35 protein-coding genes (1 of these 35 cut by a window edge) are annotated in these 57,671 nt (G+C 63.8%); 16 read left to right on the forward strand and 19 right to left on the reverse strand.

What is annotated here, in order from left to right:
- Nucleotides 1-300 precede the first annotated feature (300 nt).
- The 6 genes from DL240_RS16260 to DL240_RS16280 all read left to right on the forward strand — a co-directional run bounded on the left by DL240_RS16260 (nucleotide 301) and on the right by DL240_RS16280 (nucleotide 7,919).
- Entirely contained in the window at nucleotides 301-1,866 is a 1,566-nt protein-coding gene (locus tag DL240_RS16260; RefSeq protein ID WP_199589843.1) for an N-6 DNA methylase, read from the forward strand.
- A gap of 74 nt (nucleotides 1,867-1,940) precedes the next feature.
- Nucleotides 1,941-2,750, forward strand: a complete 810-nt coding sequence (locus DL240_RS19750) for a hypothetical protein (protein WP_146618357.1) — start codon at nucleotides 1,941-1,943, stop codon at nucleotides 2,748-2,750.
- A complete protein-coding gene (locus tag DL240_RS16265) occupies nucleotides 2,743-6,066 on the forward strand; it encodes a DEAD/DEAH box helicase (RefSeq protein ID WP_111731007.1) in 3,324 nt (1,107 codons plus the stop codon). The genes DL240_RS19750 and DL240_RS16265 overlap by 8 nt, the downstream gene beginning before the upstream one ends.
- A gap of 141 nt (nucleotides 6,067-6,207) precedes the next feature.
- Entirely contained in the window at nucleotides 6,208-6,753 is a 546-nt protein-coding gene (locus DL240_RS20990; protein ID WP_430673511.1) for a DUF6444 domain-containing protein, read from the forward strand.
- Between the two features lie 187 nt (nucleotides 6,754-6,940).
- The gene (locus DL240_RS16275; protein ID WP_199589844.1) at nucleotides 6,941-7,261 is read left to right on the forward strand and encodes a hypothetical protein; all 321 of its coding nucleotides are present in this window, start codon (nucleotides 6,941-6,943) and stop codon (nucleotides 7,259-7,261) included.
- Nucleotides 7,262-7,370: 109 nt separating this feature from the next.
- Complete coding sequence (locus DL240_RS16280; RefSeq protein WP_111730957.1) at nucleotides 7,371-7,919, forward strand: hypothetical protein; 549 nt, start codon at nucleotides 7,371-7,373, stop codon at nucleotides 7,917-7,919.
- A gap of 421 nt (nucleotides 7,920-8,340) precedes the next feature.
- Here the strand turns inward: DL240_RS16280 and DL240_RS16285 are convergent, their stop codons facing one another.
- From DL240_RS16285 to DL240_RS16315, 7 genes are all read right to left on the reverse strand, one after another.
- On the reverse strand, nucleotides 8,341-10,374 hold the full coding sequence (locus DL240_RS16285; protein ID WP_199589845.1) for a heavy metal translocating P-type ATPase: 2,034 nt from the start codon (nucleotides 10,372-10,374) through the stop codon (nucleotides 8,341-8,343).
- A 221-nt stretch (nucleotides 10,375-10,595) separates the two neighbouring features.
- Nucleotides 10,596-11,108 (reverse strand): hypothetical protein, encoded by a 513-nt coding sequence (locus DL240_RS16290; protein ID WP_146618358.1) that lies wholly within the window; start codon nucleotides 11,106-11,108, stop codon nucleotides 10,596-10,598.
- A gap of 275 nt (nucleotides 11,109-11,383) precedes the next feature.
- Nucleotides 11,384-13,669, reverse strand: coding sequence for a heavy metal translocating P-type ATPase (locus DL240_RS16295; RefSeq protein ID WP_111730959.1), 2,286 nt, complete (start codon nucleotides 13,667-13,669; stop codon nucleotides 11,384-11,386).
- A 176-nt stretch (nucleotides 13,670-13,845) separates the two neighbouring features.
- The gene (locus DL240_RS16300) at nucleotides 13,846-14,400 is read right to left on the reverse strand and encodes an RNA polymerase sigma factor (protein WP_158542651.1); all 555 of its coding nucleotides are present in this window, start codon (nucleotides 14,398-14,400) and stop codon (nucleotides 13,846-13,848) included.
- Between the two features lie 70 nt (nucleotides 14,401-14,470).
- A complete protein-coding gene (locus DL240_RS16305) occupies nucleotides 14,471-14,698 on the reverse strand; it encodes a copper ion binding protein (protein ID WP_111730961.1) in 228 nt (75 codons plus the stop codon).
- Nucleotides 14,699-16,057: 1,359 nt separating this feature from the next.
- Nucleotides 16,058-16,717 carry a deoxynucleoside kinase gene (locus tag DL240_RS16310; protein ID WP_233497082.1) on the reverse strand — a complete coding sequence of 220 codons (660 nt, stop codon included), beginning with the start codon at nucleotides 16,715-16,717 and terminating at the stop codon, nucleotides 16,058-16,060.
- Nucleotides 16,718-16,842: 125 nt separating this feature from the next.
- Nucleotides 16,843-20,196, reverse strand: coding sequence for a hypothetical protein (locus tag DL240_RS16315; RefSeq protein ID WP_146618359.1), 3,354 nt, complete (start codon nucleotides 20,194-20,196; stop codon nucleotides 16,843-16,845).
- 262 nt (nucleotides 20,197-20,458) lie between these two features.
- Between DL240_RS16315 and DL240_RS16320 the strand changes: the two genes are divergently transcribed.
- From DL240_RS16320 to clpP, 3 genes are all read left to right on the forward strand, one after another.
- Nucleotides 20,459-21,523, forward strand: coding sequence for a DUF4352 domain-containing protein (locus tag DL240_RS16320; RefSeq protein WP_111730963.1), 1,065 nt, complete (start codon nucleotides 20,459-20,461; stop codon nucleotides 21,521-21,523).
- A 34-nt stretch (nucleotides 21,524-21,557) separates the two neighbouring features.
- The gene (locus DL240_RS16325) at nucleotides 21,558-22,520 is read left to right on the forward strand and encodes a Smr/MutS family protein (protein ID WP_111730964.1); all 963 of its coding nucleotides are present in this window, start codon (nucleotides 21,558-21,560) and stop codon (nucleotides 22,518-22,520) included.
- A 156-nt stretch (nucleotides 22,521-22,676) separates the two neighbouring features.
- The gene (gene clpP / locus DL240_RS16330) at nucleotides 22,677-23,288 is read left to right on the forward strand and encodes an ATP-dependent Clp endopeptidase proteolytic subunit ClpP (protein ID WP_111730965.1); all 612 of its coding nucleotides are present in this window, start codon (nucleotides 22,677-22,679) and stop codon (nucleotides 23,286-23,288) included.
- Nucleotides 23,289-23,411: 123 nt separating this feature from the next.
- Here clpP and DL240_RS16335 read toward each other — a convergent pair whose 3' ends face one another.
- The 5 genes from DL240_RS16335 to DL240_RS16355 form a co-directional block, all read right to left on the reverse strand.
- The gene (locus DL240_RS16335; RefSeq protein WP_111730966.1) at nucleotides 23,412-25,838 is read right to left on the reverse strand and encodes a DEAD/DEAH box helicase; all 2,427 of its coding nucleotides are present in this window, start codon (nucleotides 25,836-25,838) and stop codon (nucleotides 23,412-23,414) included.
- Nucleotides 25,839-25,841: 3 nt separating this feature from the next.
- Nucleotides 25,842-26,384 carry a molybdopterin adenylyltransferase gene (mog, locus tag DL240_RS16340; RefSeq protein WP_111730967.1) on the reverse strand — a complete coding sequence of 181 codons (543 nt, stop codon included), beginning with the start codon at nucleotides 26,382-26,384 and terminating at the stop codon, nucleotides 25,842-25,844.
- 52 nt (nucleotides 26,385-26,436) lie between these two features.
- On the reverse strand, nucleotides 26,437-26,871 hold the full coding sequence (locus DL240_RS16345) for a caib/baif family protein (RefSeq protein ID WP_111730968.1): 435 nt from the start codon (nucleotides 26,869-26,871) through the stop codon (nucleotides 26,437-26,439).
- A gap of 543 nt (nucleotides 26,872-27,414) precedes the next feature.
- On the reverse strand, nucleotides 27,415-29,538 hold the full coding sequence (locus tag DL240_RS16350; protein ID WP_158542653.1) for a lamin tail domain-containing protein: 2,124 nt from the start codon (nucleotides 29,536-29,538) through the stop codon (nucleotides 27,415-27,417).
- A 375-nt stretch (nucleotides 29,539-29,913) separates the two neighbouring features.
- Nucleotides 29,914-32,271 carry a DNA gyrase/topoisomerase IV subunit A gene (locus DL240_RS16355; RefSeq protein WP_111730970.1) on the reverse strand — a complete coding sequence of 786 codons (2,358 nt, stop codon included), beginning with the start codon at nucleotides 32,269-32,271 and terminating at the stop codon, nucleotides 29,914-29,916.
- Between the two features lie 758 nt (nucleotides 32,272-33,029).
- On the opposite strand from DL240_RS16355, the gene DL240_RS16360 reads away from it, so the two are divergent.
- The 6 genes from DL240_RS16360 to DL240_RS16385 all read left to right on the forward strand — a co-directional run bounded on the left by DL240_RS16360 (nucleotide 33,030) and on the right by DL240_RS16385 (nucleotide 42,288).
- The gene (locus DL240_RS16360) at nucleotides 33,030-35,033 is read left to right on the forward strand and encodes a carboxypeptidase regulatory-like domain-containing protein (RefSeq protein WP_111730971.1); all 2,004 of its coding nucleotides are present in this window, start codon (nucleotides 33,030-33,032) and stop codon (nucleotides 35,031-35,033) included.
- Between the two features lie 89 nt (nucleotides 35,034-35,122).
- Nucleotides 35,123-37,003 carry a hypothetical protein gene (locus tag DL240_RS16365; protein WP_111730972.1) on the forward strand — a complete coding sequence of 627 codons (1,881 nt, stop codon included), beginning with the start codon at nucleotides 35,123-35,125 and terminating at the stop codon, nucleotides 37,001-37,003.
- Between the two features lie 94 nt (nucleotides 37,004-37,097).
- Nucleotides 37,098-37,658, forward strand: a complete 561-nt coding sequence (locus tag DL240_RS16370) for a chemotaxis protein CheW (protein ID WP_111730973.1) — start codon at nucleotides 37,098-37,100, stop codon at nucleotides 37,656-37,658.
- Nucleotides 37,655-38,029, forward strand: coding sequence for a hypothetical protein (locus DL240_RS16375; protein ID WP_111730974.1), 375 nt, complete (start codon nucleotides 37,655-37,657; stop codon nucleotides 38,027-38,029). The genes DL240_RS16370 and DL240_RS16375 overlap by 4 nt, the downstream gene beginning before the upstream one ends.
- Before the next feature lie 33 nt (nucleotides 38,030-38,062).
- Entirely contained in the window at nucleotides 38,063-39,982 is a 1,920-nt protein-coding gene (locus DL240_RS16380) for a methyl-accepting chemotaxis protein (protein WP_111730975.1), read from the forward strand.
- On the forward strand, nucleotides 39,979-42,288 hold the full coding sequence (locus DL240_RS16385) for a hybrid sensor histidine kinase/response regulator (protein WP_111730976.1): 2,310 nt from the start codon (nucleotides 39,979-39,981) through the stop codon (nucleotides 42,286-42,288). The genes DL240_RS16380 and DL240_RS16385 overlap by 4 nt, the downstream gene beginning before the upstream one ends.
- 69 nt (nucleotides 42,289-42,357) lie before the next feature.
- Here the strand turns inward: DL240_RS16385 and DL240_RS16390 are convergent, their stop codons facing one another.
- The 3 genes from DL240_RS16390 to secA form a co-directional block, all read right to left on the reverse strand.
- On the reverse strand, nucleotides 42,358-43,263 hold the full coding sequence (locus DL240_RS16390) for a site-2 protease family protein (RefSeq protein WP_146618360.1): 906 nt from the start codon (nucleotides 43,261-43,263) through the stop codon (nucleotides 42,358-42,360).
- Between the two features lie 117 nt (nucleotides 43,264-43,380).
- Entirely contained in the window at nucleotides 43,381-43,743 is a 363-nt protein-coding gene (gene folB / locus DL240_RS16395; RefSeq protein WP_111730978.1) for a dihydroneopterin aldolase, read from the reverse strand.
- Nucleotides 43,744-43,821: 78 nt separating this feature from the next.
- Nucleotides 43,822-46,620: a preprotein translocase subunit SecA gene (gene secA / locus DL240_RS16400; protein WP_111730979.1), complete on the reverse strand. Its 2,799-nt coding sequence runs from the start codon at nucleotides 46,618-46,620 to the stop codon at nucleotides 43,822-43,824.
- Nucleotides 46,621-47,273: 653 nt separating this feature from the next.
- On the opposite strand from secA, the gene DL240_RS16405 reads away from it, so the two are divergent.
- Nucleotides 47,274-49,769: a DNA internalization-related competence protein ComEC/Rec2 gene (locus tag DL240_RS16405; RefSeq protein ID WP_111730980.1), complete on the forward strand. Its 2,496-nt coding sequence runs from the start codon at nucleotides 47,274-47,276 to the stop codon at nucleotides 49,767-49,769.
- A gap of 1,041 nt (nucleotides 49,770-50,810) precedes the next feature.
- Here the strand turns inward: DL240_RS16405 and DL240_RS16410 are convergent.
- From DL240_RS16410 to DL240_RS16425, 4 genes are all read right to left on the reverse strand, one after another.
- Complete coding sequence (locus DL240_RS16410; protein ID WP_111730981.1) at nucleotides 50,811-51,734, reverse strand: hypothetical protein; 924 nt, start codon at nucleotides 51,732-51,734, stop codon at nucleotides 50,811-50,813.
- A gap of 614 nt (nucleotides 51,735-52,348) precedes the next feature.
- A complete protein-coding gene (locus DL240_RS16415; RefSeq protein ID WP_111730982.1) occupies nucleotides 52,349-53,707 on the reverse strand; it encodes a serpin family protein in 1,359 nt (452 codons plus the stop codon).
- 196 nt (nucleotides 53,708-53,903) lie between these two features.
- A complete protein-coding gene (locus DL240_RS16420) occupies nucleotides 53,904-56,288 on the reverse strand; it encodes a hypothetical protein (protein ID WP_146618362.1) in 2,385 nt (794 codons plus the stop codon).
- A 920-nt stretch (nucleotides 56,289-57,208) separates the two neighbouring features.
- Nucleotides 57,209-57,671: the final stretch of a BCCT family transporter gene (locus DL240_RS16425; protein ID WP_111730984.1), read on the reverse strand. It continues 1,514 nt past the right edge of the window; only the last 463 of its 1,977 coding nucleotides appear in the window; its start codon lies beyond the right edge, outside the window; it ends in the stop codon at nucleotides 57,209-57,211.

Consider the following 57,671-nt stretch of genomic DNA (forward strand, 5'->3'; position numbering starts at 1 on the left):
GCTCATATCCCCCCGGGCACCGGCTCCCGGGGTCGACATCCCGCGCTTACGCCAGTCGCCGGCCGACGACAGCTCAGGCCCACCACCTCCTGTCCATCGCACAAACATGCGCATTTAAAGCCGTCCCCCCTCCCAAAACTGCTCATTCACCCCCATCCCGATCACCCAACCCGGTTGCCATCCCCCCTTCGGGTCGCTACTCTCACGCTCAACATTTCGCAACGACTCCGGTGGGGACTTTTTCATCCAGCGCCCAACGCCCTAAGCCCCCGCCACACCCGCTCAAGGAAGTTCCGACGTATGAGCACCGACCAAACATCGCTCGCCGACTGGCTGCGCTCCGAGCGCACCGCCGCGGGCTTCTCCATCCCCCAACTCGCCAGCGCCATCAGCGCCTCCCCCGACGATCTCAAAGCCTGGGAGGCCGGCAAAGACGTGCCCACCGTGGCCATGATCCACGCGCTGCGCGAGGTCTTTAAAGCCGCGGCCGCCTCCGAGCCGTCGAGCGCCAAGAGCGCCAAAGCCTCCGACGCATCAGCCGAGCGCTCCCGCGACATCGACTTTGAAAACAAACTCTTCAAAGCCGCCGACAAGCTCCGCAACAACATGGACGCCGCCGAATACAAGCACGTCGTCCTGGGCCTGATCTTTCTCAAATACATCTCCGACGCCTTCGAAGAGCGCCACGCCGCACTCGAAAAAGAGCCCCACGCAGACCCCGAAGACCGCGACGAATATTTAGCCGACAACATCTTCTGGGTGCCCCCGGCCGCCCGCTGGTCCTACCTGCAGAGCAACGCCCGCCAGACCACCATCGGCAAACTCATCGACGACGCCATGGTCGCCATCGAGCGCGACAACCCTCGCCTCAAAGGCGTGCTCCCCAAGCGCTACAACCGCCCCGCCCTCGACAAACACACCCTCGGCGAGCTCATCGATCTGATCGGCAGCATCGGCCTGGGCGGGCGCGAGAACCGCTCCCGCGACATCCTCGGGCGTGTCTACGAATACTTCCTCGGCCAATTCGCCAGCGCCGAAGGCAAACGCGGCGGCCAGTTCTACACCCCTCGCCCCGTCGTCCAGACACTCGTCGAAATGCTCGCCCCTTACCGCGGCCGCGTCTACGACCCCTGCTGCGGCTCAGGCGGCATGTTCGTCCAGAGCGAAACCTTCATCGAAGACCACGGTGGCCGCCGCGAAGACATCAGCGTCTACGGCCAGGAGTCCAACCCCACCACCTGGAAGCTCGCCAAGATGAACCTCGCCATCCGAGGCATCGACGCAGACCTCGGCGGCCAGCACGCCGACACCTTCCACGAAGACCTCCACAAAGACCTCAAGGCCGACTACGTCCTCGCCAACCCGCCCTTTAACTCCAGCGACTGGGGCGGCGACCGCCTCCTCGACGATCCCCGCTGGAAGTACGGCGTCCCCCCTACCGGCAATGCCAACTACGCCTGGATCCAACACTTCCTCCACCACCTCGCCCCCACCGGCACCGCGGGCTTCGTCATGGCCAACGGCTCCATGTCCACCCAGCAGAGCGGCGAGGGCGACATCCGCCAGAAGCTGGTCGAGGAAGACCTGGTCGACTGCATCGTCGCGCTGCCCGGCCAGCTCTTCTTCAGCACCCAGATCCCCGTCTGCCTCTGGTTCCTCACCCGCAACAAATCCGGCGGCGGCAAAACCGCCTTCCGCGACCGCCGCGGCGAAACCCTCTTCATCGACGCCCGCAAAATGGGCGAGATGATCTCCCGCACCCAACGCGAGCTCACCGCCGACGACATCCAAACCATCGCCGGCACCTACCACGCCTGGCGCGGCGATCAGGGCGCTGACCACTACATATCCATAAAAAACCTCTAAACACTTTATTTTATACAACAAACCCTATTTCACTTTAAAACCCGACCACTAAATAAATAGACAACACAAACCCTATGGCAAAAAAACCAACAAACAACCCTTTACGCCTTCTCCATTGCGATGACCAAAACTGCCATGGGTTTGTTATTGAAATACTACACGAACAAGCTCTCGCCGATGCTATTGCTCGAGTTATGATGCAACGTCACGGGGCAGCATTAAAAGTCCTTACTGGCAAACCAGCACCCGTAAAACTACCACTAGATCAAATTGAAGACATAATCAGCAAACGAATCCGTATCCGATCCGATCATCGCGACGGGCTGTTATTTCAACTAATCACCTGGCTAGCCTCGCATCTAGACGCTACGCAACACGACGTAGTCCTTCCACCTCAAATTCGTACCGCAGACAAAGGGCAAGATTCGATCATAGTACACTTAAGTAGCGCTAAATCTATCGCAGCAGTCTCAATATGTGAAGATAAAGCTACAATTAACCCTCGAAGCACTATAACTAAAAAGGTCTGGCCAGAAATATTAGAGTACGAGAATGGTGGCAGAGTGGACGAGTTACGAGAACACGCAATTTCAGCATTAGTTCAACAGCATATCGACCGATACATCGCAGAAGAGGTTGCTAGTACTATTTTATGGGAGGAGGCTCGGCGTTACAGAGTTCGCATAACCGCAAGCGAAGAAGAAAGACCCCCTTCAGGACGAACCCACATGTTTAATGGATTTAGTGAAAAAGCGCCGGGAGAAAAAATTCGGCGGCGAGGAGAAACCCTCCATATAAACAACGTTAGAGAGTGGATGAATCAATTTGCTAATAAAGTAGAGCAATCGCTAATGGCAACTGTCGAAGAGAAAGATAATGTTTGACCCAACTACTGAAAACTTTATCCAACAAGCCCGGCAACTTCGAAACCTCGATCTCGAAGAGCTACCACAACTACTTACGGAAGCTTATGCGAAAGTTGTGACTGCACGCTTACGCCTTGCAGATCCAAGCGGTGACTACAATCCTGAAGACAATGAATGGAAAAACCAAATCCGAGTTCTTGAAAAACTTGCATCTACCTATGAAGTAGTATCTCTACTTTTACCGGAATCTCACGAACAGCTTCCACCAACAGCGTTTGTGGCAGCTTCAGCACATTACGCAAGGAGCCGGTTTGCTCGAAAAGTTAAAAATCAACACATCGACTCCCATTTAGATCGATGGCACTTAAGTCCAGAAATATCGGCCGCGATTCTTTTCATAATAGGGGAACATCATGCAGACGCAGCCGAAGTCGGAAAGCTACTTGCACCGCATGATTCAAAACTAAAAAAACCTTCAAGACCCGATCGCTTCGTAGAGAAAGCATTATCACTTCTTGTAGCCGGTGATGGAGCATCACTCGCAAACCTGACCGCATTAAATTTTACATTCAACCTATCTCAAGACGACATTGAGGACCGCGCCGTTGACCAACTATGGATCCACTTATTCAACGGTATACGCGCGCTAGCCTCAACAATTCTCGGCAACACAGACGAAGATCCACAATATTACTTTCAACTCGTAGACGACGCCACGGCGATAAATCGGGAATTCACTCCACTATCCGACTCAAGCGAATTTTCATTTTATGCCCCTGGACCTCGCCACCTGGCATTGTTGTTAAAACGAGCCAGCAATGGTCTTCTTCTGGCTTCTGTTACAAAACTAGGCCCACCACAGGCCGTTAATCCCCATCAGTGGCGTGCATTTACAACACACTATGCGATTGAAAAACCGATACTTTGGAAAAATCATACGAAAGCAATTCGAGAAGGGATCTTGAACACAGGTCAATCTGCCGTTCTGTCGTTTCCCACTGGGGCGGGAAAATCGACAATGGCGGAACTTCGCGCTGTTACGGAGGTTTTACGAGGACGGAATGTCCTCTATTTAGCCCCCACTCGCGCACTAGTAAAACAAGTACAACGAAAAATGACCCAAATCTTTGAGCACATGAGCGATGTTCATGTGTATGGATCGATTGAAATAGACCCATCGAGCATTCCAGATGCAAACGTATTAATTATGACACCAGAAGCATGTCTGGCACTACTTTCTGGAAATAGTGAAGCGTTTTCTAACTTAGGCCTTTTAGTTATCGACGAATTTCATAACCTTTCTGGCGTTTCGATAGATCAAGCAGCAGATGGAAATTTACCAAGTCGACGCGCGATTGATGCCACACTAGCGCTTACGCGGTTGGTCGACAGATATCCGAAAATTGATGTTCAATTACTCTCCGCTATGGTCGCGAACGGACAGAACGTGGCCGATTGGATATCATCACTATTAGAGCGAAACTGTATTGCCTGGCAGGACCAATGGAAGCCAACACGCCAGGTTCGCGGCGTCGTGGCATATAATAAACAAGAACTAAATGAACTCCAAGATAAGCTAAACCTATCCAAGCAAAAAAAAGAATCCATCAACGCCGTTAAGCCAAAAATGACCGCTGTTCCATGGGGCGTATTTTGCCATCGGCAAATATGGAACTCTACTGCCACATACCAAATAATTCGATTGCTCTCCGAGTCTGTAACATTAAACATTTCAAAATGGTGGAAGCTAACCGCCAATCGCAATTTTGTGGCGGCAAAACTTGCTGCTGCACTTATTCGCGCAGGGATAAGACCAATAGTTTTTGCGCAGGACATTCGAGCAGTTGGATCAATTGCCAAGACCATAGCAAATGAGTTACTTCCCTTTACTCTTGAAAAACCTCCTGTCGACTCCATTAAACGGGCAATCGCACTTGAAGAACTTGGCAGTGCTAAAGCATTAATTTCTGCGAAAGGGGGTATTGTCGGCGTCCACCACGCTCTTTTATTACCAGCAGAACAAGAAGCGATGGAGGAATCTTTCTGTACATATAAAACAATGGTGGCAATGGTCACGACTTCCACGTTGGCACAAGGCATGAACTTACCTGCGGAAGTAGTCGTTCTTGCGGGCGATAGTCGATGGGAAGTTGATGAATTTGGTCAAGGAACGCATGTGGGATTACCCGTGCATGAAGTTCTAAATGCTGCTGGACGTGCCGGACGCGCAGGCATGTATGCTCACGGACTTGTCGTTATTGTTCCAAGCGAGTCAATATTTGCCATAGAACAAAAAGAAGACGGCACAGAGTTCACTGGCTTAAATCGTGCTATGGAGTTATTAGGCAAACCAGACCAATGCTTTAATTTTACAGATCCAGTGGAGCAGCTTTTAGACAAAATCACTACAAATGACCCACTCCCTAGTTTATGCACTTACTTTTTGCGCCGATTTGAACGAATTGATGATGACACAGAAGACCATTTAAACACTAAAATACTGCGTTCAACTTTTGGATATTTTAGCTCTCAAGGCTCCAAAAGAAAAGAATACGAAAAATTAATAAATACCGCTGTATGGAAAGCTAAAAACCTAAAAGAGTACGAAAGGATTGAATCAATCCACCTCGACATAGCAAGCTCCATGGGGGTTGATCCGGCGGGTATTCATATATTAGATGCGCACCTTCCTGAACCCGATGAAGCACTACACTTCACGGTATCAGATTGGACCCGGTGGCTAACATCCCACTTACAAGAGACCCCTCTACAACTGGAAACATTACTCTACCTTCAAGCATCTGGCCTACTTCAAATCTTCGGCGAGAACAAAGAGAACGATACATATCTCTCAAGGTTAACTGCAATTACGGATGGACTTCACATTACTATCCCTGCGTGGATTGAAGGAATGCCTCTTATCAAAATTGAAGAACTTTTATTTCGACACAGCGGAAGAAAAAAGCGATCCAAACAACTTGATCTTTCCAGACGTTTTCACAATCAGACCAGCCGAGCTCTTGGCAGCGCCGCAACGCTGCTCCAACGCGTTTGGAACGCGCGTTATAGCTCAGGTGTTCAACACATACCTCTTTCGCTTGAAGTATTGCCTGAGTGTGTTCGCTTCGGCTTAAATACACCCGAAAAATTGGCGCTATATTATTTACTTTCTGCTCAAGGCCCAACTTCCCGAGTCGCCACACATAGGCAGTTTTCACTCATTCAAGACATCATAGACCAAAGCCCCTCAAAAGAATCGTTTTCCGGTGTTCGTATTCGAGTAAAATCTGCTGCGGAAGCTGCCGGACTAATCGAAACGCCTGACGACATTTAGGTGGTCACCGCCTTTTTTCTCTTTAAATACAGCCTCACACACCAAAAAACCATGTAAGCGTTCACCCACCTGACCAACTTCCGCGCGCAAACGCCCCTGCGTGGTTTGGTGAGCCGGCGATGGTGTTGATCCTATCAAACTATGGGCGAGACACCACGAGACTGGCGGGATGAGCGTATCGCGGAGCTGGAGCAACTGCTGCACGAAGCGCTGCAACGTATTGCAGAGCTTGAGCGGATGCTCGACTTAAACTCGCAGAACTCTTCAAAGCCGCCCTCCACTGACAACGAACGAGCACGCAAGAGGCGGCCGCGTAGAAAGCCTTCCGGCCGCGCGCCAGGTGGACAACCGGGGCATCAAGGCCATTGCCGCGAGTTGTTGCCCGAGGAGCAGGTCGACCAAATTCAACAACATATCCCGCCGAGTTGTCGCGAATGCGGCCAGGAGTTGTCGGCGCAGGATGCCACCGGTCGTCCGACGCGCCATCAGGTCTTTGAACTCGTGCCGAAACTGGTTGAGTGCACCGAACATCAAATCGTCTCCTGCCGGTGTCCGGCCTGTGGCGAAACCACGCGAAGTGTATTGCCCGCCGAGATTGCTCACAGCGGGTGGGGCCCGCGACTTGTGAGCTTAAACAACACACTCTCAATCATTTGCCGAGATAGCCGACGTATTCTGCCCCCCTGACAATCNCACAGCCCAACTCGCCGCGCGCCGTCGTGTCTACGAGGCCGCGAAACGCCGCCATCCCCAGCGTTGGACCGGTGCAGTCCGCTGTTGGGAGTCCCCGGCTGAGGTGTATCTGAACCCCTCAAAACTCACGCGCTCCAGGCTCGAGATGGAGGGCTGTGCGTAGTTCGATGAGGCGGCAACTATGTTGACACTCACCGCGTTCGAGTACGAGATCGAGCCCGAGCCCGAGCCCGAGCCCGCGTTCGAGATCGAGCCCGCGTTCGAGATCGAGCCCGAGCCCGAGCCCGAGTACGAGATCGAGCCCGAGTACGAGATCGAGCCCGAGTACGAGATCGAGCCCGAGTACGAGATCGAGCCCGAGTACGAGAGCGAGCCCGAGCCCGAGCCCGAGCCCGAGCCCAGGCACGAGCCTCAGTTTTCGCTCGCGTATCGTTGTTCCCCAGGAACCCGCACGAACATCCTTCCCACAACACCCTCCCAGCCGCACACAGTAAGCGCGTGAGTTGCGTGGCACGCGCTATCTGGTTAAACAGCCTACCTCCCAACGAACATATCTGGCCGGTAGGCGGCCAAACCCCCGGGGAGTTTTTTCTAATGATTTGGAGGAAGTGATGAAGCGAATGCTCTCTAACGTTCTGTTGATTGTCCTGATAGCGGCGGCTGCCGCGTGTGGTGAGTCCGAGCAGCCCGACGGCCCGACCCGGGTCGAGCAAGACGATTCCGCCAAAGCCCAACTCGCCGAGGCGCGAGCCCGAATCGACCGTTTCTTCTTCGATGCTGAGCACTTCGACTGCCTCTGCGAAGCGTCGGCCGATGGTGTAGAACCCGCGGATGTCTGCCCCGACGATAACGCCGAACCCGCCCCCGATGTCGCGACCGATACCGCTTGCGTGCTCACCCGCATTGAGGCCGACCCTCCCCCGGAAGGCGATCTCTCGCCCTACGCCTCCTGCGTGGACAACGCCGTCTCCGCGTTTGAAAGCTGTCTGGAAGACCCCGACCTCCAGACGTGCACAGACGACGCCGCCACCGATCGCGATGCCTGCTTCCAGGCCGCGCAGCAGCAGGGCAGATCCTGTGATGACGACCATGCGTCCTTCGCGGCGTGGTTTGAAACGATCGACGAGGACGTAGTCGCGGAGTGTGGGTTGGAGCAGTGAGTTGGGCTTGCCTGTGATCCGAACGTTCCGGGACGACGCTGGCTGCGCTCGGTTGGGGGGGCGCGCGCGTCGTTGTTGGGTGGTTGTGTGGTTAGGTGGTTGTGGGACGCCGGGGTTTGCGGTGGGGGTCGATTTGAGTGCACCCCTCGCGAGGCACGCCTTTCGAGTACGAGCCCGAGCCCGAGTACGAGTACGAGCCCGAACCCAGGCCCCCAAAGCGAAACATGTCCCTCGAAGGCCGGAAGGTTCCGCCCCTGGAGGCAAAAATTTCCCTCGAAGGCCGGAAGGTTCCGCCCACCTTGTGAAAAATTTGCGCCACATGCCGGAAGGTTCCGCCTCTTTCGTGGTCGTACATCAAAAAAAGGCGGAAGGATCCGCCCCCCGGGCGAAAATTTTCCCTCAGATGCCGGAACGTTCCGCCTCACCCCTCCAAATCCCCGCGCCGCAACAACTGGGCGTTCAACGCCACAATGATCGTGCTGGCGGACATCAGCACCGCGCCCACCGCCGGCGAGAGCAGAATCCCCCATGCGTAGGCCGCGCCCGCGGCCAGGGGTAGTGCCACGATGTTGTAACCGGCCGCCCACCACAGGTTCTGCACCATCTTCCGCCGCGTCGCCTTCGACAACGCCACAATCCGCGGGATGTCGCGGGGGTCGGAGCGCACCAGCACGATGTGGCCTGCTTCCACGGCCACGTCGGTGCCCGCGCCAATGGCTACGCCCACATCGGCGGTGGCCAGCGCGGGGGCGTCGTTGACGCCGTCGCCGACCATCGCGACCGTTTTGCCCTGGCTCTGGAGCTCTTTGACCTTGTCGGCCTTATCCTCGGGCAAGACCTGGGCAAAGACCCGGTCGATGCCCAGCTCCCGGGCCACCGCGTCGGCCACCGCCCGGGAGTCGCCGGTGAGCATGGCCACCTCGATGCCTCGGTCGTGGAGCGCCTTTACCGCCTCGAAGCTCTCCTCGCGAATCGCGTCGGCTACGGCAAAGAGCGCCACCGCCCGCTCGCCATCAATGAGATAGATCGCCGTCCGGGCGTTCTCTCCGGCCTCGACCGCCGCTTTGCGCAAGGCTTCGGGCATCTCCACCCCCTCGACCATCCCCGGTCCGCCCATGCGGTAGGTCCGGCCATCGACGGTGGCGACGACGCCTTTGCCCGTGATGTTCTGAAAGTCCCGGGCGTCTGGAACCTCCAGGCCTCGCTCCCGCGCGCTTTCCACAATCCCGCGCGCGATCGGGTGTTCCGACTCCGCCTCCACACTCGCCGCGATGCGCAGCGCCTCGTCCTCGCTGAGTCCCTCGGCGACACGCATCGAGACGACGCGAAACTCCCCCAGGGTGAGTGTCCCCGTTTTATCAAAAATCACCGCGTCCAGGTTTCGGGCTTCCTCCAGCCCTCGTCGATCGCGCACCAGCAGCCCCGAGGCCGCTCCCATCGACGTGGAGATGGCTACGACCAGGGGCACCGCAAGCCCCAGGGCGTGGGGGCAGGCGATGACCAGCACGGTCACCACCCGCACGACGGTGAAGTTGATGGAGGCCCCCACCAGCAGCCACACGACCAGCGTGATGAGCGCCGCGCCAATGGCCACCGCGGTGAGCCAGCGCGCGGCGCGGTCGGCCAGCACCTGGGAGCGCGATTTGGAGTCCTGCGCTTCGGCCACAAGGCGCATGATCCCTGAGAGTTTGGTGTCTTCGCCCGTCTGGGAGACCCTCACCCGTAGCGAGCCTTCGCCATTGATCGTGCCGGCGATCACCTCATCGCCCTGGTGTTTTCTGACGGGCTCGGATTCGCCCGTGATCATCGCCTCGTTCACGGTGCTCTCACCCTCGGCGATCGTTCCGTCGACAGGCATCCGCTCACCGGGGCGCACCAGCACCCGGTCGTCTGGGGAGAGCTGGTCGACGCTGACCTCCTCGCGCTCCCCCTCGACGATGCGCGTGGCCTTGTCGGGCAGGAGCTTTGCGAGCTCCTTGAGCGCGCCTTCCGCGCTGGCGATCGAGCGCATCTCGATCCAGTGGCCGAGCAGCATGATCGTGACCAGCGTGGCCAACTCCCACCACAGTGGCGAGGCGTCGAAGCCCAGCTCGACCGCCACGCTGAAGACAAACGCCACGGTGATCGCCAGCGAAATCAACGTCATCATGCCCGGGAGTTTGTCCTTGAACTCCCCCCAGGCGCTCTTCAAAAAGACCATCCCGCCATAGAAGAAGACCACCGTGCCCAGCACGGGCTCAATCCACGAAGAGCCCGCAAAACTCGGCGCCTCATACCCCAGCAGATGCTGGATATGCTCCGACCAGTAGACCACCGGCAGCGTGAGCAACAGACTCAGCCAGAACTTGTCGCGAAACATCGCGACGCTGTGGCCGGCGTGCTTGTCGTGACCGTCGTGTTTGGCGTGGTGGTCGTGGTCGTGGTCGTGGTCGTGATCGATGGGGGCGCTGGACATGGATGGGAAGTCTCGTCATTTCCGGGACATGTACTCGGGTGCCGAGCGCCCCAGGCCGACGCTGGCTGCGTCGTCAGGGATGAAGCGGTGGCGCTGCCACAGCTTCATCCCTACCTCCTTGCTGGACTTCGCCCTGGATGCGCTCGGGTTGGGGGGTATGCGGCGATGGGTCGCCAGAACGAGCCCGACCCCTCAGATTCCACGGCCATCCCGACCGTCGTTCATGCGCCGCCCATCATCGGCATCATCGGGCACTGACCCTCCTGCTGCATCATCCGGGCGTGGTTCTGCATCATCTGGTAGAGCGCATCGACCTGGGAGGCGTCGGCGGGGGTAAAGGTCAGTCGCGCCCCATCCTCAATGGGTTCACTGTTGAGGGTGACGCCCGCCATCATCTCCATCATCTCTCCGCGCATCTGCCGATGCTCTTCGCTCATCTGCTCGTGGTGCATCTGGCCGCCCTCGCCATGGCCGTGGCCCTGGTGCATCTGCCCGTCCTCGCCATGCATCATCGCGTGATGCTCGGGCATCCTTGCAACGCGCGCGCGAAGCTCCTCGACATCACCGGTGGTGGTGAAGTCCATCGCCACGGCGTTATCGAGGCGGACGATCTCCCGGGTGGTGCCCTCGACCTGCATCGGGCACATCTGCTCCATGCGATTCTCCATGCCCTCCTGCGGGCTGGCCTCGGCGTTCTGAACTTCAGTCTGGGCCTGCTGAGTCTGCGTGCTCATCTCGTCGCTCCCAGACGTGCCGGGGGTGCTGCAAGCGCTCAGGCTGATAAGGAGAAGGATTGAACATACACCGCTAAACATGTGCTTTTTCATAGCATGCCTCGTAGGAAGTGATGTTTCATGGATTCATTGCGTCGCTTGCTTTTCTTTCGCGCTCAGACGTCCTCCAATCCGGGATACGTCGTGCCGGTGGCTGCGTTTGGTGCGCACCAACTCTTGGAACGAGAGCGCTGAAGGCAAATGTTCAGCGCTGCGCGGCGCCTCGAACGCGCGGGCTACATCGCGGGAGCCCCGGCGGCCGCCGGGCGAGTGTCCGGAGCCACAAAGGAGCGCAACCTCAACCCGTTCCCCAGCACAAAGGTGCTGCTTATCGCCATCGCCCCGGCGGCGAACATCGGCGACAAAAGCACGCCGAAGACCGGGTAAAGCACGCCGGCGGCCACCGGAATCAAGGCGGCGTTGTATGCAAAGGCCCAGAAGAGATTCTGTTTGATGTTGCGCAGCGTGGCCTGCGAGAGGGCGATGGCGTTGGGGATGCCGCTCAAGCTTCCGCTCATCAACACCACGTCGGCCGCTTCAATCGCGATGTCGGTGCCGGTGCCGATGGCCAGCCCCACGTCGGCCTGGGCCAGCGCCGGGGCGTCGTTGATGCCGTCGCCCACAAACGCGACCTTGAGGCCCCGGGCCTGCAGGCGTTTGACGGCGTCGGATTTACCCTCGGGCAAGACTTCAGCGAGCACCTCGTCGATGCCGAGCTGCGCGGCAATCGCCTCGGCGGTGCGCCGGTTGTCGCCGGTGATCATCGCCACCCGAAGCCCGAGCTTTTTCAGCGTGCGAATCGCCTCGGGCGTCGATGGTTTGATCGGGTCCGATACGGCAAGCACTCCTGCGAGCGCGTCGTCGATCACGATGTAGAAGGGCGTTTTACCCTCGGAGGCCAGGCGTTCGGCGTCGTGCGCAAAGATCGTGGGGTCGAGTCCCAGACGCGTCACGTAGCGGTCAGCCCCCAGCGCGACCTGTCGCTCGCCAACCCTGGCCCGCACGCCAAAACCGGCCTCCGCCTCAAAGTCGCTCGCGGGCAACGCGGGCAGCTGTCGTGCGGCGGCGGCCTCCACAATCGCCCGCGCGATGGGGTGCTCTGAGCCCCGCTCGACGGCGGCGGCCAGCTGCAACACCTCGGCTTCGTTAAAGCCACCCTGAACAAAAAAATCGGTGAGGGTGGGGCGACCCTCGGTCAGCGTGCCGGTCTTATCGAGGGCGACGATGTCGGCCTCTTGCAGGGTCTGCAGGGCGTCGCCCTTGCGAAAGAGCACGCCCATCTCGGCGGCTTTGCCCGTGCCCACCATGATGGAAGTAGGCGTGGCCAGGCCCATAGCGCAGGGGCAGGCGATGATCAGCACCGAGACTGCCGCCACCAGCGCCGAGGTCAACGCCGGGGCGGGCCCCAGCCACAGCCAGGCGCCGAAGGTCAGCGCGGCCAACACGAGCACCACCGGCACAAAGACCGCCACCACCTTATCGGCCAGCGCCTGAATCTGCGGCTTGGTGGCCTGGGCCTCCTCCACGGTGCGAATGATCTGCGCCAGCACCGTATCGCCGGCGACCCGCGTCACCCTGAACAAAAAGGTTCCGTGCCCGTTGATCGTGCCGCCCACCACCTGGGCCCCTTCGCGCTTCTCGACCGGCAGGGGCTCCCCGGTGATCATGGACTCATCCACATAAGACGCCCCCTCCACGACCTCCCCGTCCACCGGCACCCGCTCGCCAGGGCGCACCCGCACCACATCGCCCTCGCGAACCTCGGCCAGGGGCACCTCCACGTCTTTGCCGCCACGCACCACCCGGGCGCGTTTGGGCTGAAGGCCGACCAGGCGGCGAATCGCCTGGCTTGTGCGCCCCTTCGCCAGCGCCTCCATGTACTTGCCGGCGAGTATGAGCGTGATGATCACGGCGGAAGCTTCGTAGTAGACGTGAAGGGAGGCGGCGGGCAGCACCCCGGGCACAAAGGTCGCCACCACCGAGTAGCCGTAGGCCGCGCTCGTCCCCAGCATCACCAGCGTGTTCATGTCGGGGCTTAAGCGCCGCAGCGCCGCCCAGCCCGCGCGGTAAAAACGCCACCCGGGGCCAAATTGCACGGCCGTCGCCAGCACAAAAAACACCATCCAGAGCGTCTGCCGCTCAATGACGCCCATCAGCCAGTGATGCGCCGCGGGCACCATCATCGGCACCATCTCGAGCAGCAGCAGCGGCGCGCTCAAAAGCGCGGCGATGCCCAACCTCCGCCGCAACTCGCCGAGCTCCTCTTCGCGCGCGGCCTCCTCCACCGCTCCGCGATCCTCCTCGGCCAGGCGCGTCACCCCGTAGCCCGCCTCCCGCACGGCGGCGGCGATGGCCTCCAGATCGATGCGCCGCGGCACGAACTCCACCGTGGCCCGCTCGGTCGCCAGGTTCACCGACGCGCCGGCCACGCCCTCCAACCCGGCGATCGCCTTCTCCACATGCCCCACGCACGACGCGCAGGTCATGCCTTCAATTCTCAATGTTTCGGTGACGTTGCTCATGCTCAAAGCCCTCGCACTGCAAAAAGATGGGATGGTCACTCGCGCATCAACGCGCTTCACCCCTGCAGACGCAGGCCCCCCCGGCCGCTTACACCGCGGCGATAAAAAAAGACCCGCAGCCACCTCGGTGGCTGCGGGTCTTTTTCAATCAGCAAAAACCTTTGTGTGAAGCGACCTCAGGGGCTGCAGGTGCAATCCAGACACCCCGCGGCCGCACACGCCCCGCAGGTCTCCTCAATCCGACCCTTGAGCTGCTTTCTCGCCCGGTGTCGCCGCACATTCAGATTATTGGTCGTGATGCCCAGCTCCGCGGCCAGCTGCTCAGTCTCGGCCTCGCCAAGCTCCACGGCTTCGATCATCTCCTGATACTCATCTTTGAGCGTCGGAATGAGCTTGTGAAAGCACTGGCAGACGTTTTTGCGCGCTGCGGGCGTCTCCCTGGTCTCGGCCTCCCGGGCGTACTGCCCGACGTACTTCTCCCGGGTCTTCCGACGACGCTGCCGGTCGATGATGGCGTTGCGCAGGATCTGATAGAACCAGGCCACGACCTTCGCCTCATCGTCGAGCTGATCCAACGAACCCATCGCCTTGATGAGGCTGTCGTGCAGGATGTCCTCAGCGGTCTGTGCATCGGAGACGCGGGAGCGAACAAAGCCCAGAAAGGCGTCGCGATGCTCCAGAAGCGTCGCTTCGAGCGCGGCGTTTGAAGCGTTTGAAGTGGGGGTCGTCATGGAAGGGCCTCGTTGGTGGCGGGGCGGTGCGCTAACACAAGGTTCAACACATTTGGGCGTTCGGCTCTTTCTAGCCCTCGATTTCGCCGACCACCTCGTAGTCCGCGTCCACGATGGCTTTGGAGATGGCATCCAGGGTTGTGGCGTCGTCGCGGAAGGCGACGGTGACCTGTTCCTTGTCGAGGACGACGGCGACCGTCTCGACGCCCTCAAGCGCGCCCACGGCCTTCTCGACGTGTTTGGCGCAGTTTCCGCAGCTCATGCCTTTGACGTGCAGGGTTTTTTGGGTGGTGCTCATGGTGATGCTCCTCTGGGTTCGGTGTGTGTGGGCGACGAATCGCCGGCTTGCTCGCGGGCCTCGGCGCGTGTTTTAGCGCGAATCTCCGGCGGTGCGAAGGCGCGCAGGCCGGGGCTTTCGGTACGAGAGACGCGCGCCGGCGGGAGAGGTTACAGGGAGGTGGGGATTTTTTTGGGGGGGGGCGAGCGCCCCAGGACGACGCTGGCTACGTTGCTGCGTCGTCGCGGTAGCGCTGCTACACGCTCCTCCTTGCTCCTTGCCAATCGTCGCCCTGGATGCGGCTCGGTAATGTCGTAAGCGAGTACGAGTACGAGTTCGAGCCCGAGCTCGAGTTCGGTGAGTGTCAACATAGTTGCCGCCTCATCGAACTACGCACAGCCCTCCATCTCGAGCCTGGAGCGCGTGAGTTTTGAGGGGTTCAGATACACCTCAGCCGGGGACTCCCAACAGCGGACTGCACCGGTCCAACGCTGGGGATGGCGGCGTTTCGCGGCCTCGTAGACACGACGGCGCGCGGCGAGTTGGGCTGTGTCGTGGCCGTGATGCNCGCCCTTCGCGGAGCCTTTACGACGAAAACCTCCGCCTTCGGGCGCCCTCGGGTGAGGTTCTACCCCCCATCGGGCCGCCCCCGGGCGCCTCTCACCGTGCATTGGCAACGAGCGTCTCGCGCCTGACGTGCGCTCCCCTTTGACGTCACAGGCAGAGAGGCCCCGGTGATGCGCAAAGCTCTGCAGGGAGAATCGGCGATCAACCGCATAAACACCGGACCTTGCGCTTCTCTCGGTCGGTACAGGGTCGGTACAGCGCCGCCGTCGAGTCGCTCGCTCTATCGGAGCGCCAGGTGCGCAAAGCCGTGCAGATCGGGAGCAGGAGAATCGACGATCAACCGCATAAACACCGGACCTTGCGCTTCTCTCGGTCGGTACGAGGCCCGCATAAATACGGGACCTTGCGCTACTCTCGGTCGGTACAGGGTCGGTACAGCGCCGCCGTCGAGTCGCTCGCTCCATCGGAGCGCCAGGTGCGCAAAGCCGTGCAGATCGGGAGCAGGAGAATCGGCGATCAACCGCATAAACACCGGACCTTGCGCTTCTCTCGGTCGGTACGAGGCCCGGGAGCAGGAGAATCGGCGATCAACCGCATAAACACCGGACCTTGCGCTTCTCTCGGTCGGTACAGGGTCGGTACAGCGCCGCCGTCGAGTCGCTCGCTCCATCGGAGCGCCGGGTGCGCAAAGCCGTGCAGATCGGGAGCAGGAGAATCGGCGATCAACCGCATAAACACCGGACCTTGCGCTTCTCTCGGTCGGTACGGCGGGCGGGTCGGTACAGGGCCCGTCGCTACCCGACCCGGGACCGCTTAAAACTCCAGCGCCACCGGGGGCTGGATCGCCTGGCGATGGCAGGCGGTGATCTGGGCCATCAGATCTTCGACGGCCTGATCGTCGCGGGAGAAATCGATGTCGGAGGTGTCGATCTCGATCAGCGGGGCGTCATCGTAGTGCGCAAAGAAGTTATGGTAGAGCCGACGCAGGCGGTCGATGTACTCCGGGTCCATGTCCTTCTCGTAAGAGCGCCCCCGCTGGTTGATGCGCCCCATCAGCACCTCCAGCGGCGCGTGCAGGTGCACGACCACATCGGGCCGGGGCACCTGGGTGGAGAGGATCGAGTACATGCGATCGTAGAGGGTGAGCTCGTGATCGCTGAGCGTGAGGCTGGCAAAGAGCCGGCATTTCACAAAGAGGTAGTCGCTCACCGAGAGGGGGCTGAAGAGATCGCTCTGGGCGAACTCCTCCTGCTGGCGGTAGCGGCTTAAGAGAAAGAACATCTCGGTCTGAAAGGCGTAGCGCTCCTTATCTTCGTAGAAGCGCGCCAGAAAGGGGTTCTCCTCAAAGATCTCGAGCACGGTGCGGGCGTTAAAGCGCGCGGCCAGCCGGTTGACCAACGTGGTCTTTCCAACCCCGATCGGGCCTTCAACAACAATATAACGGGGCGATTCGGAGACGGCGGCAGGCATCATAATCAGAGCGTCCGATGGGGGTCGGATTCGGGGGGCAGGACTCGGCGGCAACCTAGCCCGCCCCCCTCTGAGCGGTCAACACCGGGGTCTAAAAAGCTCTCCACAGCCCCCCCATCCGGGGCATATCACTTCCCGTCGAGCAGGCGACGGCGATGCTCCACGAGCTTGTAGTAGCGCTCCAGACCGCGCTCCTCCTGGAGCAGCCAGTCGCCCAGGTTGCTCAGCCCCGAGCGGATGTCCTCGCGGTTGAGCTCGCGATCGGGGTGGGGATCGTCGCTGAAGTAACGCAGCACCAGATCGCCGATGGCCACCCAGCTGGCGTCGTACTCCTCGCCCTGGATCGAGCCTCTCCCCATAATCCGGACGCCCTCGCCATCGGGATCGAGCTCACCGGCGCGGGCCATAAACTCCCCGATCAGGGTGGCCGTGGGCAGCCCGGCGTGGGGGCCTTCCACCTCGTAGCGGCGATCCGGATCCAGGCTCTGGAGCGCAAAGCGGGCCACCGGGGCCAGCTCTTCGAGATCGAAGGCCTGGACCATCAGGGCGTAGATCATCAGGGCGCTCTGGTCGGCGCGGTCCGCGTCGTTGCCCAGGTAGTTGAGGGCGTCGTTGATCACCTGGCGCCCCTGGGGCTCGTCGTGCAGGGCAGCCACCAGCTCCACGGCCGCGAAGAACCAGCGGGAGGTAAAGATCTCCATCAGCGCGTCGGGCACCTTCTCGGTGAGCCAGCCCTCAAACTCGCCACGGGCCTCCATCTCCCGGGCGCGCTGCGCGGTGTAGTCGAGCACGTGGGTGGCCAGGGCGATGGTCCCCGGCTCATGGAAGCGGTAGCCGCCCTCGGGGTCTTCTTCGGCGCGCAGGACCACGTTGAGGAAGCCCTCGGCAAAGTCGGCCAGGTGGCCCTTGACCTCGGCGTCGGCGTCGGCGCGATCCACCATGTGGGCCAGGCGATCGACGATGATGTCGACCCGGCTCACCGGACTTAAGGTGCGCCCGTCGGCCAGCTCCAGCGAGCTCTCCCCGGCGCGGGTGGTGTAGGCATCGTCGTTGCGCAGCCAGGCGTGGATCAGCTGGCGGAGGCGCTCATCGACATGCACCCCCTGATCGTCGCGCACATGCCCGGTGGACAGGGCCAGGGCCCGCAGCCCGGCGAAGAGATGCCCGCGCTCAAAGATCACGTCGAGCGCCGGCTCCAGACTCACCAGGTTGGCCCCCTTCATCGGGGAGCGGTTGCCGGCCTTGTCGTAGTAGAGATCGACCCGGCTGGAGTAATGATCGTGAATCACCACAAAGATCTGCATGAGGAGCTCTTCGCGGTCGTGGCGGCTAAAGGCCTTCGCCAGGGGGTGCAGCACGTCGATGAGCCCGCTGGCCTCGGCGGCGTAGAGGCCGTCGGCATGGTGGGCCGCCATCACGTAGCCATCTCGGCAGGTGGGGCTGGTGACCTCGAGCACGTAGCCGTTTTCGGCATCCTCAAAGCGCAGCCGCGGCTGATTAAAGAGGCGAGTGATCTGCGCCGGGGTGGGGCTGGGGTCCAGGCGCGCGCCGAAGAGTTCGCTGGCGATGCTGAGCATCCCGCCCACCGTCTCATCGTCGACGACGCCGGGCACCAGCTCATCGATCAGCTCCAGCATCTGCCCCAGATCGCTGTTGGTGAACTCGTCGCTGATATAGTCGGTCAGGACCAGATCGCCGGCGACCGATTTGATAAAGGCTTCGGCCGAGCCGGGCAGCTCCAGCATCGGCGGGATCGCCATCATGTCGAACCCCGGCACCACCACCTCTTCCACGTGCATCACGTAAGGGGTCTGGGCGGTGTCGCGCAGCAGGTGGAAGACGCGCTGGAACATGCTGCGATTCTCGGGCGACTCGGGCAGCGTGTAGTCCATGGCCTCGCGGAAGATCTCCTGGGAGGGGCAGGCGCGGATGCACTCAAAGCGCGCCACCGTACCGATCTCCTGAGTCTCGTCGCAGTGCTCAAAGCAGGCGTTGTAGGGCCCTTCGGCCGCGGGCACCGCCTGCATGTTTTTGTGGCGAAGCAGCGTGAGCATGGCCTCCCCGCTGCGCTCCATGATCGGGTCGCGCAGCGCCTCGAAGACATCGGCCCAGAGAGCGGGATCGGCCGAGATCTCGCGCAGCACCGGCAGCAGGTCGTGCACCAGCGTGGAATTCTCCCCGAGTTCGCCCGCGGGCACATCCTCCATCGCGTCGATGGCGTCGCTGAGCGCAAAGGAGAGGTGCGCCATCCCCTGGCTGGAGCGGCGCATGTAGCGGGCGCTCAGCTCCATGACCTCGGGGAGCTCGGTGATCGAGAGGCCGCTGATGATCGCGTCGACCACATCGACCATCGGATGCTCCGGAGAGAACGCCGGGTAGTGGCCCCGCGCATCTTCACCGACCACCGCCGGCCCCAGCAGCTCCCGGGCGGTAGCCGCGCCGTGGTACAGCGCATCTTCGGCGGCCAGCCCGGCGCCAAGCTCCACCAGAAAGGGCAGCGCCGTCTCACTTAAGTCCACATACTCAAAGACAAAGTCATTCTGACCGAACTGCAACCGGCCAAAGAGGTCGCGCTGCATCAGCGGGTGTGGCGAGGGCGCATCGCTCAAGGGTTTGATATGCAGCGCCGGGCCCTGGGTCATATGAAAACGCCCCTGAGCATCGAGGTCGGCCAGCCCGTCGCGGTCACTGTCGATGAAGGGCTCGGGCATGGAGCCATCGGGGCGCAGACGCACCTGCGGCAGGCCGCGCTCATCGAAGCGGGCCACCAGCGCCAGACGGCTGGACTCCCCGTTGAGGAAGGTCGCGTCTCCCTGCACAAAAAGATCGCGCAGCATCACCGAGACGCGGTCAGTGGCGATCTCGGGGGGCTCCTCCTCCAGGGCGTCGGCCAGGGCGCGCAGCAAATCGCTGCCGGCCGAAGGCTGACTGATGTCGGGGTTGCCCTGATCGTCGAAGCCGTCGTGCCTGGCAAGCACCCGGCCCAGATGGCCCATCAGCGCGCTGCTCTGATCAAAGTTGGAGAGTTCGTAAAAGAAGCGCCCCTGATGCCGCGGTGAGAGGTAGTCAGTGGGGCCGACCTCGGGGCGGTTGAGGATAAAGTCGAGCAGTTCCTCGTCGTGGGCGGCCTCGTCCATGATCAGGGGCAGACGCCGCGTGATCGCCGGGAAATAGCCCTGCTCGATGGCCGGCACGATGGCCTGGAGGAAGTTATCGAGCTCGGGCTCGGTTCCGGCAGGGACGGCGCGATCCACCGCGCCGACAAAGGCTTCGCGGCGCGCCTCCAGGAGCGCGCTGCGCTCACCGGGGAGCTCGGCCATGCGGCGAGTGTCTTTGAGCCAGATGGCGTGGAGCTCCTCGCCAAGGGTGCCGCGCTCGGGCACCTGGCGCTCCAGGCTGTATTCCTGAGTACAGCTCAAGCTGAGCAGCGTGGCCGCGGCCACCGCCAGACGTGTGCCGGTCGTTCGGGTTATTGCTCTCACCACTGTCGCCTCGATCATGGCAGCGGGCGCCGCCGGGGGGGCGACCACCTCTAAAACCTCCAGTCATTGCGGCGACCTTAACAAAAAAAGACCACGCGCGGAAAGCCAGCAGCCCCGAAGATGCGCTAGAGTGCGCGCGACGCGTCGCGTCGCAAGTTGACCGTTTGAGGAGGCCTTTGTACGCTGCGCCCATCCACGTTTTGGCGCCGGATCGCCTCGTTATCAAGCGCCCGCGCAACCACCTAAACGCAGGTCAAAGATTATGTTCACCCCTCGGGGATCGCGTCTTGTCCCGACGCTCGTATGCACCGCCCTCCTCGGCCTGACGGCCTGTGAGGAGCCCGTCACCATTGGCCCTGGCGCTCAGCCTCAGACCATCGGCGGGGTCACCTTTGCGCCTGGCGAGTACGGCGCGCGCTACCTGGAGCTCGATCATCAGGGTCAGACCGTGGAGTATCCGCGCCCGGTACTGACCATCCCGGTGACGATCACCAACGCCGGCGAAGATAACGTGGTCTACAGCCCCAGCCACGCCAGCCAGCAGATGACCGAGGGCTCCACCCCGCTGCTCTATCCGGCGCCGCCGGCCGAGACGCCGCTGGCGGAGTTTTCCAAGGCGCCGATCAACGGGGTCTACCTGGATCGCGGCACGCTGCCCGGTCAGGTCACCGCCACCACCACGCTGGCGCCGGGGGAGTCGCTCAGCGACATCTTCCTCTTTGAGATCCCCGACGGCTCGATCACCGACCTGGTGCTGAGCCTGCCCCCCTCGATGCACCGCGGCACCAACCCGGTGCTCTTCGGGCTGAGCTACAAGGCCACCACCCCGACCGGCCCCACCGTCTACGAGGTGGGGCAGAGTATCGATGTGGAAGGCGTGAGCTTTGAGGTGACGGCTGTGGACCAGGCCTACATCAAGCTCAAAAACAGCGACGAGAAAGAGGGCTACAGCGATGAGCCGGTGCTGCGCGTGGACTACAAGCTGACCAACACCACCGACAGCGCCCTCACCTTTGATCCCGGTCACCGCGATCTCTCCGGGCGTCAGGGCGCTCGCCTGCACAGCACCACCGGCGCGCTCAACCGGGTGCGGCTGCCCTCGAACACCAGCGCCGAAGGGCAGCTGGAGCGGGAGGCCGAGCTTGCTCCGGGCGCCTCGGTCACCGACTTCGCGCTCTTTGAGCGTCCGGACCAGGCCCAGAGCTTGACCTTTGAGCTGGCGGCCGATCATTTTGCACGTAGCGGCAAGGTTCGGGTGTCGATTCCCTTTGAGCCGGCCGACGTGGCCCAGCCCGAAGAGATGACCAAGGCCCAGGCCGAGAAGTAACCCCCGGGGCGCCGAGGGCGCCGAGGATTGCAGTGTGAGCAACAAAAAGCGCGGCACGTCGAAACTCGGCCCTCTGGCCGAGCAACTCAAAGACCTGAAGTTGGATCTGGGGGGCAAGACACGCCGCCCCGAGCCCGACACCCGCGCCCCAGAACCGGCCGCGCGGCCGGAGCCCACGCCCCGGCCTTCCCCAAAGCCGGCGCCCGAGCTCAGCGACGAAGAGCTCTTCGAGATGGCGCTCGATAAGCTCGACCCCTCCCGCATCTTTCAGGCCAAGTACCAGGGGGAGGCCTCGGCCGAGCTGCCGCCGGACCCCACACGCCAGTCCGGCGCCTCGCGCTCCGAGCGCGCCGACACTCGCCACGATCCGCAGGCCGAGGAAGAAGCGCGCCAGCAGGTCTTTGAGGCCCGCGACGCCGCGATCTTCATGCGCGCGGTCAGCGGCGTCGAGATGCTCGAGCCCGATCGCAAGTACCGTCCTCAACACGGCAAACATCGCGAAGCCCGCCAGGTGGACACCGAGCGCGAGGAGTCGCTGCCCGACAACGGGTTGATCACCCCCTCGCTGCCCCGGGATGACGAGGGTTTGAGCTTCATCGAGCCCCTGGGCCGCGCCCAGCGCGCGCTGATCAAGCGCTACCAGCAGGTGGCCATCGGGCAACGCACCGGCCAGATCAACCTGCGCGGTGACACCCTGGACGACGCCCTGCGCCAGCTGGAGCTCTACATCCATCAATGGTGGAAGAGCGACCAGGCGCGCTTTGTGCGGGTGATTCACGGCCGCGGCATTCACTCCGAAGAGGGGCCGGTGCTCAAACCGGCGGTGCTGGAGTGGCTGGAAGGCCCGGGACTGCGCTACGTGCGCGGCTACGCCCCGGAGCGCTCGCCGGAGGGCGACTACGGCAGCCTGATCGTGGAGCTCCTGGAGGCGAAATCCGTACCCTCTTCACGAGAAGGCCGGGGCTCGAAGTCCCGGGGCTCGCGCAAGAGGCGCTGATCCCACGCGCCCCCCGGCGCTGACACTCAGGTGCGTTTAGGGCGAATGTTTGGCCCATCTGCGAGGTTGCATTTTTGGCGGGCGGTGACCACATTGACACCGATGATTGATGGCGCCGGCCCGCGTCCCCACTGAACCTTTTTTGAGAGCAAAGCCATGGGTTTTATCCCCTACGTCGTCGAGCAGACTCACCGCGGCGAGCGCGGCTGGGATATTTATAGCCGCCTGCTCAAGGATCGCATTGTGTTTCTGGGCACGCCGGTCACCGATGAGGTGGCCAACGCCATTGTCGCCCAGCTCCTCTTTCTGGAGAGTGACGATCCCGACAAAGACATCAGCCTCTACATCAACTCTCCCGGGGGCAGCGTGACCGCCGGGCTCTCGATCTACGACACGATGCGCTACATCCGCCCCCAGGTCTCCACGATCTGCATGGGGCAGGCCGCCTCCATGGGCGCGCTGCTGCTGACGGCTGGCGAGAAAGGCAAGCGCTTCGCGCTGCCCAACTCCCGGATCCTGATCCACCAGCCGCTGATGCGCGGCGGCATCGGCGGACAGGCCACCGACATTGAGATTCAGGCCCGCGAGATCCTGCGCCTGCGCGAGCGCCTCAACGAGATCCTGGTCGAGCAGACCGGGCAGTCGATGGAGCGCATCCAGAAGGACACCGATCGCGACTACTACATGAGCGCCACCGAGGCGATGGAGTACGGGCTGATCGACAAGGTGGTCACGCCGCGGGCACCTGGCGAGAAGAGCGAGAGCTGAGTCCCAGCTCGATGCCGGAGCCGCCGGCGTGCCGGTGGTTCAAAGCGATGCGGGGCAGCGGAGGCGTTTGGCCTCCCTGCCCCGCTTTTTTATGCGCCGCGTTTGGGGGAGCGCCGGCCGGACTCAAGCCCTCTTGCTGAGCGCGTCGAGCACCCGGGCGACGGCATCTTTGATGGGCGCGCCCTGCTCCCCCGGTGGTCCCACGCAAGAGGGGCAGCCGGCCTGACAGGGGCAGCGCTGAACCAGGTCTCGGGCCATGGCCATGAAGCGCTCATGCTCATCGTAGAGCCCCTCACCAAGACCCACGCCCCCCGGGTAGCGATCGTAGAGGTAGATGTGGGGCTCATAGAGTGAGGGGGCGATCTGGCCGGCCTCCCAGTCCTGCTCCTGACCCGAGGCGTCGCGCACGGTGGTGCCCCCGATCCCCTGCGACCACCACTGATCATTGGCCACCGAGCCGATGCACAGCTCCAGATCGCGCCAGTCACACATCATCTTGAGGCTGGCCGTGGTCCGGAGCACCTCGCCGGCGCCTTCCACCAGGCGGACCCACTGATCGGCGGCCAGCGCTCCCAGCCCCAGGTCGTGAAAATCATCGGCTTTGAGCTGCAGCCAGTAAGCCATGGTGTGCAGATCGAGCTCGGGGAGATTGAGCTCCCCGTAACCGATATTTTCGCCGGTACCGAACTTGATCTTCTTAAAACCCACGAAGCGCTGCGTGACCCGGACCTCCCCAAAACCGAGGGAGGTGCGCGACGCCTGGCGTTCTTTAAAGACGTCGAGCACGTGCGTGGCCGCGTAGTGCATGGCCGTGGTGTAGTAGCCATCGTCGCTGCGCTCGACGTAGGCGCGGCGCTCATCGTAGTCCAGACGCACCACCCGGTAGGGCTCCCCGGAGATCTGGTAGACGGCGTTGGGATAGAGCGTCAGGTGGGCGCTCTCAAAGTCGACCTCGGCCAGCACATTACGCTCGCGGGAGCCCAGGTCGACGACCACGAAGTTCTCCTCGGCGGTGCTGCGCAAACTGACCTGATTGGCCGGATAGGTGCGGGAGGTCCAGGTCCAACGCTCGCCAGTGCGCTGAATCACCCCCATGGTCCGGGCCATAAACTCCAGCGCCTCTTCGGTCTCCGAGGGGTCCAGCCCCCCGTAGGACTCGCCAGCGCGCCATTCCAGCTCGTAGCAGGCGCATTTGAGGTGTTCGACCGCGATGAGCAGGTTGCGCGGATCCACCCGGGCGGCTTCCGGCGACTGGCCGAAGAAGTAATCGGGGTTCTGAATAATGAACTGGTCGATGGGGTTGTCGCCGGCGATCACCATGGCCACCGAGACGCCCCCGCTGCGCCCGGCGCGCCCGATCTGCTGCCAGGTCGAGGCGATGGTGCCCGGGTAACCGGCCAGCACGCAGACATCCAGGCTGCCGATGTCCACCCCCAGCTCCAGCGCGTTGGTGGTCACCACCCCGCGCACATGGCCCTGACGCAGCCCGCGCTCAATCGAACGTCGAAGCTCCGGGAGGTAGCCCCCGCGGTAACTCGCCACGCGATCGGCCAGCCCTGGACGATCGCGATCGGTGGCGAGTCGACGCTTAAGACGGTTGACCATCACCTCGACCGACTGGCGGCTGCGGGCAAAAACGATAGTGGGGCAATCGCGCTTCAGGGTCTGCGCGGCCACCCGCTGAGCCACCCGCAGCGGACTCTGCCGGCGCATCTTCTCGGCGTCGACTATCGGCGGATTCACAAAACACACGTAACGCTCCGCCCGGGGCGCCCCGCTCCGATCGACCAGCTCCACCTCGCCACCGACCAGCTCTCGGGCGAGTTCTCGGGGGTTCGCGATGGTCGCGCTGGTGGCCAGAAAGACCGGGTCGGTGCCGTAATGGCGGCAGATCCGGCGCAGGCGCCAGAGCACGTTGGCCACGTGGCTGCCAAATACCCCGCGGTAGGTATGCAGCTCATCGACCACGATGTACTTAAGCCCCTTAAAGAAACGAGCCCACTTATCGTGATGCGGCAAAATCGCCGCGTGCAGCATATCGGGGTTGGTCAGCACCAGGCGACCGTTGCGCCGCACCCGGCGGCGCACATCCGGGGCGGTATCTCCGTCGTAGACCTGCGCCTCCCAGGTCGGATCGCGCTGCGGCGCCAGCTGCAGGAGCTGATTCAGCTCCGCGCTCTGATCCTGACTCAACGCCTTGGTCGGAAAGAGAAACAGCGCGCTATGACCGCGATACAGGCTGTCGATCACCGGGAGGTTGTAGCAGAGGCTCTTCCCGCTGGCCGTGGGAGTCACCACCACCGTGTGACGCCCCCCCAGCGCGGCCTCCACCGCCCGGGCCTGGTGGCTGTAGAGGCTCTGAAAACCACGGGCCCGCAGAAGCTGCCCCACCCGCGGGTCCAGCCCTTCGGGCAGCGGGGCGTACTCGGCCTGCTGCGCGGGCAGGTGCTTGAGCGCGGTAAAATGTTTGCCCACATCGCGGCCGGCGCGCCAGCTCGAGAGGAGCTGGCGCAACTCCGACTGCCCCGCGGCTGAGCTCGCTCCACTCACGGCTTACCCCTTCTTCTTTTTGGGACGAAACGCCACCACAACCTCCGGGTCGGTCTCCACGATGGGACCGTCCATCAGCTCAATGCAGTAGGGGATGGCTTCAAAGAGCTCGTCGAGAATCTCGGCGATGGAGCGCGGACTCCCGGGGAGATTCACAATCAACGAACGACCGCGCAGCGCTCCGACCTGACGGGAGAGGATCGCGGTGGGCACGTACTTCAGGCTGATCTGGCGCATACGCTCGCCAAAGCCCGGCATCTCCCGGTCGGCTACCGCCAGGGTGGCCTCCGGCGTCACGTCACGCACCGCGGGCCCGGTGCCCCCGGTGGTCAAGACCAGCTGGCAGCCCCGCTCATCGCAGAGCTCAACGATGGCCTCCCCGATGCGCTCAAACTCATCGGGAACCAGGCGCGTGGCGACCTCAAAAGGGGAGGTCAGCGCTCTCGTGAGCCAGGCCTCAATGGCCGGCCCGCTGATGTCGTCGTAGTCGCCGCGGCTGGCCCGGTCGCTCACCGTGACCACCCCGACCCTGAGGATCGCTTCCATTACCGCTCCTTGACCTGGAAACACCCCACACGACCGAGCCCGGTAGCCACGCTCAGGGAATCTGAAGCGCCGCCTTGAGCTCCTTGACCAGCTTGAAGTAGCGGTCGCGCGGGAACTTCTGGTTGAGAATATGAAACTCTTTTTTGACCAGCCCCACACAGCCAAAACAGAACACACAGTCGGTGCAATCCTGACTCAAGATCAAGTAGGAGCTGCTGGCACAGCGCTTTGAGCGCACGCAGTAGCTCGACTGATGGCAATGCTCGCACTCGTTGCACTGGGTGCAGTAGGTGCAGTTCTGACAATCCCGGCAGTAGGTGCAGAACGAGCAGTCGGTGCTTCCGGTGGTGAACATGCAGTGGTGGCAACGCACGCTATCGTCGGAATGGTAGGAGGCCTGCCCCTCCTCAGTGCTCTGATACGCGCGTAACAGATCGTTGAGGGCCTTCTCAAACTCACGTCGGCCCAGCGGGATCGTATCGTTCATGAGAAAAACTCGCCGTTAAGAGAGGTGAAGCAAAAAAGTTTACGAGGTGCACATACCACAGTCGAAGCCGCTCATCTCCCCTAAAATAGCGCTCATCCCGCATTCGGCTCCCCTGGCGTTACAGGGTGTAATATCCAGTCATGACGGAAAATTACAAAAATGACTTGACCGACCCCACCCCCGTCGATATCTTCCTCAATGTGTCGAGCGCGATCCTCCAACGTGATCCCCCCCTCACGCGAGGATCCAGCTCCTTTCACGAGTGAGCACGCTCGGCACCCCGGTCAGCCCGCTTCCCCCCCCAGGCGGGCTGGCCACCCTTTTCGAGTCCTGCTCTCCCCCCCGGAGCAGACTCAAAAGCCCCCAGGCAACCCCTGGGGGCTTTTTTTTGCCCGAAACACCGCCCTGCCCGCCGCCCGACCACGCTCCCAAAACAAAACCCCCTCTCCGATTACAGATCGCAACTCGGAGAGGGGGTTCGTGTCAGCAGAATGTCACGCGCGCCAAACCCGAATAGCAGCCCGGCGCCCGTACATCACACGCTCAGGGGCAGGCGAGGTTGGCCGTGCCCGGAGTGCCGTACTTCAGCTCCGTCTCGAAGGTCGCGAACTGGTTAGCCGCATCTTCCGGCGTCAGGCACCAGCTATCCGAAGGCGCGGCGCCATCCGGGTTAGGGGTTCCCAGCTTGGTGACGTCTTTCTGATAGGAGATGCCCAGGGCAACCGTACTGGACGTCACGGTGAGCCGGTCGAGCTCCTGGCCCGCGCAGGAGAGCGCGTAGGTTCCGCCACTGTTTCCGAGCGGAAGCTCCAGCGTCTGAGCGGACGTCAGCTCCGGGATCGTGTCGCTGCTGACAAAGAGCACGTAGCCACCGGCCGGAATCTCCAGCCCGTCGGCGAGCACCATCTCATTGTTTGTGGCGGCGTCGCGCGTGAGCAGGCAACCGCTCAGGTCAAAGGCCGAAGCGCCGGAGTTAAAGAGCTCAATGTACTCTCCCGGATCGCCGCCCCCCCCCGTAAACCGGGTCATGATTTCGCTGAAGACCACGCTGAGTGAGGAGAAGCCGGTAAACGAGGCGCTGGCGTCGGCCGGGATCGTGTCGCCGAAGATGTCAGTCAGGGTGTCGGCGAGCTCCACGGTGTAATCCGCCATCGAGGTCTGCTCGGCGGTGGTCAGGGTGACCATGGGGCCATTGGCTTCGGCCGCCGTGACCGCCAGGCCGGCGATGGTGAACTCGGAGCCGTCCGAGTTGATCGGGCCGAGCGCGCGGCTCAGCACGAGCTGCACGGTGGTGGTGCTGGTCGCCGTGGCGCTGACCACGCTGAGCGCCGGGCAGTTCTCCACGCTGAGTTCCGACGAGTTGTAGGCCATGAACTGAGCGGTCGCGTCGAAACGCCACAGCGGAGTGGCCGTCACATCGACGTCGCAGCCAACCGCCAGCCCCAGGGACTCCCGCAGCTCGGTGGGCATGCGCAGCTTCACGTCGTCATCGCCTCCGACCGCGCCGTTGGACACGCTGTAGGCCTGGTGGCCGGCGCCGGCAAAGGTCTCGAGCTCGCCGGTGATGGTCAGCTCGGCGCTGACCAGGCGGTGGGCGTAGCTGTCGAGGTCGGTGATCAGATCGGCGGCACCGGTCAGATCGGTGATGAGCGCTTCGCGGTTCCCCGCGCCGGCGTTCACATTCAGCGAATCAAAGGAATCCGCCCAGGTGGAGCTTCCGAAGCTATCAACCGTGAGCACGCGGAAGTCGACCACGTCGTTGACTTCCACCGGCATCGCCTCGCCCTCGGCCACGGCCACAAAGAGCGCGGGACCACCGGCGCTGGCCTGCACGAAGAAGCCGGCCGATTCATCTCCCACCAGGGGCCGCACGTAGGTGACGGTGACACCTTCGATCATCTTGCCGTCATCGCCCGGGCCGTTGGCCAGCAGGTCGGCGATCTGAGCGCTACCGGTGTCCCCGCTGCCGCCATCGCAAGAGGGGTTGGCCGCGCCCGGGGTGCCCAGGTCGGCGCCGTTGTAGGCGGCGGTCGCCGCACACCAGTAGCTGGCGTCATCGCCACTGGAGCCATCGAACGCCGGATCACGGCTGAGGCTGGCCCCGGCCTGGCTCGGGTAGGTCTCACCGGCGTCGTAATCGACCCGGGCAATGGTCACGCCATCGCACATCAGCGCCACGGCGCCCGCCCCTTCGGCCAGTACCAGCCCATCGAGCACCAGGTCGGCATCAAAGCCGGCGTTGGCGCTGCGCGCCACCGTCAGATACCCCTGCGCATCGATGGTCAGCTCGCCCGCGATGGCCACCGGCTCATCGAGCTCCGAGCTCTCCAGCTCGCAGCCCTCCAGCGCCAGATCGCTATCGGTGGTGTTGAAGAGCTCGATCCACTGCCCCTCGACCGCGCTGGTCTCGGTGGGCTGCTTCATCACTTCGGTGATCAAGACCTGGCCCGCACTCTCGGGCATGGTCGGAGGACCCAGGTCCACGTCGGCATCGGGCCCCGTGTCCTCGTCCGCATCGGGGATCACATCGCCGTCGAGTTCAACGTCGGGACCTGCGTCCTCCCCGACATCAGGGTTAGAGGGATCGTCAGTGCCGCCACAGGCTGCGGCACCGGCCGCAAGCGAGAGCGCCGCGAGCATCGCTAGAGTGTTGCGCCTCAACATCATCTCTGACTCCTTTTTAAACCGTTGCTGTCGAAGAACCATCAAACCATTTCGTACCGCCCGGGCGGGCAGCCTCGGGCGCCTTATCGGTGATCACCCCACCGGATGCAACCCTTGCCCGAGCAACAATCCGGTGTCAGCGCCACCGCAGACACCTGGCTTCTATAATGACCACACCGACGCGCTTCAAGTTCTGGGGGAAACGCAAAGTCCTGTAAAAATGCATTCGTCTCCCCTCCCAAACCCACCGCGCGCGCCTACGGGTGACCCTCCCTTGAGACCCTATTTGCTACCGGTCGAAAAAAATAAGCTCGCCCGGTACACCGGGCGAGCTTTTCTTTGACCAGATTCAGGCTCCACCGGGAGCCTCGGTGAGGATCACTCCTCCTCGCCGGCCTCATCCTCGTCGCCGGGGATGATCTCCACCGGCGGGCGATGCGCGCGGATCAGGTGCCCGCGCTGAATCACCAGCTTACCCTTATTGCCCCGAGAGCTCGGCGCGTACTGCGCCTTGGTCGCCCGAATGATCTCGCGGGCGCCCCGGTTGGTCTCCACCTCCAGCCCGTCCAGGCGCTCCCGGCACAGGGTGAAGTCGAGCACCTGGTCTTTGCCCTCCAGCGTGATGGCGCGCACGCCCTTGGCCGGCCCCTTCACATGCGAGATCTCGCGGACCGGGAACATCAGCGCCCGCCCATCGCGGCTGGCCAGCGCCACCAGCTCCGATCCATCGCAGTTCTCGACGTTGACCACCTCGTCGCCTCGCCCCAGACGCATAAAGAGGCGCCCTTTGACCGTGGACGGCTCGGTGTAGCTCTCCAGCGAGAAACGCACGGCCTGACCGCTGCGGGCGATCCCCACCAGCTGCACGTCGTCCTCGTCGTTCTCTTCCCCACCCCCGACCAGCGAGGGCTGATCCGGGGTCATCTTGCGCAGCACCCGTGCATCGGTGGTCACCACCCCCACCACGCGCTCGCCATCGGCAAAATCGAAGCTCGCCTGTACCGGGTCCCCGTAACCGGTGGTCGAGGGGACATCGTCGATGCGCATGGTGTAGCCGCGCCCCATGTTGGTGAAAAAGATCACCGCGTCGCGCGTGCTTCCCGGAAGCACCCAGCCCATCTCATCGCCCTCCCGCACCCGAATCGTCGAGAGATCGGTGTAGGACTTCTGGCGTTTGATGCGCCCCTGACGCGAGACCATCATCCAGCAGCGCTCGGCGATGATGTAGGCCTCCTCCGAGTACTCCAGCTCCTTGACCGGAGCGTCGACCAGCGTGCGCCGGGCATCGCCGTAGGCGCCCCGAATCGCCACCAGCTCGCGCCGGATCAGGTCCCAGCGCCGCGCTTCGCTGCCGAGCAACCCCTGCAGGCGCGCGGCCTCCGCGCGCTTCTCGGCGAGCTCGGCACGGATAAGCTCAATCTCCAGCTTGGCCAGCCGGTAGAGCTTGGTCTCCAGAATCGCCTCGGTCTGCTCGGCGTCGATACCGAAGTAGGCCATCAGCTTCTTGGCGGCGTCGGCCTTGCCCTCCGAAGCGCGAATGATCCGGATGGCCTCGTCCAGATCCCCGAAGATCGCCTCAAACCCTTCCAGAATGTGGATGCGACGCAGGAGCTGCGCGAGCTCATGCTCGATGCGTCGGGTCACCACCTCCATGCGGAAATCCAGGAAGTAGCGCAGCATCATCTTCAGATCGACCTTCGCCGGCTGGGCCACATCCGGGTTCTCCGAGGGCACCAGGCAGGTCAGGTTGACGTGAAAACGGTCCTCCAGCGGGGTGTGCTTAAAGAGGTAGGCCATGGCCACATCGGCGCTGGCGCCCCGCTTAAGCTCCAGGACCACGCGCACATCGGCGGTCGACTCGTCGCGCACGTCAACGACCTGCGGGAGTTTACCCTGGATAATATGCTCGGCGATCTTCTCGATGAGCGTCGCCTTGTTGACGTAGTAGGGGATCGCGGTGACCACAATGAAGCGGCGAGCCCCGTCGCGCTCCACTTCCCACTGGGCGCGGGTGACCAGCGTGCCGCTGCCCTGGTGGTAGATCTCGCGCAGCTCCTCCCGCGAATTGAGGAGCACCCCGCCAGTGGGGAAATCCGGCCCCTGGATGATCTCACCGACGATGTCGTCGATGGTCAGCGATGGCGAGTCGATCAGGGCGATCAGCGCGTCGACCACCTCTCCCAGGTGATGGGGCGGGATGTTGGTCGCCATCCCCACGGCGATGCCGGTGGCCCCGTTGATCAGCAGGTTGGGCACCTGGGCCGGCAGCACCACCGGCTCCTGCACCGTGCCGTCGTAGTTGGGCCGGTAGGGCACGGTCTGCTTCTTAATCTCGTCGAGCAGCTCCGAGGCCAGGGGCATCATGCGGGCTTCGGTGTAACGCATGGCCGCGGCGCTATCGCCGTCGACCGAGCCGAAGTTGCCGTGACCGTCCACCAGGGGGTAGCGCAGCGAGAAATTCTGCGCCATGCGCACCATCGCGTCGTAAATCGACTGGTCACCGTGGGGGTGATACTTCCCCATCACCTCCCCCACGATGGCCGCGCTCTTGCGGAAGCGGGCGTCATGGGTCAGGCGCAGGTTGGTGTACATGGCGTAGAGAATGCGTCGCTGCACCGGCTTCAAGCCGTCGCGCACATCCGGGAGCGCGCGGCTGGTGATCACGCTCATGGCGTAGTTCAGATAACGCTCTTGAGTTGTCTTGTGCAGCGCCACATCGATCGGCTGGGTCGGCATCGCTCTCGTCTCACCAGGGGGAAGGGGATAAGATATCCCCTTGATATTACTCCACTTACCATCATTCGGGCCCCTCGGCCCGGGGCCGGAGTGTTACCACCCGGGCGCCGGTGTGACAACCGCGGTGGGTGCGAGGGAGAGCACGATGCGTGGGGAGGGGGGGAGCCAGATACCCCACTCAGCGCGCTTACCCGCCCTTCTCGCTAACCACATCACCCACTAAGGCCCCTTACCGGCACTTCTCGACGGCCGAGTCCCCCCACTCGGCCCCCTTACCGGCACTTCTCGATAACCACATCGCCCACTAAGCCCCCTTACCGGCTCTTCTCGATGGCCAGATCACCCACTCAGCCCCCTTACCGGCACTTCTCGACGGCCGAGTCCCCCCACTCGGCCCCCTTACCGGCACTTCTCGATAACCACATCGCCCACTAAGGCCCCCTTACCGGCACTTCTCGATAACCACATCGCCCACTAAGCCCCCTTACCGGCACTTCTCGACGGCCGAGTCCCCCCACTAAGCCCCCTTACCGGCACTTCTCGATAACCACATCGCTCACTAAGCCCCCTTACCGGCACTTCTCGATAACCACATCGCTCACTAAGCCCCCTTACCTCTCGATGTCTCTGCCTGAATCCAGGGAGGCCAAGAGCCCCGCAGCAGCGTTGCTCCTCGCCATCACCTTGATACACTCCCCGCGCAAAGGGCATCGGTGGTGACGCCCACCGCCGACGCCCCCCTGTGGAGACGGGAGCACATGACATCAACCTCACCGAAAAAGCGGCGCCTGGCAGGCATCGTGCTGGTCCTGGGGGCGCTGGTCCTGGGCGCGCTTATGCTGCGCGCGCTCGGGCCCGACGCCGAGCAGGCACCGCCACGCGCCCAGACCGAGCGCGCCGCGCTGCGCGGGCGCGTGCTCACCGACGAGGGGCGCCCCCTGGCCGGGGCGACCGTGGAGGCCGGCACGCAGCGGGCGACGAGCGATGCGCAGGGGCGCTTTGCGCTGGCTCGCCAGCGTGCCGACGCCACGACCCTGGACCTGACCCACCCGAAGTATGTGCGGGGCGGCGTCGGCACGCTGGGGGCCGTGCCGCTGGCCGCACACGAGCAGAGCGCGGAGCTGGAGCTCGTGATGCACCGCCCGGCCCGGCTGGCCGGCCGCGTCACCCTGGAGGGACAACCGGTGGTCGGCGCCGACATCGGGCTGGTCTACACCGGGGCCCGCGGGCTCCGCGGCGAGGAGCTGCCGCCGCATACACTCTCCAACCTGACGCAAACCAATTCCCGGGGGCACTTTGAGCTCCCCCGGGTGGCCGCCGGGGATCTCACGATCAGCGTGGAGACCGCGCTGACCGACTTCCCTTATGCCGAGAGCCGCGCGCTCACCCTGAGCCCTGGCGAATCGGTGACCGACCTGCAGATCGAGCTCCGCCCGATCACCGGCCTCCGCGGAGGGGTGCGCACCGACCAGGGCGATCCCCTGGTGGCCGAGCTCACCCTTGTGGGCCCCGGAGGCTCCCGGCAGGGGCGCTCCCTGAGCGACGGGAGCTTTCGCTTCGAGGGGCTAGAGCCCGGGGCGTACACGCTCAGCGCCTCGGCCCGGGGACACTTCCCCGACACGGTGGGCCCCTTCGATGTGGAGGCCCGCGCGATGGCCGACCAGGAGGTAGTGCTGGAGCGCGGTCAGGGCCTCTTCGGGCGCGTGCTCAACCCCGAGGGCCAGCCGCAGAGCGGGTTTGTGATCGCGACCTCCGCCCGGGACTCCCGGCGCCTGCACGCTGACCGCAACGGCGTCTTCATGTGGCCCGATGCTCCCGACGAGACCTTTACCCTGCGGGCGACCGCCAGCCAGTACACCGCCTCCTTTGAGCAGCGCGCGCGCCCGGGCCAGGCCGTCGTCCTAAAGCTGCGCCCCGGCGGAGAGATCACCGGCACGGTTTTGGGCCCGCGGGGCCGCCCCTTAACCTCGTACACCATCGCCATCGCCGAGATGGAGGTGCCCCCGCCCCACCCCTTCAACGCCCGGAACATCGCGCCGGTGGAGGTCAACGACGCCGCGGGACGCTTCACCATCGGCCCCCTGGCCCCGGGGTTCTACGCGCTTCAGGCCTCGGCCCCGGGGCTGGCCTCGGCCACCTCCGAGCTGCTGGAGGTCCGCATCGGACGCACCACGCCCCGGGTGAACCTCCAGCTCTTCGAGGGCGCCTCCATCGCCGGCGTGGTGCGCGACGCCATCACCGATGCGCCGGTGCCCTCGGCCGAGCTGGTGCTTCTGGAGAGCTCCAACGTTTTGGCCCCCCGCTCCACAATCGCCAACCCCTCGGGGCGCTTCGCGCTGGCGGAGCTTCCCCCGGGCCGCATCACGCTGCGCGTGCGAGCCCACGGCTACGCCACCGAGCTGGTGGCCGGCCTGGAGCTGGAGAGCGGGGAGCACCTCATCCACGACATCGTGCTCCCCCCCTCCGATGAATCGGAGCCGGCGCTGGGCTTCTACGGCATCGGCGCCAGCCTGCACCGCGAGCGACGCCACATCGTCATCAGCAGCGTCATGCCCGGATCCTCGGCCGAGGAGGCCGGGCTGATGCCCGGCGACCGCATCACCTCGGTCGACGGGAAGTCCACCCAGCGCCTGAGCCTCAACCGGGTCATCGAGCTTATCCGCGGACAGGAGGGCACCCCGATCACCCTGGGCATCAGCCGCCTGGGTGAAGGTGACTTTGTGGTGGGCATCTCCCGCCAGCGTGTGCAAGTACTGCACTGAGCAAACTCGCCAGCGGTGCGCGCTCGCCAGGAGACGCCGCCCGCCCCTTCTTTTCCCCTGTATTCCACGCCTCAACGTCCGAGCCCCTCATGATCCGTCTCACGCTGCCCGAAGCCCCCGCTCCCCTGGATCCCACCGCCTCCCCGCGTCAGTGGTTGCCCGAGCCCCGGGCCCTGGTCGACGCCCTCAGCGCCACGATCGCCGACGGGGAGCCCGAGGGCCTGCGCGCCCTCGGCCAGGTGATGGGCGCGCCGGAGCTCGACCTGGTGGTCACCCCGCTCACCGCCCGCGCCGCGGTGCTGGGCGCGCAGAACGGGCGCGCCTTCTACCACCACGAGCTGCGCCTGCGTCAGCCCATGCCCGAGCACCTGGAGCCGGAGCTCGCCGTGTGGCAGGCCGGCACCACCCCGCAGTGGAGCGACGGGGTGCTGGCCGAGCCCAAGTACTTTTCCTTTTTTCAGGACGCGCCCTTCCCGGCCTACAACCCCAACCACCGTCGCAAGTGGCGCGCGCACGAGCTTTTGCACGGCGCCTCCAGGTTCTTCTGGCACCCGCAGATGACCCGCTTTGAGCTCTACGTCAGCGCGCGCCTCAACGAGCTGCTGCCGATCATCCACTGGTATGGGTTCGACGAGATCTTCCGGCCGCGCTGCCCCGAGCACCAGGGGCGCCTGCTCTACCGGGAGCTCTGCCCCCGATGCGAGGCCCTGGCCACGCCCTACTGGGAGCTCGACCCGGCCAGCCCGGGCCAGCACGCCCTGGGGATGGGCGCGGCCCACAACGCGCTGGAGCATCTGGAGAGCGAGTGGACCGCCATCACCCAGGAGATCAACACCGGGCGTCTGCACGCCACCCCGCGCGGGCGCCTGGACGCCTCCAGCGACGCGGTGGGCTACATGCGCGCGCACTGGAACCGGGTGACCGCCTGGTCGACCGGCTCCTGGGTGGAGCGCTTTCTCATCGACGGGGTCGACTACTTCTCCTCACTCGAAGCGCTGCTGCTCAATGTGGGGCAGGCCACCCAACATCTGGTCTGCGGCACGCTGGAGCTCGATCCGCAGCACTACCTGGCCGGGCGCACCCGGCGCCAGCTCCAGGACATCGCCGCCCGGGTGCTCCTGGCGCTGGAGTGGCTCGACCCCGAGAGCTCGCAGGGTCAGGAGGCCGAGGCCGCGCTGGAACCCCACCTGGAGGCCCTGGGCGAGCTCAGCGCCGCGCTCCTGGAGAGCCCGGAGCGTATGGGGGAGGCGCTCGATGGCTTTGCCGAATGCGCCCGCACCTTCTCGGAGGTGGCCGAGCTCTTCCCGGAGCCCATCGCCGAGAGTTTTCTGGGCTTTGGCTACCGCTTCGTCGACGCCGACGTCTTCGCCCAGGCCGGAGCGATGCAACTGGCCCAGGGCATCGAGGACGCCGCGCCGCAGACCTTTGCGATGTTGACCGACCCCCTCGACAGCGCCCTGGCCCTGACGCAGTGGGAGGGATTCGAAGCCCCGGGGCGCCTCAGCGGGCGCCTGCACGGCTGGCTGGTCGCCCAGCTCGGCCCCGAGCATCCGCTCAGCGAACAGGCCCGCTTTGAGGCCTTCGCCAACGAGGAGCCCCGCCACGATGAGGAGGCCACCCTCTTTGCGGCCCTGCCCGAACACCCCGAGGCGCTGCTCACCCAGGAGGGCCGGCTGCGCCCCAACGCCACGCTGCGGCGCGCGGCCTTTGACGCCTCCCTCATCACCCGGACCATTGGCCAGGCCCTGCCCGAAGGCCACGACGATACGCGCCTGGACGTCGCCGCGGCCCTGGTCGACGGGCAGCTGCGCCTGGTGGTCGAGTCGCCGGAGTTCGGCTCAATCCTCGATCACCTCCAGGCCGGCGACGCCCCCGAGAGCTGGCTCACCCCCGAACTCTGCGAGCCCCTCTACGAGCTGCTGGAGAACAGCCTGGTCTGCTGGCTTCCGGCGCCCCGCCGCGGCGATTAACCCCGCCTCAACCCTTGCCCGGTCGCGCGCCCAACCTTATGCTGGGCGCTGACACTCCGGCCAGATTCGCCACGGCCCCTTTCCCCGGCCTCTCATGGCACACGACGACACCTTCAACCCCGCCGATTTCTCCGACCTGGTCGAGCAGGCAGACGCCCTCGATCCCTTCGGCTGGAACGATCTCCAGGACCAGGCCGTCGAGGAGGTGGCCACCGTGCCGGTGGTCTGCTTCCGCTGCGGCGAAGACAACTTCGCGATCGACGGCCAATCGGTACGCGAGATCGTCGGCCAGCTGGAGACCACGCCGCTACCCGGTGCGCCGGCGCATATTCGCGGCATCGCCGTGCTCCGCCGCCAGGTGGTGGGCGTGCTCGATCTGAGTGCCTTTCTGGAGTCGCTGTCGCCCTCCTCGCACCTGATCGCCACCAACCGCCGCACCCTGATCGTGGACACCCCGCATTACACCGTAGGCATCGACGTCGATGAGGTCACCGGCCTTGATGAGTGGCCCGAACACCTGCTGCGCGAAGACGCGCTGCCGACCACCGTCAAAGGAGCCACCCGGCGTTATGCCCTCGGCATCCATCCCCTGGGCGAGGAACTCTGTGTGCTCCTCGACATCGAGCGCCTCCTCGACGACGCCGCGGTCCGATGAACACCCACGCCCTCGACGCCCTTTTCTTTCAATGCGGCACAGCCACGCTCTGCGTGGAGCTGGGGCTGGTCAGCAGCGTGCTGACCCATGAGGCCGCCTCCATGAACGTGCTCGACCCTCGCCCCCACCTGGGGCTTACCCCCACCGAAAGCGGTATGGTCGGGCTTTTGAACCTGCCCGGACCACCCTCGGCCCTCTACCTGGGCCGGGTGCTGGGCACCTTTCCGCTGCGCCCCACCGACCTGCTGCCACTGCCGCAGTGGCTCCGAGGCCACCTCCCGGCGGTGCTCCATCCGGCCATCACCCTGCTCGATGAGAAGGTTGTATGGCTCCTTGATCTCGATACACTCAACAACGCCTCGTCTCACTGACCTTTGCGCGTACACGCCAGACCGGGTCTCCCCATGCTTCTGTGGAAACAAATCGGCCTCTACATCGCTCTGCTCACCCTGGTCGGGGTGGGCATGCTGGCCTTCAACGGCCTCTACATCGCGGCGACGTTGATGCTGATCACCGGCGCGCTGGCCTTTGGCGTGACCCGACGCGCGCTCGCCAGCCTGAGCGAGATCACCGCGCTCATCGAGTCGGTCGCCGAGGGCAACCTGCGGGCCTCTCGCCTGGAGATCGACGCCGGTGGCGAGCTCCAGCGCCTGGCCTCCGGCACCAACCGGATGCTCGAACAGCTCAATTCGCTCTCGCGTCAGGCCGATGAACTCGCCGCCGGGCGCATCGGTGTGATCGAGCTCGAATCCCAGATCCTGCGCTCGGGCCGCCTGGCCGACGCCGATCTCCCCACCCAACGGGGCTCGGGCAAACTCGGCGAGAGCTTCACCAGCCTGAGCAACCAGATGCGCCGGCTCACCATTCAGGCCCGTGTCATCAGCCAGGATAACCTGCACTCCCCGCTCCTCGACGAGCGCATCCCCGGGGAACTCGGCGACGCCTTCTGGGCCATGGTCAAGAACCTGCGCCAGCTCGCCGACCGCGCCCATCACATCGCCGAGGGCGACCTGACCTCCTCGACCGCCGAGGGCCAGGGCGACCTCAACTCGGCCTTTAACCAGATGGTGAACAGCCTCAATGAGCTGGTGCGCGACATCGTCTCCACCGCGCTGCACGTCTCCACCGCTGCCGAAGAGATCCTGGTGGTGCTGCGCGACCAGGAGCTCGCCGCCTCACACCAGGCCTCCGGCGTCGAAGAGACCCAGCGCACCATGGAGACGCTGCTCTCCTCGGCGAGAAAGATCGCCGAGAGCGCCCAGACCGTCTTCAAATCGGCCGAAAAGACTCAGGCCAACAACCGCACGGTGGGCGAACGCATCGGGGAGCTCAAATCGCATACCGTGCGCATCACCGAGATTCTGGAGGTCATCAAGGCCATCGCCGACCGCTCCGACCTGCTCGCGCTCAACGCCAGCCTGGAAGGCATGCGCGCCGGCGAAGCCGGCAAGGGCTTTACCCTGGTCGCCGCCGAGATGCGCCGCCTGGCCGAAAACATCAAAGAGTCGGTCAGCGACATCAAACTCCTGGTCAGCGACATCCGCGAATCCTCGCTGGCCAGCGTCATGGCCACCGAAGAGGGCTCCCGGCTCTCGGAGCGCACCACCGAGACCTCACTGAAGATCTCTCTGATCACCCAGCAGCAGCAGTCGGGCACCGAGCAGGTCACCCAGTCGATGGACGAGCTCTCTCACCTGATCAACCAGGGCGTCGCCGGCACTCGCCAGGTGACCACGGCCGCCCGCGAGCTGCACCGGGCCTCGGAGGGGTTGCGCCACATCGTCGAGAAGTTCCGGGTCCACCAGGACGAGGCCGAGAGCGCGCGCGCCGCGGCAACCATCCGGCGCAAGGCCTCGGGCACCGTCCCGGGCCGGGTCACCTCACCAGTGAGCGCGCTGGAGCGCCCCACAGACCCCGCGCCCCCGGCGGTGGTCGACCGCTCTCTTGAGTTCCCGGTAGCCGACCGCTCCACCGAATTTGAGACGGCCCGCCCCCGGCGCCGCCCCGGGCGCAACCAACACGTCACCCCGGTGGGCTTCAACGGCAACCTGATCGCCGACCTCGGCGCGCCTCGCCGCCCCGCCACCGACGCCACCTCCTCGGCGGAGCCCCCGACCGTGGAGTTCTCCGCGGCCCTGGCCGAAGACGACGCCCTGCTCCAGGACCTGCTCCAGGCCCGGGAGCAGGCCGCCCACCCGCAGGACGACGCGGCCCAGAATGCGCCCGCCGACGCCAGCTCCGAGCGCCCGGCCAGCGATGTCTCCCGGGAGTTCGACAGCATCGCTCGCCAGATCGCCGGTGATCAGGAGTCGGAGCCCTCATGAGCTTTGGCGCGCTGATTGAAAAGTTTCGCTCGGTGGCCCTGGAGCGCCTGGAGCGGATGAACGCGGTCCTGGTCGCCCTGGAGCGCGCTCCCGAGGACCCCGACGCCGTCGAGGAGCTCCTGAGGGAGATCCACACTCTCAAAGGCGAAGCCAAAATGATGGGCTTTGCCGACGTGAATCTGGTCGCCCACCAGACCGAGCACCTCTTGCTCGACGACCCCACCGGCGCAGCGATCACCGCCCCGGTGCGGGTGGAGCTAATCTTTGAGGGGCTCGATCTGATGCGCGCGCTGATGACCAAATCAGCCGGTAACGCCACCCAGCGCCTGGACCTCTCGGGCTTTGTCGACCGCGTCGGTGTCCTGCGCGAAGGAGGCGGCCCCCCCCCGACCGCTTCTCCCGAGCCGGTGGCTCCCGAAGCTCTTGAGGTGGATTCCTCCCCGACGCCCGAGCCCGCCGTCGCCGCTCCACCGCGCGCCGCGAGCGCCGCGCCCGCGCCCGCCACTGCGGCGCCCGTGGCGACCTCCCAACCCTCGCAGCCCACCCGCACGCGCATCGGCGCCGGCGACGATCGCGAGCTGGAGTCGGGCGCCTTGCGCATCCAGACCACCGCCAACCTGCGGGTCGACGTTGAGAAACTCGAGCGCCTGGGAGAACTCGCCGGCGAAGCGCTCCTGATGAGCCGACGCCTGGGCTACCGCCTCGGCGAGCTCCACGCCATCCGCCAGGACCTCCGGGTGATGCTCTCGCAGCTGGAGGGGCAGCTTCCCAAGAGCCACACCCTGGCGCTGCGCAACCTCAACCACCGTCTCGATGCCTGCGAAACCGCCCTGCGCGAAGAGAGCTACCAGGTCAACGTGCGCGCCTCCCAGATCGACGACCAGACCCGCTACATGCGCCACGTGCCCCTGGCCCAGGTCCTGAGTCACTACCCGCGCGCGGTCCGCGATCTGGCCCAGTCTCAGGGCAAACGCGTGCGCCTCATCGACACCTTTGGACATGTCGAAGTCGACCGCGCCATCCTCTCCGCCCTCTCCGAACCCCTGCTCCACCTGGTCCGCAACGCGGTGGACCACGGCCTGGAAACCCCCGAAGAACGCGCCCGCGCCGGCAAAGAACCCGAGGCCGAGATCGAACTGAGCGCCGAGTACGTCGGCGACTCCATCCGCGTGGTCCTCTCCGACGACGGCCGCGGCATCGATCCGGCCTTCATCCGCACCCGGGCTATCGAACGTGGCCTGCTTACTCCCGACGCCGCCGAGCGCCTCTCCGACCAGGAGGCCATCGCGCTGATCTTCGAAAACGGCTTCTCCACCCGCGACTCCGTCAACGATGTCAGCGGCCGCGGCATCGGCATGGACGTGGTCCGACGCCAGATCTCCAAGATCGGCGGGTTCATCGAGATCGAGAGCGAAGTCGGCCGCGGCACCACCTTCACGCTGCACCTCCCGGTGACCACCGCGGTCAACTCCGTGCTGGTCTTCACCCTTGGCGAGCGCTCTTTCGCGCTGACGGCCAAGGATGTCGAGCGCGTCATCGACGTCAAGCGCCAGGAGCTGCGCCGGGTCCACGGCGCGATCTGCGTCCCGGTCGGCGAACGCCTCATCCCCCTCCTCGACTGGACCTCGGCACTCGGGCTGGCCGAACGCGGCCAGCCCCCGGAGCGCTTCAGCGTGCTCCTGGTACGCAAGGGCGCCCGCCGCGTCGCCGTCTGGATTGACCGGGTCCTGGGCGAACGCGAGGCCATCAGCCGCCCGCTGGGCGACTTTCTGGCCGGGGTACGCCTGTGCCGGGGCGTCGCGCTGACCGACTCCGGCGATGTGGTGCCGCTGCTCAACGTCGTCGACCTGATGGAGCGCAGCGAACACGACTCGCGCTTCGATCTCGAAAAGCCGCGCCGCGAACGCTCCTTCACCGCCGTGCAGGGCACCCGGGCGCTGGATATCCGCACCATCCTGGTGGTCGAAGACAGCGAGGTTACCCGCGCGCTCGTCTCCTCGATTCTGCGCACCGAAGGCTACCGGGTGTTGGAGGCCGACGACGGCCATTACGGCCTGGAGATGCTGGGCCGCCACCGGGTGGACCTGGTCCTCTCCGACGTGCAGATGCCCACCATGGACGGCCTGGAACTCTTGCGGCGCATTCGCGCCTCCGAGGAGTTTGCTCGCCTCCCGGTGGTGATCCTCACCACCCTGGGCGAACCGGCCGATAAGGAGCGGGCGATGCGCCTGGGCGCCAATGGCTACCTGGTCAAACTCGACTTCCAGGAGAAAACCCTCCTGGAAACGGTGCGCCGCTTCCTCTAGGCCGCCCGGCCCCTCCCCCTTTCTGTAAGAAAAAAGGCCCGGCAGCCACACGCTGCCGGGCCTTGTCGGTCAGGCGCTCTGCATCCGCAATGCGTCGCGACAACGCGCCGCCGCGCGCTCGGCCTCCGGAGAGCGCGGCGCACGCTCCAGATACCCCAGCGCCTCGTCCCATTCCCCCATCTCGGTAGCGCTGACGCCCAGAATGCCCCACACCCGATCGAGCATCTTCTGGGGCATCGTCCCCGAGGCCCGCATCTGGTGGCAGAGGCGGTAGGCCTCTCGCCAGTCCTCATCGGCCAGGGCGGCCTCGGCCTCGACCAGCAGCTCCTGATGAAAGTCCGAGGCCCGGGACTGGCTACGCGTGCTGCGTCGTCCCACCAGCGACTGACCGTTCTGCAGCATGGTCATGCAGTTCATCACCACCATCACCGCGAAAAACCCGATCAGCAGGCTCCGGAACATCAAAAAGGCCACGATCGCCGCCGGGATCGCCACAAAAATGCTCACCGTCAGCGTCGTCCGCCGCGCGTACTCCTCGTCTTTAAAGCGCCGAAGCAGCAGATGAAAGAGCTGCCCGCCGTCGAGAGGCCACATCGGCACGAGCAGGTTCACCAGGCTCCAGACGATGTTCACGTAGAGCAGCGCGATGACAAAGGTCACCATCACCCCCGAGCTGTAGACCAGCGTCGGGGCCAGGAGCGTCACCAGGTAAACCAGGCCCCCAAAGAGCAGGCCGGCGGCCGGTCCGGCGAACACCACTCTGGCGTCCTGCCCGTCGGTGTCGGCCTCCCGCTCCATCGTGCAGAGCCCGCCAAAACCGTGCAGCAGCACCGAGGGCCCCAGGCCGTAGCGCTGCGCCACCAACGCGTGACCGAACTCGTGAACCAGCAGCGAAATCGTCACCGCCAGCGCCCACATCAGCCCCGCCACCACCGAGCCCCCGGTGAACGCCGGGAAGACGACAAGCATCGCCATCAAGAGCCCGTACCATGGCGAGGCCGACACTCTGATGTTGCGCCAGGTGAACAGATGAAAACCGGATTGCTCAAAAAACATCGCTCACGGACCTCGTAGCGTAGGGAATGGTGTCGCTCAGCGCTCGCGCCGCCGAGATAGACGCACGCCGACCCACCGGGGAGAACCCACCACATCCGGGGCGATCTTCCGCACCTCCACCGTGGCCTCCTCCACCTGCGGGTGGCGCTCCAGCGTCAAACGCACGATCTCGCCAGCCAACTTCTCGACCAGATGGCGGCTGGGCCCCCGGGCCACCTCGACCACGATCTCGGCCAGGCGGCGGTAGTCCAGCGTCTGCGCCAGCGCATCGGAGTCGGCGGCCATCTCATCGCGTAGCTCGACCTCCAGATCGACCTCGAAGTGCCGGCCATCGCGGCGCTCCTCCTCGTAGACCCCGTGTTTGCCGTCAAACGCGATGCCGCGCGCGAACACTCGCATAGCTTCCTCGTAACAGGCTTAAAACAAACGCGCCGGCGACCTCTCGGCCGCCGGCGCGCGCATCACCTCCGCTGCGCCTTAGCTGGCGGCGGCCTCTTTGCGCATGCAGCACGACTTGTACTTCTTGCCGCTGCCGCAGGGACAGGGATCGTTTCGTCCCACCTGCGGAAGCTCCGGCTTGGGCCGGGCTTCCTGGGCGGCGGCCTCCCCGCTGACCCCGGGGCGGTTAAACACGATCTTGCTCGGCACCTGGGCCGCCGGAGCCTGGCGAGGCTGCAGCGACTCGGGCTGCTCCACCTCGAACTTCGAGACGAACTCCACCACGTTCGTCTTGATGTTCATCATCAGCTCCACAAAGAGGTTGAAACCCTCTTTCTTGTACTCCTGCTTGGGATCCTTCTGGGCGTAGCCGCGCATGCCAATCCCATCGCGCAGCTGCTCCATGGCCTGTAGGTGCTGACGCCAGTAACGGTCGATGGCACGCAGGTAACGGTTCTGAATCTGCTCCTCAAAGAGCTGACGACCACTGACCTTGTCCTCATCTTCCGTCGAGGTGTCGGCAGCCTGCTCCTGACGCAGCTGCTCGCGGCGCTCGTTGACCCGGTTGGCGATCTCATCGAGCATCGCCTCCTTGGTGCCAATCATCGCTTCGATGCGCGACCACACCCGGGCCTCAATGGCGTCGCGACCGGTGATGTCGCTGAAGTCGATCTCCATATTGAAGACCTGCTCCAGCGCCATGGAGAGCCCCTCCAGATCCCAGTCGTCATGACGCACCTGACGCGAGGCGTAGGTCTCGATCGTCGCCAGCGCCACCTCTTCAAAAAGATCCAGCGTCATCGGCAGCAGCCCGCGCCCGTCTTCGTCGTGGCCCTGCAGCACGTTGCGACGCATCGTGTAGATGGTCTTGCGCTGGGTATCCATGACGTCGTCGTACTCCAGCACGTTCTTGCGGATATCGAAGTTACGCCCCTCGACCTTCTTCTGGGCGTTCTCGATGCTGCGCGTGACCATGCGGTGCTCAATCGGCACGCCCTCTTCCATCTTGAGCGTGTCCATGATCTTGGCGATGCGATCGGCACCGAAGAGACGCAAGAGGTCGTCGTCCAGCGAGAGGAAGAAGCGGCTCTCCCCCGGGTCGCCCTGGCGGCCGGCGCGACCGCGGAGCTGGTTGTCGATGCGCCGCGATTCGTGACGCTCGGTCCCGATGATGAAGAGGCCCCCGTTGTCCAGGACCTCCTGCTTCTCCTTGGCGCACTGCTCTTTGAAGCGGGCCAGCGTCTCCTTGTACTCCGGGGTGAAGAACTGCTCGCGCTCGTTCTCCGGCGTGAACTCCGGCACATCCGGCTCCCCGACCAGATCGTCGGCCATGGCCTCCGGGTTGCCCCCCAACAGAATGTCGGTACCGCGACCGGCCATGTTGGTGGCGATCGTCACCCGACCCTTGCGACCGGCCTGCGCCACGATCTCGGCTTCGCGCTCGTGATACTTGGCGTTGAGAACCTCGTGCTTGATGCCCTTGCGCTTGAGTACCTGAGCCAGCGCCTCACTCTTCTCGACCGAGGTCGTCCCCACCAGCACCGGCTGGTCGCGCTTGTTGCACTCGACGATCTGCTCGACGATCGCGTTAAACTTCTCGCGGTAGCTGCGGTAGATCACGTCTTCCTGATCCAGACGCTGGATCGGCCGGTTGGTGGGGATGACCACGCACTCCAGACCGTAGATCTCGTGGAACTCCTCGGCCTCGGTCTCGGCGGTACCGGTCATGCCCGAGAGCTTGTCGTACATGCGGAAGTAGTTCTGGAAGGTGACCGTGGCGAGCGTCTGGTTCTCGTCCTTGATCTCCACGCCTTCCTTGGCCTCCACCGCCTGGTGGAGACCATCCGACCAACGCCGCCCCTCCATCTTACGACCCGTGAACTCGTCGACGATCTTCACCTCGCCATCCTCGACGATGTACTGCTCGCCCTTCTTATAAAGGGTGTGCGCCTGGAGCGCCTTGTTGACGTGGTGCACCGTCTCAATGTGCACCGGATCGTAGAGGTTATCGATCCCCAGACGCGCCTCGACCTTCTCCACCCCGCTGTCGGTCAGCGAGGCCGAGCGGTGCTCCTCATCGACCAGGTAATCCTCGTCGCGCTTGAGGTAGGGCACGATCTTGTTGATCTCAAAGTACATCTCGGTCGACATGTTGGCCTTCCCACTGATGATCAGCGGGGTACGGGCCTCATCGATAAGAATGGAGTCGACCTCATCCACGATCGCGAAGCGAAGCGGGCGCTGGACGTAATCCTCCAGGCGGAACTTCATGTTGTCGCGCAGGTAGTCGAACCCAAACTCGTTGTTGGTGCCGTAGGTGATGTCGGCCGCGTAGGCTCGTTTGCGGGCCGCGTCGCTCATATCGCTGACGATCGTGCCCACGCTCATGCCCATGTAGCTGTAGAGCTTGCCCATCCAGGCCGCGTCACGCTGGGCCAGGTAATCGTTGACCGTGATCAGGTGAGCACCCTTGCCCTCGAGCGCGTTGAGGTAGAGCGCAAGCGTGGCGACCAGGGTCTTACCCTCACCGGTCTTCATCTCGGCGATCTTGCCCTCGTGCATGACCATCGAGCCGATCATCTGCACATCGTAGTGGCGCATGCCCAGGGCGCGCTTACCGGCCTCGCGGGTCACGGCAAAGGAGTCGAAGAGCAGCTCATCGAGCGAGGCCCCCTGGTCCAGACGCTGGCGCAACACGCCGGTCTGGCCCTTGAGCTCATCTTCACCCATCGCCGCGTACTTCGACTCCAGGTTGTTGATCTGCGCGACCCTGGCACGAGCCTCTTTGATGTAACGCTCGTTGGCCGACCCGAATAGACTTGTGAGTAGCTTCTTCATAGGGATGAGTTCCGCTTCGCGCGCGATGCCACGTGGGCAATTTCGTCAGTCCGATAATCGGTGCATGGCATAGCAGACAATCGCGACCACGCCAACGCCCGCGATCCCGGGCCATTGCGCTCTAAGGTCTGCCCCTGCGTGTTCGCGGCAACAACAGCCGGGCTTACGCCTCCTATTCCATCCCCTCTACGCAGACGCCGCTCCTGGGGGGAGCATCTCCTCGCCACAGACGCCCCCGAATCAGGCCGCTACGAGGATCGCGATCCTCTCCCCAGAGTTTTCCACAGAGTTTTTCACAGATCGCCAGATTCTTGTGAAGATCGCTCGCCGATCGCCCCCACCTCCGCGCCATGTCGCCCCAATCAAAACGCAAAACACCAACAAAACAAGCACCTTACACCCACACACACCACCCCCAACGGGGAGTTCCCGACAGGAACCCCGGCTCTTCACAGGCCTGTGGAAAACCCGGGGAGGAGCTGTGGGAAACTCCCCCCGAAGCTCTGGAAAACCCACAGACCACAGGCCACCAGGCCCCCGAAATATGAGGTGATCACGCAACACCGCGGCCCGGGCCCCGACAACAGAGGAGCCGAAGCCAAAAGCGCGGGCCGGTATCAGAGCCCGCAAATCACTGTCAAGGAGCGGGGGCAATGCGCAGACTCCGGGCCTGGATCCACACTCACACCTCCCTCAGCGCTGCGGCCGCCGCCGCGGCCGCGCTGATGAGCGCCGCCCTGCTTGCCCTCGACCCGACCCTCGGAGAGTGCCTGGTGCTGGCCGCTCTCCCGGCCCCCGGCGCCCTGGCCGTAGCCTGGCTCAGCCCCCGGATTCCGTGGCGACTGCCCCTGGGCGTGGCCGCGGCCGCGGCCACCCTGCTCTGCCTGAGCTTTGCGTATCAACAGGCTGAGCGGGCGGCCCGCGCCCCGGCCCGGGACTGGATCGGCGAAGAGCGCCACGAACTGGAAGTGCACCTGGAGTTGACCTCCGGGCCGCTGCCCCAGGCCCGGGGCTACACCTACGACGCGCGCCTGCTCGGCAGTGACGTCGACGCGCTCAACGCCCTGCTGCCCGCGCGCCCCCCGAAGGTGCGCCTCTTCTACCCCCATGACCACCACCCGGCGGGCGCCTCCCTGCCCCGGGCCGGCGACCGCCTCCGGGCCTGGGCGCGCCTGCGCCGCTTTGCCCCGGGCTCCCGGCCCGGGGAGCGCCCGGCCCGCCAACTCATGGAGCGACGGAGCTACCTGGCCTCGGTGACCCTGCGCGAGCCCCCGCAGCTCCAGGAGCCCCAGCAGCCGGCGCCCACCCTGCGCCTGGCCCGCGCCTTAAGCGATCGCCGCCTGGCCCTGGAGCGCCGCGTGGCCACCCACCTTCAGGGCGACGCGCTGGCGGTGACCTGGGCCATGCTCACCGCCAGCCGGGGACTGATTCGCCCGGAGTTTCGCGCCCCCTTCGATCAGACCTCCACCAGCCATGTGCTGGCGATCTCCGGACTGCATTTCGGCGTCATCGCCGCGCTGATCACCTTCGCACTGCGTCTCCTCCTCGATCCCCTGGCTCGTCTCTATTGCTGGGTCCCTCGCCAGCGTCTGCTGGTGGTCCCCTCGCTCCTCTGCCTGCTGGCCTACCTGGTCGCCATCGGCGCGCCCATCTCCGCACAGCGCGCCTTTTTAATGGTTGCCCTGGCCTCAATGACCCTCCTGATCGCTCGCCGGCTCCGACCCACCTCGGTGCTCTGGACCGTGGCCGCCGCCCTCCTGATTCACAGCCCTCACCTGCTCGTCGAGGTGGGATTTCAACTCTCGATGGCCGCCACCGCCGGCATCCTGCTCTTCTATCAGGGGCGTCCCGCCTGGCTGCGGCCCCCTCAGGGACCCGACGCCCACCAGGAAAGCCGCCGCAGCCGTCGGCTGCGCGCGCTCGGCCTCTTTGTCGGCGTCTCCACCGCGGCGTCGGTGGCGACGCTGCCCCCCCTTATCGCCCTGAGCGCGGAGCTGCCGGTGAGCGGGTTCTGGACCAACCTGATCGTGATCCCGCTGGTCGGCTCACTGATCTTCCCGCTGATGGTGGCCGGCGCGCTGCTCACCTCGATCTACGAGCCGGTGGCCGGAGTGCTTCTGAACCTGGCGGGCTCCCTCTTTTTGGGCCTCCACCACGCGCTGCACCAGGTCGCCGACTGGCCCCTCAACGAGCTGCGTCTGGGAACGCCTTCCCCCCTGGAGTGGGGCGCGATGTGGGTGGCCTGCGCCCTGGCCGTGGCCGGAGGATTGCGCCTGCGGCCCTGCCTCATCGCCCTGCTGATCTGGGCCCTGGGCGCCACCCCGACGTGGATCCACGGCCATCTGGTAGACTCCCCCACCCTCAAGGTACACATGATCGACGTCGGTCAGGGCGACGCCACGCTTATCGAGATGCCCGGCGGTCAGACCCTGCTCATCGACGCCGGCGGCAGCCCCCACGGCCCCGACCCCGGGCTGCAACGGGTTGCCCCCTACCTGCGCGCCCTGGGAGTGCGCCACCTCGACGCCCTGATCCTCACCCACGCCGACCTGGACCACTACGGCGGCATCAACGCCTTGATGCGCCCCTTTAAACCCCGCATCTTCATCGCTCGCCAGCGCCCCGACCACGCTCCCACTCACCGCCTGGCCCACCAGGCCGCTCTCCAGGGCGCCTACCTTCCCCGGCTCCCCGCCACCCTCACCATTAGCGACGGCCACGCCACCCTCACCCTCCTCTCCCCACCGGACGAGATGCCCTCGGAGAACGACCGCAGCCTGGTCGCCATCCTCACCTACGCCGGCGCCACCCTCACCCTGACCGGCGACCTCGAAGAGGCCGGGGAGCGCTGGCTCCTCTCCCGCGCCTCCGAGCTGAGCCTGCCCTCCGTCGTCTACAAAGCCGGCCACCACGGCTCCCGCACCTCCTCCTCCCCGGAGCTTCTAAACCTCTTACAACCCCGCATTGCCCTGGTCTCCGTCGGCCGCCCCAGCCCCTTTGGCCACCCTCACACCGAGGTCCTGGAGCGCTTTCAAGCCCGCAACATCCAGGTCTTCCGCACCGACCACCACGGCAGCACCCGGTTGGAGGTGGAGCACGACGGCACCCTGCGAATCATTCCCACCCGCTGGCCCTGGGACCAACGTTGAAGCGAAACCGACAGTGACCGCAGACCGAAACCAACCGAAAAAACCCGAAAAAACCCGACCGGACGGGGAAAACCGACCGAGAGATGCGCATCGTCCAGTGTTTATGCGGAATTCCGGGACATCCCGACCCGCCAGATCCGCCTGAAAAACCGACCGAGAGATGCGCATCGTCCAGTGTTTATGCGGAATTCCGGGACATCCCGACCCGCCAGATCCGCCTGAAAAACCGACCGAGAGATGCGCATCGTCCACGGTGTGATGTCAACGCCGACGGCGCAGCATGACCAGACCAAGGGCACCGGCCACAATTAGCAGCGCCGAGCTCGGGGTGTATCCGCGTCCGGAAAACCGACCGAGAGATGCGCATCGTCCAGTGTTTATGCGGGAAAACCGACCGAGAGATGCGCATCGCCCAGTGTTTATGCGGAGTTCCGGACATCCCGACCCGCTAGCTCTGTGCCGAAACTGACCGAGAGAAGCGCATACGCCGGCGCTTATGCGGCACTACCAGTTCATATACCCCTGGAAAACCGACCGAGAGATGCGCATCGCCCAGTGTTTATGCGGAGTTCCGGACATCCCGACCCGCTAGCTCTGTGCCGAAACTGACCGAGAGAAGCGCATACGCCGGCGCTTATGCGGCACTACCCGGAAAACCGACCGAAAACCGACCGATGCGGAAAACCGACCGAGAGATGCGCATCGCCCAGTGTTTATGCGAAATTCCGGGACATCCCGACCCGCTAGCTCTGTGCCGAAACTGACCGAGAGAAGCGCATACGCCGGCGCTTATGCGGCACTACCAGTTCATATACCCCTCCCAAGCCCTCCATACACCGCATGGCCAGCGAACTCTTGGCTAACAGCACGTTCGAGCCCCGCAACGCACAGATTTTTCCAGCAATACGTTGCATGCACTGCCCCGGACACCTCTCATACGAGCCCAATACGCCACTGCGCCCGACCGCGCAGACAGAGCCCGGCGCCCAACACGTCTTTGACACGTTTTAAGAATCCCCCCGATATCACGTGGCTTAGGCGCTACATCGTGGCGGCCAGCCCGGCCTCATGAGTATCAGGCGCGCGGCATTTAACGGGAGCGTTGCGCCGCAGCCAGACTGTGCCACACGGAAACACAACTCCTTTTTTCCCTTTTAACCATCGCTCTCGCTCCCGCGCATAGGCATTGAAAAACGCCCGTTCCCGCGCGATCGCAGCCGACAGAATCGCCGGGTCCTGTGACGCGAAGCGAGGACTCATTTGTCCCATCGGAGCCGGTGTGGAGGGGTGACTCGTTGGGCGAACGGCCAACACGCGCTTCACGCCAACCAGACGCTTCTTACAGCGGCGTCTTTCGGCCCGAATCTCGTCTTCCGCCTCTTTCAGAAGGCCCTCAAAATGTGCGCGGACCTCACTCAACGACATATCCTCATATCCCGGTGGAGGTTGAGGCGTGAATTCTATGAACTCCGGGGAGCGCCTACCGTAGAAAGCCCCCGGTCTGGGAACCTTGACAGGCTTTCCCCAGTCACGAGGCAGAATCTTGAATCCGGGCCAGTCTTCAGCTCGCTCCACAAGCCCGGCCCGCACCGGGTTAAGCCAGGTGTAGAGCAACTTTCTCTCCTGAGCCTGGCGCTCCAGCAGCACCGTGTCGCAATAGGGTCTATCATCCCAGAAGTAGCTTCGCCGGCCGAGATCCGCGTTTCGCGCCCGAGCAATGCCGCTTAACGCGTCACGCATGAAATCGCTGCGCCGACCTCGGGCGTCAGTCACGATGAGATGTGGGTGATTGGACATTACCATCACCGCGTGGATGGCAACTCCATGACGCTGCCCGGCACGCGCGAACTCATACGCAGCAATGGCATTAATCGTGGTATCGGGGCGCAGAAAGAAACGTCGCTCAAAACAGCGACGAGTCAGCATCACAACCTGATCCTTGAGGTGCCGCCGGGGGCGAGTCATTGCATGTCTCCAGACGAAGGTGATGAATACTGCCTGGAGTATTATCGGCGGCTGGAGAGAAACGTTGCCTGGGAGGAGCGAGAATCTATGCGAAAGAGCACAGCAAACTCGCGTTCACCCGCATACCTGCTAGAGATGGTCCTTCTCTCGGTCGGAAACCTCCGAAACCTCCCGGTCGGAAACCTCCGAAACCTCCCGGTCGAACCTCCCGGTCGGAAACCTCCAAGAGCACAGTAAACTCGCGTTTACCCGCATACCTGCTGGAGATGGTCCTTCTCTCGGTCGGAAACCTCGTAACCTCGGAAACCTCTGGGAAACCTCCCGGTCGGAAACCTCCAAGAGCACAGTAAACTCGCGTTTACCCGCATACATGCTGGAGATGGTCCTTCTCTCGGGTCGGAAACCTCCCGGTCGGAAACCTCCCGGTCCGGAAACCTCCCGGTCGGCGCACCACCACCCCCTGGCTGCGGTCATTCCACACTCCAGCGGTGCCGCCTCTCCCCCTCCATAAAAAAAGCCCGCTGCGGCCCCGCTCAATCGTCGGGCCACAGCGGGCGATTCATACCTTTAACCCTTGCTGAAGAAGACGGGGTGAAGGCAGCGCTATAAACACATCAGCTCGGATCGAGCATCCGCCCCATAAAGAGGATCGTCGAGGTGCCGTGGTCGTAGACCGCGTAGTAGAAGGGGCGATCAAAGCGCACGCTGGGCGGGTTCTCCGGAATTGAGGAATCCGTGCCCGCCATGATCACCGCGGTGGCCGCAGCCGCCTCGGTGCCTTCCTCGTCGACGCTCACAAAGCTCTTGTGCAGAATCTCCGAGATGGAGAGCGAGCTCCCCGGGATGCAGGGCTCCGAGCCGTTGATGCCACCAAAATCCGCCTCGCAGAATTCGAAGGCATCCTCCATTCCCAGCTCCTTCAAGGGACCGACCAGAGAGTAGTCGCCCTCACTCTCAAAGCGCGGCAGGAAGACCTCGCCATCCCGTGTGCCTCGCACAGCTGCTGCCATCGCATCGAAGTCTTCGCGGGCCATCGCCTGCTCCCACGCCTCGAAATCGGCGCTGGCATCAGCGGGCATCCACAGAATCATCGACGCCTCATCGCCCACGTAGGGAAGCGAGGCCGCCACCGTGCTCTCGTCTTCGTAAAACCCGAACTCCGCCGCCTGCTTCATCATGGGCACGTTGACCTGACTTTCGTCGAGCAACGTGAACGCTGCGTCTTCGGTCAGATCTTCGTTAAACGCGTTCAACCAACTGCCATAGAAATAAATCGCGTTGACCAGCACCAGGCGAGTCTCTGCGCTGAGCGCCACGTCGGACAAAAGGTCTTTGATACGTTCGTTGGTCTGATCTTCAACCCACTGATTGATCTCCCGACGAATGGCTTCCGTGGCGCCCGCGAAGTCCACAAGCCGCATCTCCGCGCCGTAATGAAGCGCAAGCAGATCGAGGAAGTCCGACTCAAAACTAAAGCCCTGCTGCCCCCAGGTCTGATTGACCACGTTGAGCACCAGGGGCTCCCCGCCGCTCTCCTCGGAGGGCTCGTACTCCGAGCGGCTGGCCAGCTCCTGGTCGAGCAGGTTGAACGCCGGGTGCAGATCCTCATCCGGGAGCGTAAAGCGCAGCACCTCAGCCATCTCCGCCTTCGTGTTGGCTTCGGCTCCCCCGTAGGTCATTGCCAGCGCCAGCGAAATGGAGTGCGGCGAGACAAAAATGTTCTCACCGGCCTCCGCCTCCTCACGCAGCTGCACGAAGAGGTTGAACGCGAAGTCACGGTTGTCGGCAGCGAGCTGCTCCTGAACCGATACGTCGACCTCCGGAGCCATGATGCGGCTGAGCTCGCTGCGTACCACATCACCCGGCCCCTCCGGCTCGGGGCTGGTGTTGGGTTGCTCGTCGAGTTGGGAGCAGGCCGCAAGACTTATGGCCAGCCCGGCGGTCAACAGGTTGCGAGAGAGAGATCGAATCATACGAGGTCCTCATCGTTGGGGCGCATCAGTCGCGCATTCAGGTGTACGTTCTCTCACCCAGCACCCCCCGTGCCAGAGTAAAAAGAGCGCCCGAAAGGGCGCCTTTTTAATTTAATTTCAGCAAACTTTAAGCTCCCTACGATCAAAAACCCTGGTTCCACGCAGAGACGGCCTCAAATTTCTGAGACTTTCTTCGTCAGAACGTCATGTTTTTACGAGAATCGATCACCACCTCCCGCACCTCCTCGCCAACCTGAACGCGGTGCGGGGTGTGCGCGATCTTTTGATGATCGCGCACCTGCCCCACCGCCCCGCCGGCGCCCTCCTCCCACTCCGCCGGACGGATCGTCATCTGCATCAAGGGCACCTCCAGCAGGCCTGCCTCATCGAGTTGGCCCTCAAAGACACGCTCCCCGTCGACATCGTCGATCTGCACGGGCGCACCGGCCTCCCCCTCCAACCTCAGCGTGTAGGCCACGCTGTAATAGCTTCGCTTGCTGGTCCGACGCCACCATACATCATCGACGGCCGCGCCCCCTTCAAAGACCGGGTCGATGAGCAGATGATCATAGCTCTCATAGCCCCCGTCGAAGATGAAGGTCGCAAAGTCCGGGTGGTCTCCCACCTTCTCAAAACGCGGGTTGATGAAGGTATGGCGGTTGCCCCGGCCGTACGAATCCCCAAAACGCACCAGCGCCACATTCGAGCGCAGGTGGTTGTCGATGTAGTACGTCGGCTCATGAGCGGGCCGGGTATCATGCACGCCCTGCGTAACAACCGGAGCGGCATCAAGCGTGACCTCATCCACCGCGCGGATGTCGATGAGGTTCCCGTCGCAATGCGTCTCGGTGATGGTGGCGTCGCTAAACAGCTCGGTGCCCCGCATGATCCCTCCGCCCCGCGCGCGCCCCACAATCACGTTGTCGCGATAGGCCAGATTATGGCGCACCTGCCCGCCGCCTCCGTAGTTGGTGATGCGAAAGCCGTTGAGCGAGTCCATATCGCCCCAGCTCTCAAAGTAGCGACGGCTCTCGGTGCTCACGCCCTCCATCTGCACCAGGTTCTGAGCCACCTCCAGATCCAGATGCGCCCAGCTCACGGCGATGGAGTGGTAGCCGCTCATAAACACCTTGTTGCGCAGCACCTCCCCGGCCACCGTATCGGGCGCCGAGTGCGGCTGAATGGCAAAGGAGTTGGTCGACCAGCTGTCGACGTAGATCTCGTTGTCGGTGATGGTATTGGCCTGGCGAAGCCCGTTCTGACGGGTGCGCAGCACCAGGTTATGGTGGAGCGCGTAGGCGTTAGGCCGGGCGTGGTTCGCGTTGGTGTCCGTGATCTGCAGCGGGCGCCCTCCGCCGGAGCCGTGACGGTTGGTGATCACGTAGCCCCGATCTTTAAGGCGGTTGTGATGAACCTCCACCTCACTCTCGGGATAGCGAAGATGAACGGCGTGAATCTGGGCGGCCTGGTAGGCGATCTCCAGCCCGGCAAGCTCCACATCGCTCACCCCGGAGAGGTAGACGGCATGAAGCCCCCCGCTGGATGAAGCGCCGGAGTTGCCCACACCGCCCTCGATGATGCGCCCGTTGAACACGCGCACCCCGCTGACCTCGTTGCTGCGCACCCACACGCCGCTTGCCGCCTGGTCGGCATGCCCGGCGTCGGTGGCATCAATGCTCCCCTGACCGTAGGTGATCGTGTGGCCATTGAGATCGAGCGTGATGTCGCTGGCCGCGATCTGCACCACCGCGCTCTGCGCTCCGCTCAAATCTTCGGTAAGCAGGTAGGTCGCCCCACTCTGTTCGAGACGATAAGGCGGCCCCTCCAGGTTGCCCGGAAGCTCAATCAGCTCGCCGGCTGGCGCCGGATCGGCCGTCTGAAGTTCATGCACCACCGAGGCGATCGTCTCGCCGGCGACATCGCGGCCCACCCAGCGAACATAGATGGTCGTGTCGGCCGGCAGCTCCCGAAGATGGTGCATCTGCAAAAAGGTCGGTCGCTCCGAAGGCTCGGTACGCTCATCCAGCGCATCGGCCGAGGTGCCCCACTCCACCCAGCCGATGACAGGACGGGTGGTCTCAAAGGCGATGGTCGCCGAGTTTCGCGAGGCGTAATGCCAGGCGCCACCCGCCACAAAGTTCACCGCATCGCCCGTGCTCGCTTCGAGCAGTGGCTGGTTGAACGGACCAAAATGCGTGAGCGCGAACTCGTTAAACACCTCATAGAAAGCGTCCGGATCGAAGCCATCGGCCAGGGTGTCTTTATCGAGCGCCTGGTACGCCCGGCGCGCCGCGTCGCGCCGGGCGTCATCGATCGCCAGCGGCGCCTCCGACCACACCTCGGCCACAAGCCCACCGGGGCGCTGCGGGTCGTCGCCGCTAGCGTCAACGTCTCCCCCATCACTGTTGGCGTCACGCTCACCACCATCCATCACACCGTCATCCGGCGCTTCTGAGACATCCTCCTCGACGCCGACATCTCCCGTGCCCCGGCGTGCCTCATCGGTGCTCTCGCTTCCACACCCGCTCACCAGAGACGCCAGCACCACCACCCTCACCGCACATCGTATCCACGCACGCATGCCTCCTCCTCCACATCACCCAACATCCCCGTTCACAAGGTCTTGAACTGCCCTGATGGTAGAGTGGAAGCACTCCCCCTCCAAGGCGATGATTGCAACACTTCGTGTCGCGATTCCCCGCACGCTGCAACGACTTCGACCGCCCCACGGTCACCTCCAGATTCGTTCACAACCCCTTGAACATGTTTCAACCTGGCACTCATGTTCACGCTCCACGTACGACCACACATGTCTCGACCGACCGCATGCCACAACAACTTCAGCTGACCCACGGTCATGTTCATCGATGTTCAAGCATTCTTGAACAACACCAATTCATAAGCACCAACATGCCCCTACGGCCCTGTGTGCGCACCACGCCTCGTGGCGATGGACCGCACCAGGCAACGACTTCATCCATCCCTCGGACCTTCAACGACCGAGCTCCATGCGCCTGATTTGCAACGGTTGTAACAAAGAGTTTGAGACCTGCGGCGCATCGCCTCACTCCCGATCTGCCGGCCCGGCGAGGTCGTTCACGCTCCGCGCTACGCCCACATTCTTTCGTTGGTTCTCCGGGCCACGTTTGACCGCCTTGTCTAAAACCTTCATGGTGCGCCCAGGTTAGACTTCCTTTCCTTCCCACCCCCGAACCCATCCTTTGAGCACTTCCCGCTCGACCGATCTTGACGCGCCCGACACCGCGTCCTTCGCCACCCTCCCCATCGAAGCGCACTGGCTGGAGACCCTCGACCAGCTCGGGTACCGGCAGATGACCGCGATCCAGGCGGCCACCCTTCCGCTGACCCTGCGCGGTCAAGATGTGGATATGGTCCTTCTCTCGGCAACCTCCCCCACTCGGCAACCTCCCTCACCGAGCTCCCCCCGGAACAGCCACGCTCCCCCAAAACCGGGGAGCGCGGCACCCTACCCGGCGACACTCACCGGTGTTCCGGAGCGCTCACATAGAGCGACGTCTTCGGGGACTGGACCTGCGCCTGATAGCGTTCAAACTGAATCAACACATCGGCAATGATCTGTGCCTTCGACATCCCCATGACATCGTAGCCCTGACTGCCGTCGCTGAAGAAGGTTCGCGCTTCGTGCAGCAACTCGCCCTGCACCAGGGTGTCGACCGTGAAGGAGGGGAGGCGCCGGCTGGAGTGCTGAACGCCGTAGATAAAGTCGCGAATCTCATGGGCCGGGACGATCAGGCGAACCCCCGGCTCCTCGTCATCGGCGACAAAGCGGGCAGCGTATCCCTGACTCATAAACTCGTCGGCCAGCTCCCGCAGGGCGACGACAACGGTGTCATAGATATAGCCATCGACCTCTTTGGGGGTCGGCGTCGACAGGAGCCTGCTGAGACGGCGCTGCCAGGTGAGCCCCACCCCGGGAGTCGCC

The sequence above is a fragment of the Lujinxingia litoralis genome (assembly GCF_003260125.1).
Classification (GTDB): Bacteria; Myxococcota_A; Bradymonadia; order Bradymonadales; family Bradymonadaceae; genus Lujinxingia; species Lujinxingia litoralis.

Excerpts from the sequence above, each read along its gene's own strand:
- DL240_RS16260 (WP_199589843.1), top strand. The coding sequence starts at position 301 with ATGAGCACCGACCAAACATCGCTCGCCGACTGGCTGCGCTCCGAGCGC.
- DL240_RS19750 (WP_146618357.1), top strand. The coding sequence starts at position 1,941 with ATGGCAAAAAAACCAACAAACAACCCTTTACGCCTTCTCCATTGCGAT.
- DL240_RS16265 (WP_111731007.1), top strand. The coding sequence starts at position 2,743 with ATGTTTGACCCAACTACTGAAAACTTTATCCAACAAGCCCGGCAACTT.
- DL240_RS20990 (WP_430673511.1), top strand. The coding sequence starts at position 6,208 with ATGGGCGAGACACCACGAGACTGGCGGGATGAGCGTATCGCGGAGCTG.
- DL240_RS16275 (WP_199589844.1), top strand. The coding sequence starts at position 6,941 with ATGTTGACACTCACCGCGTTCGAGTACGAGATCGAGCCCGAGCCCGAG.
- DL240_RS16280 (WP_111730957.1), top strand. The coding sequence starts at position 7,371 with ATGAAGCGAATGCTCTCTAACGTTCTGTTGATTGTCCTGATAGCGGCG.
- DL240_RS16285 (WP_199589845.1), bottom strand. The coding sequence starts at position 10,374 with ATGTCCAGCGCCCCCATCGATCACGACCACGACCACGACCACGACCAC.
- DL240_RS16290 (WP_146618358.1), bottom strand. The coding sequence starts at position 11,108 with ATGAGCACGCAGACTCAGCAGGCCCAGACTGAAGTTCAGAACGCCGAG.
- DL240_RS16295 (WP_111730959.1), bottom strand. The coding sequence starts at position 13,669 with ATGAGCAACGTCACCGAAACATTGAGAATTGAAGGCATGACCTGCGCG.
- DL240_RS16300 (WP_158542651.1), bottom strand. The coding sequence starts at position 14,400 with ATGACGACCCCCACTTCAAACGCTTCAAACGCCGCGCTCGAAGCGACG.
- DL240_RS16305 (WP_111730961.1), bottom strand. The coding sequence starts at position 14,698 with ATGAGCACCACCCAAAAAACCCTGCACGTCAAAGGCATGAGCTGCGGA.
- DL240_RS16310 (WP_233497082.1), bottom strand. The coding sequence starts at position 16,717 with ATGATGCCTGCCGCCGTCTCCGAATCGCCCCGTTATATTGTTGTTGAA.
- DL240_RS16320 (WP_111730963.1), top strand. The coding sequence starts at position 20,459 with ATGTTCACCCCTCGGGGATCGCGTCTTGTCCCGACGCTCGTATGCACC.
- clpP (WP_111730965.1), top strand. The coding sequence starts at position 22,677 with ATGGGTTTTATCCCCTACGTCGTCGAGCAGACTCACCGCGGCGAGCGC.
- mog (WP_111730967.1), bottom strand. The coding sequence starts at position 26,384 with ATGGAAGCGATCCTCAGGGTCGGGGTGGTCACGGTGAGCGACCGGGCC.
- DL240_RS16345 (WP_111730968.1), bottom strand. The coding sequence starts at position 26,871 with ATGAACGATACGATCCCGCTGGGCCGACGTGAGTTTGAGAAGGCCCTC.
- DL240_RS16350 (WP_158542653.1), bottom strand. The coding sequence starts at position 29,538 with ATGATGTTGAGGCGCAACACTCTAGCGATGCTCGCGGCGCTCTCGCTT.
- DL240_RS16355 (WP_111730970.1), bottom strand. The coding sequence starts at position 32,271 with ATGCCGACCCAGCCGATCGATGTGGCGCTGCACAAGACAACTCAAGAG.
- DL240_RS16360 (WP_111730971.1), top strand. The coding sequence starts at position 33,030 with ATGACATCAACCTCACCGAAAAAGCGGCGCCTGGCAGGCATCGTGCTG.
- DL240_RS16365 (WP_111730972.1), top strand. The coding sequence starts at position 35,123 with ATGATCCGTCTCACGCTGCCCGAAGCCCCCGCTCCCCTGGATCCCACC.
- DL240_RS16370 (WP_111730973.1), top strand. The coding sequence starts at position 37,098 with ATGGCACACGACGACACCTTCAACCCCGCCGATTTCTCCGACCTGGTC.
- DL240_RS16375 (WP_111730974.1), top strand. The coding sequence starts at position 37,655 with ATGAACACCCACGCCCTCGACGCCCTTTTCTTTCAATGCGGCACAGCC.
- DL240_RS16380 (WP_111730975.1), top strand. The coding sequence starts at position 38,063 with ATGCTTCTGTGGAAACAAATCGGCCTCTACATCGCTCTGCTCACCCTG.
- DL240_RS16385 (WP_111730976.1), top strand. The coding sequence starts at position 39,979 with ATGAGCTTTGGCGCGCTGATTGAAAAGTTTCGCTCGGTGGCCCTGGAG.
- DL240_RS16390 (WP_146618360.1), bottom strand. The coding sequence starts at position 43,263 with ATGGCGATGCTTGTCGTCTTCCCGGCGTTCACCGGGGGCTCGGTGGTG.
- folB (WP_111730978.1), bottom strand. The coding sequence starts at position 43,743 with ATGCGAGTGTTCGCGCGCGGCATCGCGTTTGACGGCAAACACGGGGTC.
- secA (WP_111730979.1), bottom strand. The coding sequence starts at position 46,620 with ATGAAGAAGCTACTCACAAGTCTATTCGGGTCGGCCAACGAGCGTTAC.
- DL240_RS16405 (WP_111730980.1), top strand. The coding sequence starts at position 47,274 with ATGCGCAGACTCCGGGCCTGGATCCACACTCACACCTCCCTCAGCGCT.
- DL240_RS16410 (WP_111730981.1), bottom strand. The coding sequence starts at position 51,734 with ATGACTCGCCCCCGGCGGCACCTCAAGGATCAGGTTGTGATGCTGACT.
- DL240_RS16415 (WP_111730982.1), bottom strand. The coding sequence starts at position 53,707 with ATGATTCGATCTCTCTCTCGCAACCTGTTGACCGCCGGGCTGGCCATA.
- DL240_RS16420 (WP_146618362.1), bottom strand. The coding sequence starts at position 56,288 with ATGCGTGCGTGGATACGATGTGCGGTGAGGGTGGTGGTGCTGGCGTCT.